Raw genomic sequence first — 52781 nt, 5'->3', positions numbered from 1 at the left:
GGCGGCGAGGAGATCCAGTTCGGCAACGGCAACATGGATTTGGCCGTCGTCGACGTGAAGGCGCACTACAAGACGTGCGTCGATCAGGTGACGGACATCTACCTGACCGATCAGGAGAACAACTTCCTGTGCTATTCGGCCGCCGCCACCGGGGAGGTCGTTTGCGAGATCACCGGGTCCACTGCTGACGTGCGGCCGCCAACCAGCCAGTCGCTGCCGAAGTACTGAAAGCGGTCAGCGCCCGACGATTGTGGGCGGGGGCCGTCGCGTGGCGCAGCGCGTGGCGGCGGCCGTTTACGCCAGTTTGTCTGGCATTTCCCTCGAATTGTAGCGATTCCCGGTCATCGACGACAACTATTGGTAGCAATTGTCCCAATATCTATACTAACAAGGGTGTAGAGCGACTGGCGCCGGCGAATCCTCGCCGCCAACCACGAGGCCCACCCCATGTCGCATTCCTCGCCTGTCCGCACCGCCGCTGCTGCCGTTATTTTCGCCGCCGCGGCGCTCTCGGTCGCTCCGCTTGCTTCGCTCGCCGCCGAGATGACCGTCGATGTCGGCGGGGCGGCGATGTATCCGTCCAAGAACATCATCGAGAACGCCGTCAACTCGAAGGACCACACGACGCTGGTCGCGGCCGTCAAGGCCGCCGGCCTCGTCGATACGCTGGAAGGCGCCGGCCCGTTCACCGTATTCGCGCCGACCAACGAAGCCTTCGCGGCGCTGCCGGCGGGCACGGTCGACACGCTGCTGATGCCGGCCAACAAGGCCGACCTCGTCAAGGTGCTGACCTACCACGTCGTGCCCGGCCACATCTCGGTCGCCGACATGATGGCGAAGACGATGGGCGGCAAGACCTACACGCTGACCACGGTGCAGGGCGAGAAGCTCACCGTCGAGGCGAAGGGCAACAAGATCCGGCTGATCGACGCGATGGGTAATGCCGCCGAGATCACCATCGGCGACGTTAACCAGTCGAACGGCGTCATCCAGGTCATCAACAAGGTGCTGCTGCCGACCTGACCTCGGCGAAGCACCTTCAAGAGGCGCGGCCGGGTTTCCCTCCCGCCGCAACCACGGCTGCGCCTCTTACCTCTGTTTTCTGAGTGACGCTGGGCGGGCCTTCGCTTTCCCCCGAAAGCGGGGGGCCAAGGTGTTGCGATAGCGTTCGCTGCCGCGTTGGCGCGCGAGCCTCACCTCCTGAATCCCGGCTTTCGCGGAGAAGGCGGAGAGGTTAGAGCCCGAACAGTTTTTTCAGATTGCGGGCGAGGGGGCCTTCCGGCGTCGGCTCGCCGTCGGCCGCCTTCGGCTTCGCCTCGCCGGCCTTCGGTTGAGGCTTCGCCGCCTCGGTCTTCTTCGCGGCCTTCTCCGGCTCGCTCAGCGCGTGCAGGCGGTTGGCGAAGGTGTTGTCCTTGTTGTCGGCGAGCAGCCCGGCGTTGTCGGCGATGGCGTCGATCAGCGGCACCAGCCACTCCGCATCGCCCTTCGGAAAATCGTGGAGCACATAGCCGGGCACGGCTTCCTTGACGCCGGGATGGCCGACGCCGACGCGCAGGCGCCGGTAGTCCTGCCCGATCGCCGCATCGATGGAGCGCAGGCCATTGTGGCCGGCCGCGCCGCCGCCGACTTTCATTCGCGTCTTGCCGGGGGGAAGGTCGACCTCGTCGTGGATGACGAGAATGTCCTTGGGCTCAAGCTTGTAGAAGCGCGCCGCGTCCTGCACGGAGCGGCCGCTGTCGTTCATGTAGGTGAGGGGTTTCAGCAGCAGCACCTTCTCACCCGAGATGGTGCCCTCGGCGACTTCGCCGGAAAAGCGTCGCCGCCACGGCTGAAAACCGTGGCGGCGATGGATGGCATCGACGGCGATGAAGCCGACGTTGTGGCGCTGTCTGGCGTACTCCGGTCCCGGATTGCCGAGACCGACAAGCAGCAGCATTCTGAAGCTCCGCAGGTTTCAGCGGACTCCGTTACTTCTTTCCGCCCTTGGCAGCAGCCGGAGCCGCGGCACCCTTGGCGCCGGCAGCCGGCGCGGCACCGCCAGCGGCGGCACCTTCGGCCGGAGCAGCACCCGGAGCGCCGGCAGCACCTTCCTCGGTGCCGGCTTCCGCCGCGGCAGCCGCCGCCGCCTTGGCAGCAGCAGCGGCATCGGCGGCCGCCTTCATTTCTTCCTTCACGCCGGCCGGGGCGGCGATGGTCGCGATGGTGAAGTCGCGGTCGCGGATGGTCGTGCGAATGCCTTCCGGCAACTGCACCTTCGAGATGTGCAGCGAGTCGGTGATGTCGAGACCGGTGAGGTCGGCGACGATCTTCTCCGGGATGGCATCGACGGGCGCGATCACCGAGATGCGGTGGCGCACGACGTTGAGCACGCCGCCGCGGCGAATGCCGGGCGCGGCGCTCTCGTTGATGAACTGCACCGGCACTTCGATCGTGACGGTCGAGCCGGCGGTGACACGCATGAAGTCGACATGCATCGGCTTCTCGTTCATCGGGTCGATCTGGAAGTCGCGCGGCAGGACGCGCACCTTCTCGCCGGCGACGTCGATCGTCGCGACGGTGGTGTAGAAGCCGCCCCCGTGAATCTTGAACGAGACGTCACGCTGGGGGAGGTTGATCGCAAGCGGGGGTTTGTTGCCGCCATAGATGACGGCGGGAATCATGCCTTGACGACGTACCGAGCGAGCGGCCCCCTTGCCCACCTTCTCGCGAACCGTCGCCGAGAGCTCGTAAGTCTGGCCCATCGGAAACTCCTAGGTTTGCTTTGTTTGCCGCGTGCCTCCAGGGGTGTCGGCGCGGCTGGCGGGCTTATAGGGGAGGGGGCGGAAAAAGGCAAACCAGGCGGTCTAGTGCCGCTGCCAGGCGGAAAGCACGGTTTCGGCGTTGGTCACCTCGACCTGCTCTGTAAACCGCGTCCGGAAGAGCTCGAAAAGGGCGTGGTGCCCGGCGTCGGAGGACGAGCAAACCGCGTCCGTGACAAGCACGACCCGGAAACCGTGGTCAACCGCGCCCAGCACCGTCGCCAGCACACAGACGTCCGTTTCGGCGCCAGTGACGATCAGGGCATCGGCCCCGCGTTCGGCAAGATGGTGCGGCAGGTGGCTGCCGGAGAATGGCGAATAGACGGGCTTGTCCATGACCACCGCCGGCGGCGCCAGCCGCGCCAATGACGGCACAAGCTCCAGCAATTCCGGTTTGAGTTCGCTCCGGGTCGCCTCCGGCCAGCGGCGGTAATACCGCTGCCACATGCCGGGCATGTCCTCCGGCTTCTCGGGCGGAATGAAACGCGTGAACACCGTTCGCTCGGGATGGCGGCCGGCGATCGCCTGGATTACCGGCAATGTCGGCTCCAGCCACGGCGTCGGCCACGGTCCCTCCGCGGTGAACAGGCGCTGCATGTCGATGCACAGGTTGACCGAGCATGGCGTCAGCGGCGCGCGGAGCGGCGAGGCCACGGCGTTAGCCCTTGCGGTCGTAACGCGCGTCGAGGTCGGCGATGATACGCTCGGCCTGCTTCGCATCGACAAGCTTGAGCAGCGCGTCGATCTTCGCCTCCTGCCGTTCATCGCCGTCCGAGGATTGCGGCGAGCCGACGTAAAGAAGCACGGCGAGACCGCCTACCTGCCACAGCAACTGCAGGAACTCGGACTGCCAATTCTCGAGCGTGTCGCGGCCCATCTCGATGACGTATTGCGAGACCTCCGGCGGCTGGCCGTGTTCGGTCTCATCGTTGACGTAGGCGTACCAGCCGAAGATCCAGTGGCCGACGATGGTGACGACGAAGAAAATCGCCGTGATCCAGGCGTAGCCGTAACGGCGCCAGATCGATGCTTCACGGAGCGAGGGCGGCTTTGGTTTCCTTGCCATGGGCCGAAAACCGATGAGCCGGGCGGATGTTCCGCGTCCCTACACAAACGATCCGGAGATGCTCAGCCTGGCCCGCCTGCGTCGGGAGGCGGCGGTTAGTCGAACAAACTCGACACCGACTCCTCGTGCGCGGTGCGCGCGATCGCCTCGCCGATCAGTGTTGCGATCGGGCAGACGCGGATGTTCGGCGCGGCGAGCACGGCTTCGGTCGGCTGGATCGAATCGGTGATCACCAGCTCCTCGATGCGCGATGCCGTGATGCGGGCGACGGCGCCGCCGGAGAGCACGCCGTGGGTGATGTAGGCCATCACCGACTGGGCGCCGGCTTCCATCAGCGCCTCGGCGGCGTTGCACAGCGTGCCGCCGGAATCGACGATGTCGTCGAACAGGATGCAGCGGCGGCCCTCGACGGTGCCGATGATGTTCATCACCTCGGATTCGCCGGGACGCTCGCGGCGCTTGTCGACGATGGCGAGCGGCGCGTCGAGGCGCTTCGCCAGCGCTCGGGCGCGCACCACGCCGCCGACGTCGGGCGACACGATCGTGACGTTGGAGATGTCGTGGTGGGTCTTGAGGTCGCGCGTCATCACCGGCACCGAGTAAAGGTTGTCGGTCGGGATGTCGAAGAAGCCCTGCAACTGGCCGGCGTGGAGATCGAGCGTCAGCACGCGGTCGGTGCCGGCGCGGGTGATCAGGTTGGCGACGAGCTTGGCCGAGATCGGCGTGCGCGGGCCGGGTTTGCGATCCTGGCGGGCATAGCCGAAGTAGGGGATAACCGCCGTGATGCGGCGGGCGGAAGCGCGCCGCGCCGCGTCGATGATGATCAGCAGCTCCATCAGGTTGTCGTTTGCCGGATAGCTCGTCGACTGGATGACGAACAGGTCCTCGCCGCGCACGTTTTCCTGGATCTCGACGAAGATTTCCTGGTCGGCGAAACGGCGGACCGAGCACTTGGCTAGCGGGATTTCCAGATACGCGCCGATAGCGTCGGCAAGCGTCCGATTCGAATTCCCGGCTACCAGCTTCATGCCCTGGCCCGCTTTCAGGGGGTACCTGATCCGGCTAACGACCGGCGTGATGCCGCGGCCTTCTAGCAGCGGGCGGCGCGAGAAACAACCGGCGCCGTGGCGGGCGATTTGTCCTAGCCGTTCACCCAGTCGGCAAGCTTGTCGATCGTGTCGCGGGCGGCGGCGTCCATCTCGACGCCGGTGATGCCGATCCACGGGTCGGTCGGGCTGCCGGCAGCGGACTCCTGGCCGGAAATCCGGTAGAGCGGCGTGCCGAAGGCGTCGGCCACGTCCCAGGTGTAGACGAGCACGGTGCCGGCATCGTCGCCGATGGCGGAGAGGTAGCCCTTCACTTGATAGACGGCGGTCGGGTCGCCGGGCGCCACGATGGTGAGCGCGCGAGTCGCGGCGTATTTCTTGAGGCTGTCTTCCAGCGCGAAGCGCATATCGGCCGGCACGCCGGTGACCGGGGCGAAGGCGAAATGCACCTCCTCGCCCTTTACCGGCGCGGGGCCGAGCGTGCGCGTCTTCTTTGCCGAGATCAGCGGCGGCGGGCCGGGGCCCATCGGCGGCAGTGAAACGCTGGTGCAGGCGGCGAGCAGGAATACCGCCGCGAGCGCCAGGGTCAGGCGCGCGATCCGGCCGTTGCGGCGCTGGGTTGGGGGCATTGCTCTCTCCTGCCGCTTGTCTAGCCGCAAACGCGAAATGGTGCCAGACTCGCCGGTGTCGCCACGCGGAGGGACGATGGGCAAACCGGTCGTATTCATTCACGGCGCCTGGCTGACGCCGGCCTCGTGGGACAAGTTCCAGGTGCGTTTTGCGGCGCACGGCTACGATGCCGAGGCGCCGGCGTGGCCGTTCGAAGACATTCCGCTGGCCGAGCTTCGCCGCAACCCGCCACCGGCGCTCGCCAACGTCGGCATCAACGAGATCGCCGCGCACTACGAGAAGATCATCCGCGCCAAGGCCGAGCCGCCGATCATCGTCGGCCATTCCTTCGGCGGCCTGTTCACGCAGATCATGCTCGACCGCGGCCTCGGCGCCGCCGGGGTGGCGCTCGACCCGGCGCCGTTCAAGGGCGTCATGCCGGGCATCGGCCCGGTGCTCAGCGCGCTGCCCGTGTTCCTCAAGTGGAACGCGTGGAAGCGCGTGCACACGATGTCGTTCGCGTCGTTCCTGTCGAGCTTCGCCAACGGCATGCCCGAGGCGGACGCGCGCGCCGCCTACGAGCGCTACGTCGCGCCGACGCCGGGCAAGCTCTATTTCGACGAGGTGCTGAACATCGGCAACGCGATCGACCCGGCCAACCGCAAGGTGCCGCTGCTGATGACAGCCGGGGGCAGGGACCGCACGGCGAGCCCGGGCTCGGTGCGCGCCTGCTACGCCAGGCAGAAGACGTCGCCGGCGATCACGGCGCTGAAATATTACCCGGACCGCTCGCACTTCCTGGCGTCGATGGCGGGCTGGGAGGAGGTCGCGGATTTCGTGCTGGATTGGCTGGAAGCGCCGCGGGCCGGCGAACTCTGAGAGAGACACCCCTCCCCAAACCGCCTTCGGCGGTTTGACCCTCCCACAAGGGGAGGGTTCATCCGTGTTGAAACGGCACGCTCCAACAAACTCCGCTTGAGCCCTCCCCTTGTGGGAGGGCCAAAACCGCATCGCGGTTTTGGGGAGGGGTGTCTCTCCTCCGCTACGCCGCCAGCATCACCACCGACAACTGCCGCCCATAATCCGCCTCGCCGCGATGCGTGGTGCGGCGGAAGGAGAAGAACCGCGTCTCGTCGGCATAGGTGCACAGGCCGACCGACGATGCCTTGACGCCGGCGGCCGAGAGCCGCGCCACGATCACGCCGGGCAGGTCGAACTGGAAATGCGCCTCACGCGCCGAGGGTGCGAAGAAGCGCGCATAGTCGGCATCGACGGAGACGAACTGATCGCGCACCTCGGCGCCGACTTCGTAGTTGGGCTGGCTGATCGTCGGCCCCAGCACCGCGGCGATGCGCTTGCGGTCGGCGCCCAGTCTCTCCATCGCGGCAACCACGGACTCGGCGACGCCGGCGAGCGCGCCGCGCCAGCCGGAGTGCGCGGCGCCGATGACGCCCGCCTCGCCGTCGGCGAGCAGGATCGGGCCGCAGTCGGCACTGCCAACGCCCAGCACGATGCCCGGCACGTTGGTGACGACGGCGTCGGCGCGCGGGCCTTCGCCGGGCGCCCAGACTTCGGTCACGGTGACGGCGATGGTGCCGTGCACCTGATAGGGCGTCGCGAGTTTCTCCGCCGGCGCGCCGATGGCGGCGGTGACGCGGGCGCGATTTTCCAGCACCAGGGCGCGATCGTCGCTCGAGCCGACGCCGCAGTTGAGGCTGGCGTAGATGCCGGACGAGACGCCGCCGGCGCGGGTGAAGAAGCCGTGGCGGACGCCGGGCATGACCAGCGACGGTGCGGTGATATGGGGCGCGGTCATCGCGTGGCTCCGATCTCGATCGGGTCGAACAGCGGCAGCTTGAGGCCGGGGGCAGAGACGGCGAGCACCTTGAACAGCGTGCCCATCGCCTTCGGCGCCGCCAGCCGCTCGATCGCGGCGGCGATCATATCGCGCGTCTTCTTGTCCTTGCCGCGGCCGAGCACGTTGGCGCGGTCGACGAGGCCGAGGCGGATGAGAAATTCGCCCTGGCCCATCAGCGTGCGCGCCTCCGCGCCGGCCGCAACCGCGGCGCGGGCGAGCGCCGCGAAATCGACGTGGGCGGTGACGTCGGCCTCGCCGGGCGCGGCGAGGGGATCGTCGTATTTGTGGGCGCGGACTGCCTGCAGCGTGCTGCCGGTGCCCGGCGCCGCGGCGCCGTAGTCGATGATCAGCGCCGCGCCGCCGTGGCGCTTGAAGCGTTCGCCGAGCGTTATCATCACGGCCTTGCCGGCTGGCGATGCCTCGATGATGGCGCCATCGGGCAACGCCACGCCGGCCGGGCGCTGCTCGACCGGCACCAGGCCGAAGGCGAGATCGCCGGTGTCCGACAGGCCGACCATGCGCTCGGTCCACCGCTTCTCTATCCACTGGAACTGGCGGATGGGGAGCGCGTCGAAAAATTCGTTGGCGACGACGATCGCCGGGCCGGGCGGCAGGTCGGCGACCGAGCCGTGCCAGTGAACGCCAAGGCCCGCCGCCGACAGCGTCTGTTTCTGGATTTCGCGGAGTCGCGGGCTCATCTCGACCAGATGGACGTCGGCGGCGCGCAGGAAATCCGGCTTGATCTTGGCCGTGCGCAGCATATCGGCCATCAGCGTGCCGCGGCCGGGGCCCAGCTCGGCGAGGACGAACGGCCGCGGCTCGCCCATCATCTCCCAGACGGCGATCGCCCACAGCCCGATCAGCTCGCCGAAAATCTGGCTGATCTCGGGCGCGGTGATGAAGTCGCCGGTGCGGCCGAACGGCTCGCGCCGCATGTAGTAGCCGTACTCGGGATCGGCGAGGCACATCGCCATGTAGTCGGCGACGGTCAGCGGCCCCGCGGCGCGGACGAGCGCCGCCATCTTTTCGGCGAGCGGCGTCACGCGGCGGCCGCCTCTCGGCGGTTGGCCCAGATCATCAGGCCGACGCCGAACAGGATCATCGGGATCGACAGGAGCATCCCCTCGGTGAGGCCGCCCCAGAGGTAGCCGACCTGCGCGTCGGGCTCGCGGAAGGCTTCGACGAACGTGCGGGCGATACCGTATCCGGTGCAGAAGATGCCCGAGACGAAGCCGCGGGTCGCCAGCTTGTGATAGCGGTGGGTCGCGATCCAGAGCACGACGAACAGGACGATACCTTCCAGTCCTGCCTCATAAAGCTGGCTCGGGTGGCGCGGCGTGTCGCCGGCGCCCGGGAACACCATCGCCCACGGCACGTCGCTGACGCGCCCCCACAGTTCGCCGTTGATGAAGTTGGCGAGGCGGCCGAAGAAAAGCCCGAAGGGCACTCCGGTCGCGACGACGTCGATCAGCGACCATGCCGGGATGTTGCGCGAGCGGGCGAACAGCGTCATCGCCAGCATCATGCCGAGGAAGCCGCCGTGGAACGACATGCCGCCGTGCCAGACGGCGAGGATGTCGCCGGGCTCCTGCAGGTAATGCTGGAGGTCGTAGAACAGGACGTAGCCGAGGCGGCCGCCGACGACGACCCCCAGCGCCGCCCAGACGACGAAATCGTCGAGGTCGGATCCCTTCAGCGGTGCGCCCGCCGGTCCCCAGAGCTTAGCGTCGCTTGCCAGCCGTTTGGCGTACCACCAGGCAAGGAAGATCCCGGCGATATAGGCCAGCGCATACCAGCGGATCGCCAGCGGGCCGACCTGGATGAGCACCGGGTCGATGGCCGGAAAGGGAAGCGCCAGCAGTTCCAAACGGGCCGTCCTCGCACCTTAAAAAGCGCCGCAACCTGCGCCGCAGGGGCCGCGCCGGTCAAGCCAAGCTTGAAGCGGCCCGCCGCCGCCCCCATAGTAGCTGCTGTCCCAGGATTGCCGGAGGCGAAGCCATGACGCAGACCCAAAACCGCCTGTTCGACGAGATGGCGCGGCTGGTGGGCGATGCAGCGAGCGTCGCGCAGGGCGTCAAGCGCGAAGCCGAGACCGTGTTCCGGAGTCAGATGGAGCGCATCGTCGCCGATCTCGACCTCATCAAGCGCGAGGAATTCGACGTTGTGCGCGAGATGGCCTCGCAGGCGCGCGCCGAGAACGAGACGCTGAAGGCGCGCATCGCCGAGCTCGAGGCGAAGCTCGCCGCGAAGTAACCGCGGGAGGCGCCGGCGCTCGCTTCTGTGAAGAAACGATGTCATCCACAGTCTAGTGTGGCGGCTCAAAGGGCGGCGGCTATATACTGATTCTCAACGGAGATTCGCTGCGGGGGCCGAATTCCAGCCCCTCGGGTTATCGACCGGTTTGTTCGTCCTCTGTTGCGTAGCAACAGTCCCCACAACTTGGTCAGCCGCAGCGGGTAGCCATGAGCCTTATTGACTTCGAGCAGGAGCGGCAGGCGAACCCTGTCGACGTGATCGAGCAAATCGCGGCGCTCAACGACTGGTCGTTCGAGCGGGCAGGGGACGATGAGATCACCGTCTCGGTCGCCGGCGGGTGGTGCGACTATCACGTCTCCTTCTCATGGCTCGCCGAGAAGGAAGCCGTCCATCTCGCCTGCGCCTTCGACCTCAAGGTGCCGCCGGCGCGGCAGATGGAGGTCATGCGTCTGCTCTCCGGCGTCAACGAGCAGCTCTGGATCGGCCACTTCGATCTGTGGACGCGCGAGGGCGTCGTGCTCTATCGCCAGGCGATGCTGCTCTCGGGCGGCGCCGAACCGACCAGCGCGCAGGTCGAGAAGCTGCTGGTCACCGCCATCGAAGCCTGCGAGCGATACTTCCAGGCGTTCCAGTTCGTGGTGTGGGCCGGCAAGACGGCGCCGGAGGCGCTGCAGACGGTGCTGTTCGAGACGCACGGCGAGGCGTAGCGCACTCCGTTCCCGGCGAAGGCGGGGATCCAGGCGGTGAAGTCAGTGCTCGCTGAGGCACACCCCTCCCCAAAACCGCGTTGCGGTTTTGGCCCTCCCGCAAGGGGAGGGCTCAAGCGGAGTCGGGGTCGTGCAGCAAAGCGAACCCTCCCCTTGCGGGAGGGTCAAAACGCCGAAGGCGTTTTGGGGAGGGGTGTCTCTACTCCGCATGGACGATGACATCGTCGTGGTGTGCGAGGCAGTCCCCCACCCGTCCGGCTTCGCGGGCCACCCTCCCCGCAGGGGGAGGGATGCTCGCTGCACGTCCGGCGTTTCCACAAACACGGAAGAAGTTGTTTGTCCTCCCTCCCCCTTGCGGGGAGGGTGCCGAGCGCAGCGAGGCGGGTGGGGGACGCGTTCGCGACGAGCAGGATTCCCGCCTTCGCGGGAATGACAACGGCGCGAAGTCATGGCAGTCATTTCTCCCTCGCCACCGGATGCCGCCTCCCATGACCCTCGCCTTCGCCTTCTCCCCCACCGCGCGCCTGGCCCTCGTCGGCGCCGGCAAGATGGGCGGCGCGCTGCTCAAGGGCTGGCTCGACAACGGCCTCGACAAGCGCGCGGTGCTGGTCGTCGATCCGGCGCCGCCGCCCGACAGCGTCGCGTTTCTGTCCGAGGCCGGGCTCGCCGCCAATGCGTTCGTCCCGGCGGGCGCGACGGCGAAGGTGATCGTTGTCGCCGTGAAGCCTCAGATCATCGGCGACGTGCTGCCGACCCTCCGTCCGCTGGTCGGGCGCGACACCATCGTGCTGTCGATCGCTGCCGGCACGACGCTGAAGCAGCTTGCCGCCGGCATCGGCGACGTCGCCGTCGTCCGCTCGATCCCGAACACGCCGGCGCAGGTCGGCCGCGGCATCACGGTCGCGATCGCCAACGCGCGCACCGACAAGGCGGCGAAGGCGCTGGTGACGACGCTGCTCGAAGCCGTCGGCGATGTCATCTGGGTCGAGAAGGAAGGCATGATCGACTCGGCGACCGCGGTTTCCGGCTCGGGCCCGGCCTACGTTTTCCACATGGTCGAGGCGCTCGCCGCCGCGGCCGTCTCGGTCGGGTTCGACAAGGCGGCGGCCGAGAAGCTGGCGCGCGCCACGGTCGAGGGCGCTGGCGAACTGCTCTACCAGTCGGACCTCGGCGCCGACGTGCTGCGGCAGAACGTGACGTCGCCGAAGGGCACCACCGCGGCGGCGCTGAAGGTGCTGATGGGTCGCCCGGGGCTGACCGCGCTGATGAAGAAGGCAGTCGCCGCGGCGCGCAAGCGCTCGCGCGAGCTGGCGAAGTAGCCATGGCGGAGAACAAGCCCGCAGCGCAGATCAAGTTCGACGATTTCCTCAAGGTCGATATCCGCGTCGGCACCATCGTCGAGGCGCGCACGTTCCCGGAGGCGCGCAAGCCCGCCTACCAGATCGTGATCGATTTCGGGCCGGAGATCGGGCGCAGAAAATCGTCGGCGCAGATCACCAGGCACTACACGCCCGAGACTCTCGTCGGCCAGCAGGTCGCGGCGGTGGTCAACTTCCCGCCGCGCCAGATCGGGCCGTTCATGTCCGAGGTGCTGACGTTGGGATTCCCCGACGAGAAGGGCGAGGTCGTGCTGATCGGCCCGTCGCTCGCCGTGCCGGACGGCGGGCGGCTGTTCTAGGGCGAACGCCGCCGCACGAACGCCGTGCCGTTCGGGGTCGTGTGCAGTTCCACGTCGGGCATCGCGGCGACGAGTTTCTTCAGCGTCGCGTGGCCGTGCTTCTTGGGCGAAAAGTCCCCGACGCGGCGGCGCACCTCGTTGCTCACCGAGCCCAGATGCGACCAACCGTCGGACTCGCGCACCTCGTCTATGGCGGAGAGAATTTCCGCCGCCGGTATCGGCAGCTTCGGGGTCGCCGGCTGGGGAGCGCGCCGCACGCGCTGAGGCGCGGGGGCAGGTGCCGTTGCTGTGGCGGGCGCAGTCGCGACCGGCTTCGCGGCAGGCGCCTGTCGCGGCGCGGCGCGAACCGGCGTCGGCGCGGCCGGCTTCGGGGCAGGGGCCGCCGCGGCGCGCCGCGGCGCGGCCTTCTTCTCCGCCGCCAACGCGGTGTCGCATTCGAAGAACCGGTCGAACTCCGCCTTGTAGGCCGCCGGCGCCTTCTTCATGCCGAAGCCGTAGCAGGCGACGGCGCTGGCGCGGATGCGGGCGACCAGCGGCGTGAAGTCGCCGTCGCTCGACGCGATCAGGAAGCCGTCGAAGCCGCGGCCGCCGAGCATGTCCATCGCCTCGATGACCAGCTTCATGTCGGTGGCGTTCTTACCGCGCGTCAGCGGCGAGACGTTGACCGGCGTCAGGTCGAACACGTCGAGTTGCTTCAGCCACGACTTCATCTTGCCGCTCTTGAACTGGCCGTAGATGCGGCGGATGGCGACGACACCGATCATCTCGGCCTCGCGCATGATGAGCGGCATGTAGGTGGCGCTGACGTTGTCGCCGTCGATCAGCAATGCGAGCTTGGTCACCGCGGCAGCGTTCGTCGGCATTGTCGGCCTCCCTGCCGTATCGGTCGGGCACGTCCGAACCGTCGCTATTCTATCGGACGATGTTCGCGCGCGTGAAAGACTCGAAGCACCAGTATTGTGCCGCCCTCTATCTCATACTGCACCACGTACGCCGCGCCGAGCACGTCGATAGCGATACTGCGGTGGCGGTCACGCCCGGCGATTCGCGGTCCTAGCCGCGGGAAGTCCGCCAACGTCGACATCCTGCCGACGATCTCGTCGGCGATTCGCGTGGCGAGTTCGGGGTGCTCCGGCTGAAGGAATTCGGCAAATCGCTGCAAATCACGCAGCGACCGTGACGACCACTTGAGCGTCAATCCTTGAACCACGGCTTGTAGTCAGGCGTGCCCCACGTCTTGAGCCACCGGACCACGTCTTCGTGAGGCACATTCGGCTCGGTGCGGGCAGCTTCCGAACGACGGTCCAGCTCCGCCAAATCCTCCGGCGAAAGCTCGAACGGCTTTTGCTCCTCGTGCACCAGCCAAGCCACAAGATCGGGCACGCTCATGCCGATCTCCGCCGCCCGCTTCTCCAGCGTGGCAGCGGTCTCCTCGTCAACCTCGATCTTCCGTGTCGCGGCACCCATGGTGACAAAGATAGTCGCCTACGCCGGAATAGTCACCGTCACTCTAAGCCCACCCATCGGGCTGTCGGACAGCGCGATGTCGCCGCCATGGCTGCGGGCGATGTCGCGCGCGATCGGCAGGCCGAGGCCGGTGCCGCTTTCGTCGAGGTTGCGGGCGTTGTCGAGGCGGTAGAACGGCTTGAACACCGCCTCCTGCTCCTCGAAGGGGACCCCGGGGCCGTCGTCGTCGACGGTCACGGTCAGGTGGTCGTCGGCGTGGCGGCCGAGGATGACGATGTTGTCGCCGTGGCGACCGGCATTGGAGACGAGGTTGGCGATGCAGCGCTTGAAGCTCTGCGGGCGCAGCCGCACGGTCGGATCGCCGGAGAAGGCGTACTCGGTGTCGTGGCCGGAGACGCGCGATTCCTGCGTGATGTCGCGCAGCATCGCGGCGATATCGGTCGGCACCGCGTCCTCGTCGCTCTGGCCGCGGGCGAAGGCGAGGTAGCCCTCCAGCATCTTGTCCATGTCGGCGACGTCGCTCTTCATCGCGACGACGTCCTCGCTGCCCTCGAGCAGCGCGAGTTGCAGCTTGAGCCGCGTCAGCACCGTGCGCAGGTCGTGGCTGACGCCGGCGAGCATCGCGGTGCGCTGCTCCATCTGGCGCTCGACACGCTCGCGCATCAGGTGGAAGGCGACGGTCGCCTGGCGCACCTCGCGGGCGCCGCGCGGGGCGAAGTCGCCGACGGCGCGGCCCTTGCCGAAGTTGTCGACGGCGGCGGTCAGCTTGAGGATGGGGCGGATCTGGTTGCGCAGGAAAACGATAGCGATGGCGAGCAGCACGACGCTGGTCGCGACCATCGCGGAGATGAAGATGAGGGCGTTCGAGGCATAGGTCTGGCTGCGCGGCGCGAAGACGCGGAGCACGTTGCGGGCAAGCTGGATGCGGATCTCGACGAGGTTGGAGCGGCCGACGGTGTCGATCCAGAACGGCTTGCCGACCGCGCGCGTGATCTCCTGGCTGAGCATGCGGTCGAGCGGCGAGAAGAACGGCTTTGGCCCGGCGGGGGGGAGCGGCTCCGGCGGCAGCACGGCAATGTTCAGCCCGAAGCGCGAGGCGGCGATGTCGACGACATCGGAGAAATCCGGCTGCTGCGGGTAGCGCTCGATGATGTCGACGATTGCCGCGATCTCGCCGGCGGTCGCCGCCGACAGGCGCTGCGTCACGTCCTGCCAGTTGCGCTCCATGAAGACGAAGGCGACCAGCGACTGGAGCAGCACGACCGGGGCGATGATGATGATAAGCGAGCGGGCGAACAGGCCCTTGGGCATGACGGCGCCCATGGCGCGCGCGGCGCGGCCGTAGACGCCGCGGATGCCGGGAGCGGAAGCCGGGAGTTCGTCGATGGTCGTCGCCATCGCGCCGGTCCTAGACGGCGATCGCCAGGCGATAGCCGATGCCGCGCACGGTCTGGAGATAGAGCGGGTTGCCGGGATCGGCCTCGATCTTGCGGCGCAGGCGATTGATCTGCACATCGACGGTGCGTTCGCCGCTCGGACCGGTCGATACGACCAGCTTGTCGCGCGGCACGGTTTCGCCGGGCACCGCGGCGAAGATCGCCATGATCTGGCGCTCGCGTTCGGTGAGCCGCACCGGCTCGCCGGCGCGCTTCAGCTCGAGCCGCTCGCGGTTGAAGGTGAACGGGCCGAACGACACCTGCTCGATCAGCGGCTTGGTCGAGGGCACGCTGCGCTTCAGGATATTGTTGATCCTGAGCAGCAGCTCGCGCGGCTCGAACGGCTTCGACACATAGTCGTCGGCGCCCGACTCCAGCCCGGCGATGCGGCTTTCGCTTTCGGTGCGTGCGGTCAGCATCAGGATCGGCACGGTCATCGTCTCGCGCAGCGACCGGACCAGCGCCATGCCGTCTTCGCCCGGCATCATGACGTCGACGATCAGCAGATCGAAGGCGAGGCCGGCGAGCCGCTGGCGCGCCTCGGCGGCGTTGGCGGCGATGGAGACGCGGAACCCGTGGTCGCCCAGATAGCGCGACAGCAGCGTGCGGATGCGCTTGTCGTCGTCGATGACGAGCAGGTGCGGCGCGTCGTCGGAAAGCGGACGATCGCCAGCCTGGGCGGCCGTCGGGGCAGGGGCTTCGGTGGTCGACATAGCTACGCTCAACGCTCGATCAGGTGGGCGACCTTGTCGCGCTCGCCGCTGTCGATGACGGCGCGCAGGAATTTTTCCGCGGCGACCTGGCCCTCGGGCGAGAGCGAGGCCAGCGCCTTACCGATGCGGGCGGCCTGCAGGTCGATGAGGCGGAGCGCCAGCGCGCGGCCGGACTCGGTCGGATAGAGCAGACGCTGGCGGCGGTCGGTAGGCCCGGTCTTCTGCTCGATGAAGCCGTTGTCGACGAGTTGCTTCAGCACGCGGCCGAGGCTCTGCTTGGTGATCTTCAATATGTCGAGGAGATCGGCGACGCGGATGCCCGGATTGCGGTTGACGAAGTGGATGACGCGATGGTGGGCGCGGCCGAAGCCGTAGCTCAGCAGCGCCGCGTCGGGATCGGAGATGAAGTCGCGATAGGCAAAGAAGAGAAGCTCGATGAACTGGATCTCGGGCTGGTCGCTCGCGGAGAGCGGCGCGGTGACGAGGGTGGCCCCGCCTTTCGCCCGTTTTGCCGTCGCTGCGGTCTCTTTCAAATTTACGTCAGCCATGTTGACATATTTTCGGTCGTTTGTTACGAAAACGAGGCTCGCGGCGCAACGAACGAACACGCCGCGCGGCGCTTCCTTTAGCGTCGTTTCCGCGGAATCTCTTGGTGCGCGGCACCATAACGACGATCGGGGTGCGACGCAAAATGTCGGGCCCCAGCGGACAAGCGCCAAAAGGGGCTAGATAAGAAGAGCCCTAGGTCAGGTGAGGAGAACGGTTCCATGGCTGCGCAGCCCTTCGATAATCGGCCCGGTGTCATCTGGATGGACGGGGTTTTCGTGCCCTGGGCCGACGCCAAGATTCACGTGCTGACCCACGGGCTGCACTATGCCAGCTCGGTCTTCGAGGGCGAGCGCGCCTATGGCGGCGTCGTCTTCAAGCTCGACGAGCACACCAAGCGCCTGCACGAATCGGCGCGGCTGCTCGGCTTCGACATTCCGTATTCGGTCGATACGATCAACAAGGCGACGGCCGAACTGCTCGTCCGCCAGAACATGATCGACGCGTACGTGCGCCCGATCGCCTGGCGCGGCAGCGAGATGATGGGCGTCTCGGCGCAGAACAACACGATCCATTGCGCGATCGCGGTGTGGGACTGGCCGTCCTACTTCAAGCCGGAGGAGCGGCTGAAGGGCATCCGCCTCGACATGGCGAAATACCGCCGTCCGGATCCGGTGACCGAGCCGTCGAAATCGAAGGCGTCCGGCCTCTACATGATCTGCACGATCTCCAAGCACGAGGCGGAGCGCAAAGGCTACGCCGACGCGCTGATGCTCGACTGGCGCGGCCAGATCGCGGAAGCCACCGGCGCCAACGTCTTCTTCGTCAAGGACGGCGTCCTCCACACGCCGACGCCGGACTGCTTCCTCGACGGCATCACGCGCCGCACGGTCATCGACCTCGCGCGGGCGCGCGGCCTGAAGGTCGTCGAGCGCGCGATCATGCCGGAGGAAATGGCCGGCTTCAGCGAATGCTTCCTCACCGGCACCGCCGCGGAAGTGACGCCGGTCTCCGAGGTCGCCCAGTACCGCTTCACGCCGGGCCAGATCAGCAAGACGCTGATGGAAGACTATTCGGCCGCGGTGACCCCGAAGCAGCACGCGATGGCCGCGAACGGGTAGGGCCTATCTTGCCGACCTTGCGGGAGGCGACAGGTGCGGTCGGCTCGATCGCCTTCGCCTCTTCTCATTCCGCCAGCGCCGCCTCCTCTCGACTGTCATCCTTCGGCGGCGCGAAGCGCCGACCGGAGGACCAGTGAGACCAAGCGATGGCGTATTACGTTTACATCATGGCCAACCGTCGGCACGGCACGCTCTACGTTGGTGTGACGAACGATATCGTGCGCCGCGCTTGGGAACACCGCGAAGGATTGGTGCCGGGCTTCACAAAGACTCATGGCCTCAAGCTGCTCGTCCACTTCGAGGAGTTCGCCGATATCAATGAGGCGATCCATCGCGAGAAGCGTCTGAAGCACTGGAAGCGAGAATGGAAAGTCGCGCTGATCGAGAGGGCCAATGTGGAGTGGGACGACCTGTACTCAACGCTGGCGTAAATTGATCGTGGTCCTCCGGTCGGCGCTCCGCGCCGCCGAAGGATGACAGTGGAGGGAAGGCGGCGCTCGCTCAATAGCGCTATCTCGCCACCGGTCGCGCCTCGCCGCGCCGAAGGATGACGTTGGAGGGGACGCACAAAAAGCCGCCGGAAATCCGGCGGCTCGAAAAGTGTGCCGCGTGCGGTGTCGATCAACTCGCCGGTTGAAGGTCGATTGCCTTCGGTCCCTTGCCGCGTTTGTCGGGTTCGGTTTCGAAGGAGACCCGCTGGCCGTCGGCGAGCGCGCCGAGGCCGGAGCGCTCTACCGCGGTGACGTGGACGAAGACGTCCTTGCTGCCGTCGTCGGGGGTGATGAAGCCGTAACCCTTCGACGCATTGAAGAATTTCACGGTGCCGTTCTGGCGCATCGACATGACCTTCCGTTCGGTTACCTCGCCGACGGGGTCGCCTGCCTTCCTTCAGGGGCTGAAGCCCGCCTGCCGCCACAATTTATGCGGCGCGGCGCCCGAAAACAACGGCCGGCGGGAGAAGGCGCGTCGCGGCGCGCATTTCCGTGAGCGGAAATTCCGCTGGAGTCACTTGTCCGTGAGGGTCCGCAGCGCTCCGCAATTTGCTGGTTAGATCGGCGTCGCAATCGACCAGCGAAGGAGGAATCGCGATGAACGAGCGACCCAGAATCACGCAGGAGATGATCGACCTCTACGACGAGTACACGCACCTGACGCTCGACCGGCGCGGCTTCATGGCGAAGCTCGCCAAGCTCACTGGCAGCGCGGCTGCGGCTGCGGCGATCGTGCCGATGATCGCGGCCGACCCGGCGCGCGCGGCGATCGTGCCGCCCGACGACACGCGCCTGGAGACGGAGCGCATCGAATATCCGGGCGCGGCCGGCGTCACGATGAAGGGATATCTCGCGTGTCCTGCCGATGCGTCCGGTCCGCTGCCGGCGGTCATCGTCATCCACGAGAACCGCGGGCTCAACGCGCACATTGAAGACGTGACGCGGCGCATGGCGCTGGAAGGCTTCACGGCGCTGGCGCCCGATCTGCTCTCGTCTGCCGGCGGCACGCCGAGCGACGAGAATGCGGCGGCGAAACTGATCCAGGGACTGGATGCATCGGCGACCGTCGCCAATCTCGTCGCGACGGTGGCGTTCCTGAAGAGTGACCCACGCTCGACCGGCAAGGTCGGCGCCATCGGCTTCTGCTGGGGCGGCGGCATGGTCAACCAGCTCGCCGTCGCCAGTCCCGACCTGCTCGCCGGCGTGCCCTACTACGGCGCCCAGCCGAAGACCGGTGTCGATAAGATCAAGGCGAGACTGATGCTGCACTATGCCGGGCTCGACGAGCGCATCGATGCCGGCATCCCGGACTACGAGGCGGCGCTGAAGGCAGCCGGCGTCGACTACCAGATCTTCGTCTATCCGGGCGTCAACCACGCCTTCAACAACGACACGTCCGAGGCGCGCTACGACAAGGCGGCATCGGACCTCGCGTGGTCGCGCACGGTGGCGTTCCTGAAACAGAATCTCGCCTGACGCCGGCCTCCCGCGTCACCCGGAGCGGTTCGCGCCGGTGACGCAAAATCTTTCGCATCTGCGAAGAGGGGAAAGGATGTGATGCCGTTCACATCCCGGCGCGGCAGACCAAGCGAGTCGCCGACGCGACGCGAATCACTTGCCGAACAGCTTCGGGAATTTGAACTTCGGCAGCTTGGTTAGCGGAGTCTTGATGGCCTTGCCGATGTCGTTGCCGGCGACGGTGACGTACTTCGCGATCGATGTCGTCTTGCCGCGGAGCGCCGGCACCAAATTTTTTTGGTCGCCGAGAAACGGCAGCGCGAGCCTGAACGGCACGCCGGCGAGGAACGATCCGTCCCACTTGTCGCGCAGCGAAAAAGCGCCGAGCGGAGTCATGTGCAGGAACTTGCCGACGACGTTGTGGACGCGGCACAGGCCTACCTTCGGGCACACCTCGATGGCGCCGTCGATCATCGCCACCGCCATCTCGCCGTCGGGCTTGGTGTAGACGTCGAAGACGGTGCCGCGGACGCCGATCGTCGCGGTCGGCGTGACGATCTCGTAGGCGTTGTGGTCGGCCTTGCCGGTGATGAAGCGGAGCGCGCCGGCGGTCAGGTTGATCACCACTTTGCCGCTGGAAGTGTTTGAATCATATATGAAATTATCGAGCACGACGGTCGAGTCCGGGCCGATCGCCAGCTTCGTCTGGTCGTTGAACTGGAACTGTCCGACGCCGTTCGCGTCTGTGCTGATCGTCTCGTTCTGGAAGACCGCGTCGCCGCTCTTCAGCGTCAGTTGTCCGGCATCGCGCGTGCCGGTGACGACGGTGGTGATCGCGGTCGCGGTGCCGATGTCGTCGGTCGCGGCGAGCGCGTCGCGCGCGCCGATCGTCGCCGCGAGCGCGACGAGCGCGAGGGAGATGCGATGCGAGTGCGATGCCATGGTGTCGATCCTTCGCGACGAAGACGAACGCGACACGGTGCGTGCGATGCGCGCGAACGTACGATGCGATTCTGTACGCGTCGAATCTTGCGCACGCGCGCGGACTCGCGTAATCGAATTAGCGCGCTGTTAACGCGCGAGTTGGAATAGAATGCGGATCGAGCCGATTCGGCTCATGCACGGAGAGGAGAAGTACTTTGGCTAAAGCTGTGAAGAAGACGGCGGCGAAAAAGAAGCCGGCTGTGAAGAAGGCCGCGAAGAAGCCGGCGAAGAAGGTCGCGAAGAAGAAGTAGTCTTCGCGTCGCCACTTCGGCGACACGCTTCCGTTCCGCCGCCGCGGACTTCTCCAACGAGAGACGCGCGGCGGACGGACGGCCCAAGTAAAAGGGCCGCGTAAAAAGGGGCACCTCAGGGTGCCCCGTTTCGTTTCCGGATCCCGTCGTCCTTCAGGCGCGCTGCGCGGCCGGAGAAATGCGCTATGGTCGCCGGGGCACGACTTCCGTTTCCGGGGCAGGGACCATGGCCGACCTTCCCGATCGCGACACGCTCGCCGACGCTCTCGCGATCGCCGACGCGGTGCATGAGGAATATGAGCGCAGCGCCCTCAAGGGCATGGGCGACGACAAGTGGCCGGGCTTCTTCGCAGCGTTCGTCATCGGCCGCCTCGGCGAGTTTGTTGCGGCAAGCCGCCTTGCGCTTCTGCTGGAGGAAGTCGAGGAGAGCGAAGAGTGGCCGCGCGTGGCGGCGGACTACGTGCTGATGAAGCTCAGGTCGTAGCTCGTCGCTGCGAGCACGGATCGGCTGAGACACACCCCTCCCCAAAACGCCTCCGGCGTTTTGACCCTCCCACAAGGGGAGGGTTCAACACTGTTGAAACATCACGCTCCAACAAACTCCACTTGAGCCCTCCCCTTGTGGGAGGGCCAAAACCGCGAGGCGGTTTTGGGGAGGGGTGTCTCTCCTCCGCCAACCTCTCGTCTAAATCGGCCGCGGGTTGCTCGCCTCGTGCGCCACGAGGTCGCGTCCGAGTACCGCGCCGCTCTCCTTCAGCGCCGCGCGCCACGCGACGACGTGTGGCGCGCGATCGTGCGCGGCGAGCGCGTCCCAGTCGCGCCAGCGTTCCACAATGCGGATGATGCCGGGCTCCAGCACATCCTCGCCGAAGGCAAACAGCAGGCAGCCGTCCTCGCGGCGGTTGGCGGTGATCACCGTCCGCATCGCCGGCCGGAGTTTTTCGACCCTCTCCGGCTTCAGCCGCAATTCGCCCGACACAATGATCATGCTGTTGTCTCCCTATATATATGAGTGGCGATAGCGGGCGGCCCGGCGTCTGGCAAGGCGGGCGACTGCTGACAGGTTCGGGCAGGCCGCCCCTCGCCATTCGCCCCCGCATCCACCATATTTCCCGCCATGCGAACCCCGAAAAATACCGGCCTCGGCGAAGCGCCGCAAAAGGCACTAAAGACGAGCCGCGGCACGTCAATGGGCGGTCGCGGCTCGGCCAAGGAGCGCGCCGCCGTGGGCCTCAGCCCCGTCGCCGGCCTCGACGTCAATCTCGAGGACGTCGGCAGCCTGCCGCAGAACGCGGTCACCGCCACGGTCGAGGCGCTTTCGGCGCTGATCGAGACCGGCCGGCCGGAGTTCCTGGCCAAGACCTGGGTGCCGCACCGCCCGCCGCGGCCGGAGAAGTCCGAGGGCGGCGTGCCGCTGAAAATCGTCTCGGAGTTCGAGCCGAAGGGCGACCAGCCGACCGCGATCGCCGAGCTCGTCGCCGGCGTCAACGCGCACGAGCGCGACCAGGTGCTGCTCGGCGTGACCGGCTCGGGCAAGACCTACACCGCCGCCAAGGTGATCGAGGCGACGCAGCGCCCGGCGCTGATCCTGGCGCCCAACAAGACGCTGGCCGCCCAGCTCTACGGCGAGTTCAAGTCGTTCTTCCCGGACAACGCGGTCGAGTATTTCGTCTCCTACTACGACTACTACCAGCCGGAGGCGTACGTCCCGCGCACCGACACCTACATCGAGAAGGAATCCTCGATCAACGAGCAGATCGACCGCATGCGCCACTCGGCGACGCGCTCGCTGCTCGAGCGCGACGACGTCATCATCGTCGCCTCGGTGTCGTGCATCTACGGCATCGGCTCGGTCGAGACGTACACGGCGATGACCTTCGCCATCACGCTCGGCGAGAAGATCGACCAGCGGCAACTGATCGCCGACCTCGTCGCGCTGCAGTACAAGCGCGCCGATGCCGATTTCCGCCGTGGCACCTTCCGCGTGCGCGGCGACACGGTCGATCTGTTCCCGGCGCATCTCGAAGACCGCGCCTGGCGGATCAATCTGTTCGGCGACGAGGTCGAGTCGATCACCGAGTTCGATCCGCTCACCGGCCACAAGGGCGGCGACCTCAAGCAGGTGAAGGTCTATGCCAACTCCCATTACGTAACGCCGCGCCCGACGCTGGCGCAGGCGGTGAAGAGCATCCGCGAGGAGCTGAAGCTCAGGCTCGACGAATTGACCCAGGCGGGCAGGCTGCTGGAAGCGCAGCGGCTCGAGCAGCGCTGCCGCTTCGACATCGAGATGATCGAGGCGACCGGCTCGTGCGCCGGCATCGAGAATTATTCGCGCTACCTCACCGGCCGCAAGCCGGGCGAGCCGCCGCCGACGTTGTTCGAATATCTGCCCGACAACGCGCTGGTCTTCGTCGACGAGAGCCACGTCACCATCCCGCAGATCGGCGGCATGTACCGCGGCGACTTCCGCCGCAAGGCGACGCTGGCCGAGTACGGCTTCCGCCTGCCGTCGTGCATGGACAACCGGCCGCTCCGCTTCGAGGAGTGGGACCTGATGCGGCCGCAGTCGATGTATGTCTCGGCGACGCCGGGATCGTGGGAGATGAACCGCACCGGCGGCGTGTTCACCGAGCAGGTGATCCGGCCGACCGGCCTGATCGACCCGCCGGTCGAGATCCGCCCGGCGAAGACGCAGGTCGACGACGTGCTCGGCGAGATCCGTGACACGGCGCTGGCGGGCTACCGCACGCTGGTCACGGTGCTGACCAAGCGCATGGCCGAGGACCTCACCGAATACCTGCACGAGCAGGGCGTGCGCGTGCGCTACATGCACTCCGACGTCGAGACGCTGGAGCGCATCGAGATCATCCGCGACCTCCGCCTCGGCGCTTTCGACGTGCTGGTCGGTATCAACCTGCTGCGCGAGGGCCTCGACATCCCGGAGTGCGCGCTGGTCGCCATCCTCGACGCCGACAAGGAAGGTTTCCTGCGCTCCGAGACGTCGCTGGTGCAGACCATCGGCCGCGCCGCGCGCAACGTCGACGGCCGCGTCATCCTCTACGCCGACCACGTGACCGGCTCGATGGAGCGCGCCATCGCCGAAACCGACCGCCGCCGCGAGAAGCAGGTCGAGTACAACACCGCCAACGGCATCACGCCGGAGTCGATCAAGAAGAACATCGGCGACATCATGTCGTCGGTCTACGAGCGCGACCACGTCATGGTGCCGACCGGGCTTGCCGAAGATGGCCGCCTGATCGGCCACAATTTCAAGGCGACGCTCGCCGACCTTGAGAAGCAGATGCGCGACGCGGCGGCCGATCTCGAATTCGAGGAGGCGGCGCGGCTCCGCGACGAGATCAAGCGGCTGGAGACGATGGAACTCGCCGTCCACGACGATCCGCTGGCGCGCGATCCCGGCGACGCAGGCGGCAGGGAAGGCGGCAAAAGGCGAAGCGCCCCGTCAGTCGGGTTCGCCGACAGCTCCCCCGTGAACGGGGGAGCATCCGGCCGCAGCGGCGCGGCTGGATCCTCCCCCGCAGAGCGGGCGAGGGGGACCGGCGAAGCGGGTGTAGGGGGCACCCGCGTCCGCAAGAACACGCTCGACGAAATGACCGTCCGCCGCACCGAGATCCCGGTGCCGGGCAACCGCCCGCACAAGCCGTCGCTGGACACCATGGGCCCCGGCACCGACACGGAGGTTCCGGTCCCCCGTAACCGCCCGCACAAACCCGACCGCGACGAAGGCCGCGCGCAGGAGATCGTGCCGGTGGCGCCGGGCGACCGGCCGAAGCCGCGGTCGATCGGCGGCCGGCCGGGCAGCCATGTCGGGAAGAAGGGACGGCGGTAGCTGTCCGACATCGGCATCCTCAATTCGCCCGGCGATCTTGCGATCATCGTCCTGATCCTCGCCTGGCCGTTGCTGATCGCCGGCGCGCTGGTCGGTGCCTTCGTCGGGTGGAGCTTGCGGCGCAAGCGCGGGCCGTGGGTCGGGCTGGTGGTCGGAATGCTGGCGGGTCTGGTCGTCGCGGCGGTGGGCTTTGTCGTCTATGCCGGGTGGAACAGTTGAGCGATCGCGGCTAATTTTGGCGGCATGTCGCCGCTTTCGCTTGCCATCGTCATCGCTGTCCTTGCCGCCGTTCCTGCTCACGCCGCCGAGCCGCTGGCAACCTGCCCGGCCGACCTCGCCGCCGTCGATGCCAGCTTCGCGGAGACCCAGGCCCGCCTCGACAAGGTGACCCAGGCAGACAAGGTCGAGCTGTGCGCGGCGATCAAGCACCACATCGAAGTGATGGCGAACGGCATCGCGGTCTTCGACCGCTGCATGGAGAATGGCCACGACAAGGGCGAGAACATCGCCCAGCTCGAAGCCTCGATCGACGACTTCCTCTACATCAACGAGAATCAGGGCTGCGCGCCGGTCACCGTGCCGCCGTCCGCCGCCCCGCAATAGTCACACGCAATTCACACGACGCCGCGCTGCCGCTAGTATCGCGCCAGCGGAATCAACCGCGACAGCACAGGAGGACATCATGGCCAAGGGCAGTGATCGACCCGGCAAGGAAAAGAAGAAACCGAAGGCGGACAAGAACAAGAAGCAGAAGCATGTTCCCTTCGGCGGCAAGACGCCTCCGAACGCGATGGGCGGCTCGGCCGGCAAGAAGTAGGCATCAGGCGAATTTTCCGCGGGCGGCATCTGTGCCGCCCGCCGCCTTTCCGGCTGCGAGTTTCGCCGCCCCGGCGCAGCGACCCGAGCCCGCCCGGTTGTTGCAGGGCGAGCATTGCTCCCGCAAATCCTCTCGTTTTCCACCATTCTGTCGGCTCCGGCCCGTGACATCGTGGCCGCAAGCTGGCGAGATCGCAGCGCGATTGCGGATCGCGATTGGGATGAGCAGGGGCGGCGGTGCGATGCGGAAATTGTCGGCGGTTTCACTGGCTTTGATTGTTGCTGGCGGTGCGGCCAGCGGTGCGGCGGCGCAGGACGGCTACCTCCTGGCGGCCGGCGGAGCGTCGCGTTTGACCGATTCGGGTGGCTCTTCTTTTTCCGGCGGGACCTGGCAGGGGCGCGGATCGTTCCAGACCACGCTCGACGGGATGTGGAAATTCCAGGGCGACGCCGTGCTGACGTTCCAGGATCTGAACGAACTCGACAGCAACGAGCGGCTGGATACGGTCGACCTGGCCGCCCACGTCTACTACCATTTTCCGTCCAACGCCCTGTTCGGCGTCATCGGCCAGCACTCCGGCGACCTGCTCGGCCGGGCGCCCTATTGGAGCGACCTGACGGTGCAGTGGTACGGCGGCGTCGAAGGCCTGGCTTACTGGAACAACTTCTCGCTTTACGGTCAGCTCGCCGTGACCACGGCGACCGACGGCGGCGACACCTCGAACGGAGGCGCCGCGACGTTGCGGGCGCGTTATTTCGTCAACCCGAACCTGTTCGTCGAAGCGAAGGCAGGCGTCGAACGTCTCACCTTCGAATCCGAGTCGGTCGATAGCACGCTGCTCGGGGCGGCGATCGAGTACCAGTGCGCCACGCTGCCGATGAGCGTCTTCGCGCGCTACACCCACGTCACGCAGACATACAGCTACTACTCTCGCAGAGACAATGCGGATCGCATCCTGGTTGGGGCGAAGTGGAATTTCGGCGGCAAGTCGTTGTGGGAGCGGGAGACGATGGGTGCAGCGCTCGATCCCTTCGAGCTGACCCATGTGGTCGTGCGAGATCCGAACTAGAGGCTTCAGGATCGCCCGCCCCGGGGCGCCAACGTCGAACTCGCGTTCCGGCGCGTCCGGTGCCACTATCCGTCGTGGGCGGCCAATGATCGGCCGCGCCATGATGGAGGCATCATGATCCGCGTAGGCATCGGGGGCTGGACCTACGAGCCGTGGCGCGGCACGTTCTATCCGGACGGCCTGAAGCATGCCAACGAGCTGAAATACGCCGCGTCGAAGCTCACCGCGATCGAGATCAATGGCACCTTCTACCGCACGCAGTCGGCGGCGAGCTTTGCCAAGTGGCGCGAGGAGACGCCGGACGATTTCGTCTTCTCCGTCAAAGGCCACCGAGCTGTGGTCAACAAGAAGGTGCTGGGCGAGGCCGGCGAGCCGCTCGCCTGGTTCCTGAAGTCGGGCGTCACCGAACTCGGACCAAAGCTCGGGCCGCTGCTCTGGCAGATGGCGCCGTTCAAGAAATTCGACGCCGACGATTTCGGTGCGTTCCTGGCGCTGCTGCCGGAGAAGGCCGACGGCCTGACGCTCCGCCATGTCGTCGAGGTGCGGCACGCGTCGTTCCTGGTGCCGGAGTTCGTCGCGCTCGCCGCCAGGCACAACGTCGCGGTGGTCTACGCCGACTCCGACGACTACCCGGCAATCGCCGACGTCACCGCCGACTTCGTCTACGCGCGGCTGCAGCGGAGCCAGGAGAAGGAGGCGGCGGGCTATCCCGCCACGGACCTCGACCAATGGGCGAAGCGGGCGAAGACCTGGGCGGCCGGCGGCTTGCCGGACGACCTGCCGACCTTCGGCACGGCCAAGCCGAAAAAGGCGAAGCGCGACGTCTTTGTGTTCATGATCGCCGGCGACAAGGTCCGCGCCCCGGCCGCGGCACAAGCCCTGATTGGTCGGCTCTAGCCCGCCAGATTCATCCTAAACGGGCAGAAATCCAGATTCCGCAGTAACCACAGTGGTTTACCACCGGTGGAGAAACGCGGTTACCCAACCGTATTCATGCCGTATTTCGTCTGCCTCATCGCCTCAGATGCGGCGCGGAAGTGCGGAGCCGTATCGGAGGCTGGAGGCAAAGAAACGATGCGGCAAAACAACAGGCAGGTGTCAGCGAGTGACTTTTCAGACAGCGCGGTTTGTAGCGTTCGGTCTCGCTTTCGGTGCGTTCTGCGCGGCGGCGAGTTTTCATCCTTCTGATGCAGCGGCCGCGCAGTGCGGCAAGGCTTCCTGGTACAAGATGGGCTCGCGGACAGCGAGCGGTGAACCGATGAATGCCAACGCTTTGGCCGCGGCTCACCGCACTCTGCCCTTCGGGACCGAGGTTCGGGTCGAGAACCTCGCCAACCACCGCGTCGTGGTGGTGCGCATCAACGATCGCGGTCCCTACGTCGGCGGCCGCGTCATCGACGTGACCCGAGGTGCTGCCGAGCAACTCGGCATGATCTCGACGGGCACGGCGCGGGTGAAGGTGAGCGTCATCGACAGCGATGGCGACGGCAAGCCGGTGCTGAACGGCTGCAGCAGCTAGAACTACGAGTCTTCCGGCCGGTCGAACGCGGTTGATTTTATCAGCGCGACGACCGGCCGGCCTACCTTCAGGTCGAGCGCCGACAAGGCTCCGTGCGTGATCAGCGCCACCAGCGCTTCGCCCCCGACATCCAGTTTCACATCGACGGCATGATCGCGGCCCGACGCGATCTCGGTCACCGTCGCCGCGAGGCGATTGCGGATGGAGATTTGCCCGGGCTCGCCGACGGCAATCGCCACGTCGCGGGCGCGGACGCGGAGCCGCACCGTTGCGTCCGGCGGCGCATCGAGCAGGGGATGGAAAATCGGCCCGGCGGGATGATCGAGGCGCGTCGTGCCGGTTGCTGTGTCGTGCGAGACGACGCGGGCGGTGAGGATGCCGCCGGTCATGTCGCGGTCGACCGCGTCGCCGAGGTCGAGCCGGGCGAAGATGTCGCCAGTCGGGCCGGACGCCGCGACCTTGCCATCGGCGAGCACAACGACGGTGTCGGCCAGCCGCGCGACTTCCTCGACGGCATGGCTGACGTAGACGATGGGCAGGTTCATCTCGTCGCGCAGCCGCTCGATGTAGGGCAGGATCTCGGCCTTCCGCTCGCGGTCGAGGGACGCCAGCGGCTCGTCCATCAGCAGCAGGTGCGGGTTGGCGAGCAGCGCGCGGCCGATGGCGACGCGCTGCTTCTCGCCGCCGGAAAGATCGGCCGGGCGCCGGTCGAGCAGGGCGCCGATGCCGAGCAGCGCCGCGATCTCGTCCAGCGGCGGGCCGCTGCGCTCGCGCGCGAAGCGGCGGCCGTAGCCGAGGTTGCCGCGCACCGAGAGATGCGGGAACAGCCGCCCCTCCTGGAAGACGTAGCCGATGCCGCGCTTGTGTGTCGGGACGGCGATGCCGCGGGCCGTATCGACCAGCACTGTGTCGTTCACCGCGATGCGGCCGCGGTCGGGCTGCATCAGCCCGGCGATGAGGTTGACCAGCGTCGTCTTGCCGGCGCCGGAGCGGCCGAAGAGCGCAGTGATGCGGCCGTCGCTTTCGAATTTCACCGACAGCGAAAATTCGCCGGCGCGCTTGTCGACGTCGACGGCGATCGTCATTGGCCGAGCACCCGGCGCGTCGCCCGCCGCGCCAGCGCGTCGGAGATGAGCAGCGCGGCGAAGGCGATGATCACCGCGATCGCGGTCAGGCGCAGCGCGGCGAGGTCGCCGCCGGGCACCTGCGTGTAGGTGTAGATCGCCGACGGCATGGTCTGGGTCACGCCCGGGATGTTGCCGACGAAGGTGATGGTGGCGCCGAATTCGCCGAGCGCGCGCGCGAACGACAGCACCAGCCCGGCGAGGACGCCGGGGAGGGCGAGGGGCAGCGTCACGGTCGTGAGCACCCAGATGCGGCTGGCGCCCAGCGTCGATGCCGCGGCTTCCAGCCGCCGGTCCACCGTGTCGAGCGACAGGCGGATGGCGCGCACCATCAGCGGGAAGCCCATGACCGCGCCGACGAGCGCTGCGCCCTCCCACTTGAAGGCGATGACGACGCCGAACGTGTGCTCGAGAAAGCCGCCGATCGGCCCGCGGCGTCCGAACAGGAGCAGCAGCAGGTAGCCGGTGACGACCGGCGGCATCACCAGCGGCAGGTGCACGAACGCATCGAACAGGGCGCGGCCGGGGAAGCGTCCGCGCGCCAGCAGGTAGGCGACGCCGATGCCGAAGGGGAGGGAGACAATGGCCGCGACGGTGGCGACGCGCAGCGAAAGCGCGATCGCCGTCCATTCCGCCGCGGTCAGTGGCTCGAACACGATCACTCCGCTTGTCGTCCCCGCGAAGGCGGGGACCCAGTATGCGCCGTCGGTGCAGTTACGCCATGACTGCGGATACTGGATTCCCGCCTACGCGGGAATGACAAAAGTGGAGTCAGAGTTGCTACTTGAGGATCGTGAATCCCTGCTTGGTGAACGCCGGCGCCGCCTTGTCGGACTCCAGGTACGCGAGGAAGTCCTTGGCGTCCGGGTTGGTCGAGGAGGCGAGCAGCGCGACTGGATAGACGATCGGCGGATGCGAGTCGGTCGGGAACGTGCCGATGACCTTGACGCCCGGCTCGGCATTGGCGTCGGTCTGGTAGACGATGCCGGCCGGCGCTTCGCCCTTGGCGACGAAGGCGAGGGCGGCGCGGACGTTGTCGGACTGCACGACCTGCGCCGAGACCTTGTCCCAGACGCCGAGCGTGGTCAGCGCCGCCTTGCCGTACTTGCCGGCCGGGACGGAGTCGACGTTGGCCATGGCGAGCTTGCCGTCGGCGCCGAGGATCGCACCGAGATCGAAGCCCGGGGCGATGGTGGCGGTCGCGGTCGAATCCTTCGGCGCGACGAGCACGATCTCGTTGCCGAGGATCGACTTCTCGGTGTCGGCGACGGTCAGGTTCTTGTCGTGCAGGTCCTTCATCCAGTCGAGGTCGGCGGAGAAGAAGATGTCGGCCGGTGCCGCCTGCTCGATCTGCTTGGCGAGCGCGGAGGAGCCGCCGTAGCTGACGGTGACGGTCTTGCCGGTGTCGGCGGTGTAGGCCTTGACCGCATCGTCGAGCGCATTCTGCAGGCTCGAGGCGGCGAAGACGATGACGTCGGCGGCAAAGGCGGGCGCGGCCGGGGCGGCAAGCGCGAGGCCCAGCGCGAGGGCGGGGGCGAGCAGAAGCGAACGGCGGTTCAGCATGGGTCACCTCGATATGTACGGATGGAAATATCGGGGCTGTTTCACCACGGATCGGTGCGTGAATCAACGCCGGTCGGCCGCCCCGGTTATCGTCCCCGCGAAGGCGGGGCCCAGTATTCAATGACAGCGCGGCGTGTACTGGGTCCCCGCCTGCGCGGGGACGACAGCGGCGCTAAACCTGCGGATTGCCCATGAAATCGCGCTTGCCGATCTCGACGCCGTTGTGGCGCAGGATTCCGTAGGCCGTCGTCAGGTGGAAGTAGAAGTTGGGCAGCGCCGAGTTGAGGAAATAGTCGAGGCCGGTCATCTGCCGCTCGCGGCCGTTCTGCGTGAGCGTGAGGATGCGTTCGGCGGCGCCGTCGAAATCGGCGGGCGTCTTGGCGTTGACGAATTCCAGCGTTTGCGCGATGCGCGCCTTGAGGCCATCGAACGTCTTCGCCGTCTCGTCGAAAATCGGCATCTCGACGCCGGTCAGCCGCGCCGTGGAATTCTTGGCGTGGTCGCAGGCCGACTGCACCTGCAGCCAATAGGGAAACATGTCCGGATAGAGCCGGTCGGTCATGAAGGCCGTCGGATCGATCTTTTTCGCCTCGGCGTGGGCGGCGGCCTTGTCGATGATGGCGGCGTGCGCCTTGAGGCGGCGGTCGAAGACCGGGACGGAGATCGGGTACATGGCGACGGACATGGGAGGCTCCTGGCGGGACGCGCGAGGGTATGTGGCCGGGGGTTGGAGGATTGGCAAGCAGGAAGAATCCTTGCGCCGATCTCTCCCTCCGCTCATCCCCACGAAAGCGGGGGGCCAGGTGGAAGGGCCTATGCCAGCCTAGCTTGTTTCAGACTCACTCCCTGGATCCCCGCCTGCGCGGAGAAGGCGGAGAGGGGGCACCGGTTTTCTTCAGCAGCCGCTTGAGATCGGCGACGCCCGATGCCACCACGCGGGTCGCGTCCGCCTCCATCTCGCGGAAGCGTTTCAGCACGCGCCGGCCAAGCGGCGTCAGCTTGGCGCGGCCGCCGCCGCCGGCGCCGCCCTTTTCGGTCGCGACCAGCGGCGTCTCGAAGGCGCGGTTCATCTCCTGCACCAGCGTCCAGCCGCGCTTGTAGCTCATCTCGAAACGCGCGGCGGCGGCGGTCAGCGATGCGGTCTCGTCGATGGCTTGCAGGAGGTCGGCCTTGCCGGGGCCGATGGCGATGCCGGGGCCGAGCACGACGCGAAAGCGGAGGCCTTCGGTCTGGTTGGCGAACTGCGGCATGCGCTGAGGTCCGGCGTGGAGGTCGGACCCGGCTTAGCGCCGCGCTTGCGGCGCCGTCAAATCGTCAGTGCGCCTGATACGTGATCGCGTCGGCGTTGAAGCGGTCGCCGAGCAGGTTCGGCGCGCCGTGCAGCGCGAACAGCGCCACGACGACGGCGGCGCAAAGCACGGCGCCGACTATGAAACCATCGCCGCGGGCGTGCGGCTCGTCCTGATAGTGCGGAATGTCCGAAAAAGCGTCGCGCATGTCGGTGTCCCTCCGTCCGATGAGGAGAGGATCGCGCCGGAAGGCGGCCGGTATCGGTCGCGAATAAGGCGCGTGCGGACAGTTGTCGGGGCGGAATTAGGGCAGCGGCTCGGGCCGCCACTCCAGCGGCACATGGCGCGGCTCGGCGGCGACCCTCGCAATCCAGCGGCTGATGCCCGGATATTGGGCAAGGTCGAAGCCGCCCTCGTGGGCGACGTGGGTGTAGGCATAGAGCGCGATGTCGGCGATCGTGTAGCCGTAACCGACCAGCCAGTCGTTGCCGGCGAGGCGCTGCTCCATGACCGACAATGCATGGCCGCCCTTCGCCTGCCAGCCGGCGATCAGCTCCGGCGTCACCTTCGCCTTACGCTCGGGATACGTATGCAGGTACGAGCGTGCCACCGCGATCTGGGGCTCATGGTCGTACTGCTCGAAGAACAGCCACTGGTGCACCAGCGCGCGCTCGTAGCGGTCCGCCGGCACATACTTCGTGCCGTCGCCGAGATAGAGCAGCATCGCGCCCGACTCGGAAAGCTTGTGCCCGTCCGGCAGCACGAGCAGGGGCACGCGCCCGTTCGGGTTCAGCGCCAGGAACTCGGCGTTGCGGGTCTGGCCTTTGCGCGGGTCCGTCTCGATCAGCCGGAACGGAATGCCGAGGAGATGCATCAGCAGGCGCGGCTTATACGCGTTGCCGGATTCCTGCATCGAATAGAGGGTGTACGCGCCCGTCATAGCTGAGGCATATCGGGCGTCGCCATCGCCGTCCAATTCGAAACGTTGCGGGAAACGATCAGCCGGCCCGATGGATCGGCCGCGGCGCTGCCCCGAGATGCCGGCCCCTGTTCCTCGCCAATCGCTGACGGGGTGAGTTGATGGAGCGTCGCCCGGCTCTGCCGGCGTAGGCTGTTTCCGCAATGGAGAAAAGCGCGCCGCGCGCGGCGGTTTCCCTACGATTGTCGTTTCCGGGCAACAGCCTTCGGTAGCTGAGCTTGCTAAGCGTCATTCGCGGCTGCGTGGTGTGAGTTCTCCGATGCGTCCCCGAGTTTGGTTACCGGCCGGCATGCTCGCCGCCGCCGCACTGTTTTCTGCGTCGTATGCTGCCGATCCCCTCCCCAAAGACACGCTTGCAGGCTGCGCGGTTTCGGCGCCGAACGGCAAGCTCGGCGGCGCGGCAGGCACGGCGAACAACGTCAACGGCGACACGGGCAGGACCGACTTCGCACAGTTGACCGGGTCGTACTCGGTGCCGCTCGGCTGCGCTTTCGGCCTGCAGGCCGACGGCTCGCTTACCAGCTCCGGCGGGGGGACGTGGGGCGGCGTCGCGGCTCACCTGTTCTACCGCGATCCGGCGAAGTACCTGCTGGGCGCAAGCGCCTCCTACGAAGCCGGACACGGCACCGGCCAGATTTTCCGGATCGGCCCCGAGGTCGAGCTCTACATCAACAACGTCAACATCGAGGCGTGGGCGGGCTGGGCTTCGATGGCCGGCGGGCCGAGCGACTGGTTCGCTGCGGTCGATGCTGCGCTGTATCCGACGGAGAATCTCCGCCTCTCCGCCGGCTGGCGGCATTCGTTCCGCACCGACGTCGCCGTCGGCCGCGCCGAGCTGCAGGTCGATGACGATAAGCCAGTGTCGGTTTTTGCCGAAGGCCGCGTCGGGGCAGGCGGCTATTCGGTCGTCAAGGGTGGCGTCAACGTCTACTTCGGCGATACCGGCAAGACGCTGCTGCAACGCCGGCGCACCGGCTATCCGCAGAACTGGCTGTTCGATCTCCTGGCGGCGAAGGCAAACGGCAGCGGTTCGAGCAGCACGGGCGGTGGGACCTGTGTTGACGACCGCAATTGCACCACCGGCGAGCATTGCATCAGCGGGACCTGCACCCCTCCCACGCCCGTGACTGAGGGATATTGCGGCGATGGCGTCCCAGACGAAGGCGAGCAATGCGACGAGGGCCCTGACAACGGGCATGGCGCCTGCAGCGAAGCCTGCACGATACGCGTAGTGGAGTAACGCTTTCCCAGGTCGCTACGAAACCGAAAGGGGTGCCTTCGGACCTTGTATCTCGCAATTCCGGGGCTTAGGTTCCGCGCGTTTTTCAGCCGGAACCTGACGTCATGGCCTTCCTCGCCGACTCGCTCGCCCGCATCAAGCCGTCCGCAACCGTTGCGGTCACGGACAAGGCGCGTGCGCTGAAAGCGGCGGGGCACGATGTGATCGGCCTCGGCGCCGGCGAGCCGGATTTCGATACGCCGGAGAACATCAAGGATGCCGCGATCCGCGCCATCCGCGAGGGCAAGACCAAGTACACCAACGTCGACGGCATCAACGAGCTGAAGGCGGCGGTGGTCGCCAAGTTCAAGCGCGAGAACCATCTCGACTATACGATCGACGAGGTCAGCGTCGGCACCGGCGGCAAGCAGGTGCTGTTCAACGCGCTGATGGCGACGCTCAACCCCGGCGACGAGGTCGTGATCCCGGCGCCCTACTGGGTGAGCTACCCGGAGATCGTGGCGCTCGCCGGCGCCAAGCCCGTGTTCATCGAGACGACGATGGCATCCGGTTTCCGGGTGACGCCGGCGGCGCTCGACCGCGCCATCACGCCGAAGACCAAGTGGGTGATCCTCAACTCGCCGTCGAACCCGTCGGGCGCCGCCTACAATGCGGCCGAGCTGAAGGGGCTGACCGACGTGCTGGTCAAGCATCCGCATGTCTGGCTGCTGACCGACGATATGTACGAGCACCTCGTCTACGACGGCTTCAAGTTCGCCACGCCGGTCGAGGTCGAGCCGTCGCTGAAGGCGCGGACGCTGACCATGAACGGCGTGTCGAAGGCGTATGCGATGACCGGCTGGCGCATCGGCTATGGCGCCGGCCCCTCGCTGCTGATCAAGGCGATGTCCAAGCTGCAGTCGCAGTCGACGTCGAACCCGTCGTCGATCGCGCAGTGGGCGGCAGTCGAGGCGCTCAACGGGCCGCAGGATTTCATCCCCAAGAACGCCGAGATCATGAAGGGCCGGCGCGATCTGGTTGTCTCGATGCTGAACCAGGCGCCGGGCATCCATTGCCCGCGGCCGGAGGGCGCGTTCTACGTCTTCCCGTCGTGCGAGGGCACGATCGGCAAGAAGACGAACGCCGGCAAGGTCATCGCCAACGACGAAGACTTCGTCACGGCGCTGCTGGAGGAGGAGGGCGTTGCGGTGGTGCAGGGCTCGGCCTTCGGCCTGGCGCCGTTCTTCCGCATTTCCTACGCCACGTCGAACGCGGTGCTGGAAGACGCCTGCCACCGCATCCAGCGCTTCTGCGCCAACCTGCGCTAGGCCGTCAGGTCCACGGCGTCGATAGCTGGAGCAGCTCGCGGAATTTTGCCGCCGCCTCGGGGTGGCGGTTGAGGTTGGCGGCGGCGTTCTCCACGACCATGGCGGGGAGGCCGCTGGCGGCGCCCTCGCCGGTCAGTTCGCGCACGCGCAGCGAATAGAGCGCGGCGCCGGCGGCGAGTGCGGTCACCTCGTTCGGATATTTCAGGATGACGCCGATCATGCGGTCGCGGGGATCGCGGATCATCGCCGAGAACGAGACGACGCGGTGGCGCGCGATCGCCGCGATCAGATTGCCGCAGATCGCGACGAAGGCGCGATAGTCGATGAGCGGCAGGTTCTCCGTCGCCAGGCTGTCGATGAAGGTGGTGTAGGCCATCCGCCGCGAGACGGTGTTCTGGTGGACCTTCAGCGTGAAACGGTCGGCGATCGCGGTCGCGGCCGTGTCGACCAGCCGGTCGAAGTTGGCCTCGTCGGCGAGCGAGGCGAGGCTCCACGGCGGCAGTTCGACCGGGCGGACGGCGGGCTCAGCCATGGCCGAACAGCCCCATCACGGCTTCTTTCATCAGGCGGTCGTGGTCCTCGACGGCGTGGCGGCGCTCGGCGCCGAAGACCATGCGGTCGACGGCGGACAGGCGCAGCCGCGCCACGTCCACCTTCGACGCGTCAACCCGCAGGCGCTCGCCGCGCCCCTCGGGCAGGTCTTCCCTCTGTTCTTCCGGAGGCATTGGCCGACGGCTCCTGGAGCGCATTATGGGGCGATTCCCGCCCGCGCTCTAGAGCCAGCCGCGCCGCTTGAAATAAAGGAACGGCAGGATGCCGGAGGCGATCATCGCCAGGATCGCCAGCGGATAGCCATAGCTCCACGATAGTTCCGGCATGGCGTGGAAGTTCATGCCCCAGACGGTGCCGAGCAAGGTCGGGGGGAAGAACACGGTGGTCGCCACCGTCAGGATGCGGATCACCTCGTTCTGCTGCACGTTGATGCGGCCGAGCGTGGCGTCGAGCAGGAACGTGATCTTGCCCGACAAGAAGGTGACGTGGTCCTCGAGCGATTTGATGTCGCGGCCAGCTAGCTTGAGGCGCGAGCGGCTCGAGCCTTTAGCGTTGATCAGCGGCAGGGCGAGGCCGGCGTACTGCACCAGCCGCTCGAGCGAGGAGAGAGACTCGCGCGCCTTGGCGGCAAGGTCGCCCTGCAGGCCGATGTCGCTGATCAGGCCTTCCAGCCGGCGGCCGCTCTGCACGGTCTGGCGGCTGATGTCCTGCTTGGAGAAGACTTCCGTGTTGATCTTGTCGACGTCCTTGGAGATGCGTTCCAGGACGTCGGCGGTGCGGTCGACGACCGCCTCGATCAGGCCGAGGAAGATCGCCGGCGTCGTCGTGCAGGCGCTGCCGGGCTTGGCGGCGCGGTTGATGAACTGGCGGACGGCGCGCAGGTCGTCGTAGCGCACCGTGGCGATGCGGTCGCCGGCGACCACGACGGTAAACGGCGCCAGCATCGGCTTGCCGGTATCGATGCCGGTCAAGAGCGTCGCCGTCATGAACACGGCGCCGTCCTCGGCATAGAAGCGGCTCGAAAATTCGATCTCTTCGGTTTCTTCGCGGCTCGGGATCTGGGCGGCCAGGAAGCGCTCGGCGGTGCGGTCCTCGTCGAGCGTCGGCTGGTGCAGGTCGACCCACGCGACGTCCGGCGGCAACGCCGCCGGGTCGGTCGCGACGACCTCCTCCAGACCCTTCTCGCTCAGACGGTACGCAGTCAGCATTCGCTCAGCCCTTTCCGGACGGACATGCACCCTTGCCGGTCGCCGATCAAGCGCGGCGCGCGGGGCAGTGGGGCACACGATGCCGCACCAACAGTGTCTTTTCCCTCACCACACCCCTCCCCAAAACGCCTTCGGCGTTTTGACGCTCCCACAAGGGGAGGGTTCAAGTGGAGATCGGGTCTAGCAGCGCGACGAGTTCTCCCCTTGTGGGAGGGCCGAAGCCGCGTCGCGGTTTCGGAGAGGGTGTCTCTCCCACGCTCGGCGCGGCACAAGATTAACCCTTGTCACCACCGCCGTTCAGGAACACGATCCGCCATCCCCGCGCAGAAGGCGGCGGCCTTCGCGTGGCAACAAGTAGCCATGGGAGGCACGGCCATGGGTAACGGCAGCAGAGCAGGCGGCCCCCGGTGCATCGCACTGGTGGGGCCATTCGCAAGCGGCAAGACCACGCTTCTCGAGGCAATACTGGCGCGCACCGGTGCGGTGACGCGGCAGGGCACGGTCGGCGAAAAGAACACCGTCGGCGACGCCAGCCCGGAAGCGCGGGCGCACCAGATGAGCGTCGAGGTCAACGTCACCGAGACCGAATTCATGGGCGACAGGCTGACGATCATCGACTGCCCGGGCTCGATCGAGTTCGCCTTCGAGGCGGAGCCGGTGGTCGCCGGGGTCGATCTGGCGGTGGTGGTGGCGGAAGCCGACGAGAAGAAAGTGCCGGCACTGCAGGTAATATTGAAGGCGCTGGAGGACAAGGGCATCCCGCATGTCCTGTTCCTCAACAAGGTCGATAGGATCGAGGGCGGCGTCCGCGAGACGCTGGCGACCCTGCAACGCGCGAGCGCGATCCCGCTGGTGCTCCGACACATGCCGATCCGGCAGGGCAACACCGTCACCGGCTTCATCGACCTCGCGCTGGAACGCGCCTTCGTCTACCGCGAACATGCGCCGAGCGAAGTCATCGACATCTCGACCGAGGCTAAGGCGGCGGAGACCGAGGAGCGGTTCCACATGCTGGAGACGCTCGCCGACTACGACGATCAGTTAATGGAGCAACTGCTCTCCGAGATCGAGCCGCCACGCGACCGCGTATTCGCCGACCTCGCCATGGAGATGCGCGAAGGCGTCATCTGCCCGGTACTGATCGGCTCAGCCGAGCACGGCCACGGCGTCGGCCGGCTGCTCAAGGCCATCCGCCACGAGTCTCCCGGCATCGCCGACACTCGCGCCCGCCTCAAGGTGAAGGAGAATGGCGAGGCGGTGGTGCAGGTGCTGAAGACGCTGCACACCAGCCACGGCGGCAAGCTGTCCATCGCCCGCGTCCTGTCCGGTTCGGTCGGCGACGGCGCCGAGCTCACCGGCACCGGCGGGCCGGTCGGCCGTGTCTCCGGCGTCTTCCGCATTTTCGGCCAGCAGGCGCAGAAGCGCGACGCGGCGAAGGCCGGCGAAACGGTCGGCCTCGGCAAGCTCGACACCGCGCGCACCGGCATGACGCTCGTCGCCGGCAAGGCACCGGTCGCCGACATCGTGACGCTCGCCCCGCCCGATCCGGTGCTGGGCACCGCCGTCGCCTCGGCCGAGCGTAAGGACGACGTGAAGCTGTCGGCCGCGCTCGCCAAGGCGGTGGAGGAAGATCCATCGCTCCGCGTCAGCCACAGCCAGGACACCGGCGAGACGCTGATCGAGGGGCAGGGCGAGATGCACCTCCGCGTGGCGCTGGAGCGGCTCACCGGCAAGTACGGGATCGGGGTGAAAACCCACGAGCCGACAGTGCCTTACAAGGAATCCATCCGCGGCGCCGTGAGCATCCGCGGCCGCCACAAGAAGCAGTCCGGCGGCCACGGCCAGTTCGGCGACGTGGTGCTCGACATCAGCCCGCTGCCGCGCGGCTCCGGCTTCCAGTTCGCCGAGACGGTCACCGGCGGCGCGGTGCCGAAGAATTATTTCTCCTCGATCGAGGAGGGCGTGCGCGAATATCTCGCGCAGGGGCCGCTCGGCTTCCAGGTTGTCGACCTGTCGGTGACGCTCACCGACGGCTCCTACCACTCGGTCGATTCCTCCGACATGGCCTTCCGCACGGCGGCGCAGATCGGCATGCGCGAGGGCATGCCGCAGTGCAAGCCGGTGCTGCTCGAGCCGGTGCTGAAGGTCGAGGTCGCGGTTCCCTCCGACGCGACGCCGCGCGTCAACGGCATCGTCTCGCAGCGCCGCGGCCAGTTGCTCGGCTTCGACGCGCGGCCGGGCTGGCCGGGCTGGGACGTGGTCGAGGCGCTGATCCCGCAGTCGGAGATCCGCGACCTCATCGTGGAGCTCCGCTCGGCAACGGCAGGCGTCGGCACCTTCCGCGCGCGCTTCGATCATCTCGCCGAACTCAGCGGCAAGGTCGCCGACCAGATCGTGGAGCGGGCGAGGGCGGTCGCGGCGTAGCGATCCTGTTGCGGCGGGAGGGGTGTGCCTCCTCCTCTCGCGCGGCGATGCTGACGCTCCCGCGCGACCAGGCCGAGTTCCATGTGGACCAACGCCGATCGTGATTTGCTCGCCACCATCGCGACTCTCACTCTCGCAGTTGGCGGCGGCGGTGCGTGCGTGAGTCGAGCGGATGTCGGTAAGGACGCGTGGCGGCTGGGAGTTGCCGGAGGGCCGGGCAACTCCGGAGGCGATCTATCTCAATCGCCGGACGTTGATCGCCGGCGCCGCCGTGCTGGCGGGCGCGAGCGCCATCGGCGGCGTGCTGCTCAATCGCCGCGATCCCGAGATCGAGGCATCGCGCGCCGCGGCCAGCGATCCCTCGCGCGGCCTCTATCCGGCGGCGCGGAGCCCGCGCTACGCCGTCGCGCGCGCGGTCACGCCCGAGGTGCGGGCGACGACCTGGAACAATTTCTATGAATTCGGCGCGGCCAAGAACATCGTCGCGCCGGCGCACAATCTCGTGGTGCGGCCGTGGGAGATGCGCATCGATGGGCTGGTCGCGTCGTCCTTCACGCTCGGCATCGACGATCTCCTGAAGCGCGTCAGCCTCGAGGAGCGCGTCTATCGCCACCGCTGCGCCGAGGGTTGGTCGATGGTCGTGCCGTGGACCGGTTTCCCGCTGAAGGCGCTGGTCGATATGGCGAAGCCGCTCGGTTCGGCGAAATATCTCCGCATGGAGTCGTTTTATGCGCCGGACATCGCCAGCGGCCAGAAGCAGTCCTGGTATCCGTGGCCCTACGTCGAGGCGCTGACGCTCGCCGAGGCCGGCAACGACCTCGCCTTCCTGGTCACCGGCGCGTACGGCAAGCCGGCGGCGAAATCGATGGGCGCGCCGATCCGGCTGGCCGTGCCGTGGAAGTACGGCTTCAAGTCGATCAAGTCGATCGTGCGCTTCTCCTTCGTGGAGTCGCGCCCGGCGACCTTCTGGCCGCAGCTCGACACCCGCTTCGGCTTCTGGGCGAACGTCAGCCCGGCCACGCCGCATCAGGCGAGCGAGCACGACCTCGCCACCGGCGAGGCGATGCCGACGCTGCCATTCAACGGCTACGGCGAATTTGTCGCCGGTCTCTACGCGGGAATGGACGCCGAGCCGCTCTATATTTGAGCCGAGTCGCACCAACCGGGGACCGCCATGGCCGACCTAGCCCTCACGCCGAAGAACACGGCGCTCGTCATCATCGACCTCCAGCACGGCGTCGCCGGCATGAACGTCGCGCCGCACACTGCCGCCGCGGTCATCGCCAATACCGTAAAGATCGCCGCGCCGCTGAAGGCCGGCGGCGGCCTGATCGTGCCGGTGCGCGTCGCCTTCTCGGCCGGCGGCGCCGACCGCCTGGCGCAGCCGACCGACCAGCAGATGCAGGTGCCGCCCGGCGGCATGCCGGCCAACTGGTCCGACCTCGTGCCGGAGATCGCGGCGCTCGCCGCCGATGTCGTCATCACCAAGCGGCAGTGGGGCGCCTTCCACGGCACTGAGCTCGACCTGCAGCTCCGCCGCCGCGGCATCGACACGATCATCCTCACCGGCATCGCCACCAACTTCGGTGTGGAAGGCACCGGCCGCGAGGCGTGGCAGCACGGCTACGCGGTCGTCTTCGCCGAGGACGCGATTTCCGCGGCTTCGGCCGACAACCACAAATTCGCGGTGGAGAAAATCTTCCCGCGCCTCGGCCGTACGCGGCCGACGGCGGAGATCGTTGCGGCGATTGGGGGCTAGGGGCTACGCCGCGTCGGCGGGTTGGTCGACGATGACGAACTGGCGGCCGAGGGCACGCATGCCCTCGTTCAAGCGATCGAGCTTGGTCCCGTGATCCGGATCGAGCATTCGCCGAACCTCGGTTTCGCGTACGCCTAGAGCGGCCGCCAAAGCAACCCGAGTTAAGCCTGACTCGGCAAAGGCGCGCACGAACGCGGCCTTGGCGGCGATGCTTGGCGAGGCAGCCACTGCGACTTCTCCCGCGCGCAGTCGCGAGGGCGAAGGCATGGGTGCGCCCTCCTTGATGCGAAAAAGCAGCGCGGTGTCGAGACAGTCGATAGCCTCATGCAATGCGGCCGTCCGGTCACGTCCTTCGGTGATGGCCTCTGGCAGGTCGCGGAAGGAAACGATCACCGTGCCGCGATGCGACTCGAGCCTTGCAGGAAAAATGTAGCGCATGGCTATACGGCATCCTTTGGAAGGCCGAGCTGTTTGAGAATGAGGCCGACGTAGATTGGCGACAGATCGCCCGACTTGACTACCGTCGAAGCGTCGCCGACGTAGACCTTCACGTGTGAACCCTTGCCGGCGACCGTATCGACCAAGAACGAACGGTGATTCTTCCGGCACCAGCGGCGCAATGCCGAGAAAAGCTGTTCCCTCTTCACGACCTTCTGTGTCGCACATTTTTGTGCGAAACTCAAGTCGAGGCGAGAAAAACCAAATCTCCGTCGCAAGGACCCGGCAAGGTTTTGTCGCATCCGGCCGGCGCCATACGTCCTTCCGGACGCCAGCCGCGCCGCGGACCGCGGTCGGTGTTGCAATTCCCGGCCGCGGGGCGAAACTGATCCTTCCAACCCCGCGGTCATCCGATGTCGCACCACCACCCGCACGAAATCGACTGGAAGACCAACGGCGTCCGCGTCATCCCCGGCGACCGGCTTGACCCGAACACGGCGCAGACGCCCGGGATGCAGCGCGCCGTCGCGATCAACTACGCCCGCGTCGGCGCGCAGAAGATCTGGGCGGGCACGGTGCGCATCGAGGCCAACGCCAAGACCGGCGCGCATCATCATGGCGCGCTAGAGAGCGTGATCTACGTCATGCGCGGCCGGGCGCGCATGCGCTGGGGCGACCATCTCGAATATGTCGTCGAGGCCGGGCCGGGCGACTTCATCTTCATTCCGCCGTTCGTCCCGCATCAGGAGATCAATGCCTCGACCGACGAGCCGCTGGAGTGCGTCGTCGTGCGCTCGGACAACGAGGCGGTGGTCGTCAACCTCGACATCGAGCCGGTCGAGAAGCCGGAAGACGTCCGCTGGGTCGACCCGATTCACAAGTAGCGGGATGCGTTCCGGAAGAAGGCGAAGAAAAAGCCGGGCCCCGTCTTAGGAGACCCGGCAAGGTTTTGCCGCGGCATGGCCAGCGGCATACGCCTTCCAGAGGGGAACAAGCTCAATGGGGACATTCGTTCGGAGGGAGGAAGTAACGAACGAATCGCCGCATCAGCCCGATCATCTTGAGCAATGTTCATTGCCGCGCAAATAGGCACTGCATGAATTGCCAAAGATCGTTGCAGGTTGTGACAAACAAACCACAACCTCAATACGACCAGTTCTGCGCCTTGCTCAGAAGAAAATCGCGGAAGACATGCACACGCGCCGAGTTCTTCAGTTCGGCCGGGTAGACGAAGTATGTCGCGAAGCTCGGCACCTGCTCCTCGGGCAACAGCTTCACCAGGCCGGAGTCCGGTTCGACCATGTAGCTCGGCAGCACGGCGAGGCCGGTGCCGTTCATCACCGCGTTCTTGATGGCGAAGATGTTGTTGATCTTCAGCGCCGAGTCGCGCGGGTTGTCGGAGCCGCGCCCGGCAAGCTCCAGCCAGTTGAGATCGCGCAAGTACGCCGGCACCGGCACGCCGAAGGTGACGATGCGGTGCGAGTCGAGGTCGGCGACCTTCTCCGGCCGGCCGAACCGCTTGAGGTACGACGGCGCCGCCCAGACATGCATGTGCACCGTGAACAGCCGGCGCTGGATGAGATCCGGCTGTGTCGGCTGGCGCAGGCGTATGGCGACGTCGGCCTGGCGCATCGACAGGTCGAGCTCGTCGTCGTCGAGGATGAGATGCAGGCTGATCGTCGGATAGAGGTCGACGAATTCGTGGACGCGCTGCGTCAGCCACGTCGAGCCGAGGCCGACGGTGGTGGTGATGCGCAGCGTGCCGCTCGGCTTCTCCTCCGACTCGGTCAGGCGCGAACGCACCGACTGCAGCTTGACCAGGACGTCGCTTGCGGCGCGGAAAAGTTCCTCGCCCTGCTCGGTGAGGATGAGGCCGCGGGCGTGGCGGTGGAAGAGGGGGACGCCGAGATCCTGCTCGAGCGCGCTCACCTGCCGGCTCACCGCCGACTGGCTCATGTTCAGCGCCTCGCCGGCGTGGGTGAACGATCCCGCCTGCGCCGCCGCCTGAAAGATGCGGAGTTTGTCCCAGTCCATCCGGTTGCCGCCTCCTCGCGGCCAGCCGTCCCCGTTCCCCGTCATCGACTATCCCCGCCTGAAAGCAAGGAGGGTGCCGCTATTCCGCTGCTTCCGCCGTGATCTCGCGCTCGGCCAGCCAGCGCTCCGCCTCCAGCGCCGCCATGCAGCCGAGCCCGGCGGCGGTGACCGCCTGGCGGAAGGTCTCGTCGGTCACGTCGCCCGCGGCAAACACGCCGGGGATCGAGGTCGCGGTCGAGTCGGGCGCGGTCCACAGGTACCCGGACGGGCGAAGCTTCAGTTGCCCTTCGAGGAACGCGGTCGCCGGCGCATGGCCGATGGCGACGAAAACGCCGTCGACCTTGAGGTCGGTGGTCGCGCCGGTGCGGACGTTGCGGATGCGCGCGCCGGTGACGGCGGGCGGCACGGTGCCGTTGCCCAGCACATCCTGCAACTCCGAGTCCCAGACGACGCTGATCTTCGGGTGGGCGAACAGGCGGTGCTGCAGGATCTTCTCGGCGCGCAGGTGATCGCGGCGATGCACGAGCGTCACCTTCGAGGCGAAGTTCGTAAGGAACAGCGCCTCCTCGACGGCGGTGTTGCCGCCGCCGACCACGACGACCTCGCGGTTGCGATAGAAGAAGCCGTCGCAGGTGGCGCAGGCCGAAACGCCGTAGCCGCGGAACTGCTGCTCCGAGGGCAGATTCAGCCACTTGGCCTCGGCGCCGGTCGCGATGATGAGGGTGTCGGCCGTGTACTTGGTGCCGCTGTCGCCGTTCAGCACGAACGGGCGGCGCGACAGGTCGACCGACAGGATGTGGTCGTTGACGAAGCGCGTGCCGACATGCTCGGCCTGGGCCTTCATCTGCTCGACCAACCAGGGGCCCTGGATGATGTCGGCGAAGCCCGGATAATTCTCGACGTCGGTGGTGGTCGTAAGCTGCCCGCCGACGGTGACGCCGGCGATCAGAATAGGCTCCAGCATTGCGCGGGCCGCATAGATCGCCGCCGTATACCCGGCGGGTCCGGAGCCGACGATGATGGCCTTGGCGTGCATGGAGAACGTCCGTCAGATTCGCCCGAATTCGCCGAAATTGTAGGCGTGCCGGGGAGGGTTGCAAGGCGGGGCCGCGGTCAACTATTGCGTTCCCGCGAACTTTTCTTTCCATATGGCGCAGGAAAGCTGAACGGCTCGCCCCGCGCCCGGTAAGCCGACAGCGCATAGATAGGCAGAGAGGCCCTGCATTGAAAGCCCGGCTGGACACCATCGACTGGAAGATCCTGCGCGAGCTGCAGGCCGACGGCCGCATGACCAACGTCGAACTGGCGCGCCGCGTCGGCATATCGGCGCCGCCGTGCCTGCGTCGCGTCCGGGCGCTCGAGGAGGCCGGGATCGTGCGCGGCTACCGGGCGCTGCTCGATGAAAAAAGCCTCGGGTTCGACCTCACCGCGTTCGTGTTCATCGGCCTCGCCAGCCAGGCGGAGGCCGATCTTGTCGCCTTCGAGGACAAGATCCGCTCCTGGCAGATCGTGCGCGAATGCCACCTCGCCTCGGGCGAGATCGATTTCGTGCTGAAGTGCGTCGCGCCGGACCTGCCTTCCTTCCAGAACTTCGTGATCGAGGAACTGACCAAGACGCCCAATGTCGACAGCGTCCGCACCGCTCTGGTATTGCGGCGCATCAAGGACGAGCCGGCGGTGCCGGTGGCGTGATACAGGGTTCGTGTATACGTTGCCCGAAACATCATCGCGGGTATCGCTTGTGTCGTTGCTCTGGCCTCCCTCTCTCTGGCGTCTCACGCGCGAGTCCGACCCGCTGAGGCTTCTCGCTGAGCTGACTGCAGATGAGAAACCGTTCCGAACTCTCGTTCACGTTGGCGCGCATCTCGCCCAGGAGCGCCAGAGATACGAGGATATGGGGTACCGCGACGTCCTTTGGATCGAGGGATCGCCCGCTGTCTATGCGCGGTTATCGGAGATTCTGGGCGCCGAGGCCGCGAATGCCACGTGCAGGCAGCGTGCCGTGTGCGCGCTCGTCAGCGACCGCGAAGGGGAAGAGGCAGAACTCCGCCAGACTAGCAACGACGGCATGTCGAGCTCGCTCTTCCCGCTAGGTTCGCGGCACCGGTCGAGTTTCCGTGGTGTCACCGAGACCGGCACGCGGGAGAAAGCGCGAACGCGCACATTGGATAGTATAGCGCAGGAGTATGGCCTGCTCGGTGCCATCGACACTTTGATCGTGGATGTGCAGGGCGCCGAACTGCTGGCGCTTAAGGGGGCTGAGCAGGTTCTTAAAAGCGCGCGCGCGGTCATCTCGGAGGTGTCGCGCGGCCGCTTCTATCAGGGTGGAGCCCAATTTGGCGATGTGCGAAAATTCCTGAAGAAGCGGGGATTTGTGCCGATGTCGCGGCCACCGCGGCATGGCGACGTGCTGTTTCTCCCGCCTCGCTAGAGGCGCTGCCAGCGATCCGGTACAAGCGTTGAAGCATCCAGCGTCGGGCTGAGAAACCACTGCTTGGGCGCGATGACGTGCTTGTCGGCGGCGGGGTTAAGCCATGCGCCCCACCACGAGAAGCTGCTGTTGGCCGTGATGTGGTGCCGGCATTCGGACATCAGCGCGAGATGCTCGACGGCGGGGCCATCACTGTCAACGAACTCGGTCGGGTAGGGGAGCTTCAGGTTTGCCTTTGCCCACTCCGGCTCGTCCGAGAAGACAAAAAATCTCAACGGTTCACGTAGCCGCTCGTGCATGGCGTCCGCGGCGGCGAGATAGTAGTTCAGGTCGAGCGCGCCAAACACGCGGTTGGTTTCCGGGTTCGAAACATAGTCGCCACGACGAATGTGCAGCGACACGGCAAGGCCCTTGCGAATGCGCGCCCGCCATTCGACGTTTGCCGGTTGCAGGGGGCGCTGCAACGTCAGGTCCGCCCGGATCGCGGACGCGGCGTCTTCGAAATAGCGCTCGCTCTGGAAGTACCCTTCCAGATACGTGTCGGCGGGCAGCGAAAGCACCCGACTGTCAAATCGCAAGCTTTCCTCGCGGAAGACCACCGGCTTGGACCGCAGTGCGATCCAAAGCGCGCGCCGCATCCGGTGGCGTTTTCTGGGCGGCAGCGACCGTCGGTCGATCGGGGCGGTGGGGAGTTCGTAATTTGCCAGCTCAAGTTCGCGCGGGCGGGCCTTGCGAAAGTAGCGGGTATCGATACCGACCGTCGTACCGCGGCGAAGGGCCAACGCGCGCGCGGCCGCATACTGGAAGAGCTGGTTGCCGAGACCGCCCAGGACATGCACGACAATCACGTATCAGCTCCCGTTTTGCCCGGCTTGCACCCGCATCTGCTCAGTCCCGCGTCTCTAATAGGGCTTGAGGAGGCGACAGGCCACCCACGCGCCGTGTGCCGTCGCCGGCCTGACGTCCCGTCATGGATATTGTATTGGCTTTGGCCTGTGAGAAGTGCGATTTGAGACCATCATGGACCTCAAAACAACGACCAGTCCGCGGCGCCGTGCCAACATATTCAACACGTTGCAGCGCTTCGTCGAGGCGCCTTCGTCCGGGCGGCCGCTGGAGGTTGCTAATGTCGGGCCGGGGCTGGCGGTCAAGTACTTGGGCCGCCTTTCGGCGATCGACATGCCTGGGTGGGACTTCTTCCGGCGCATAGAGGCTGGGGTGCGGCGCGTGCCAATGCCCGACGCCTTCTACGAAAACTACGAGACCATGGAGTTGGTGGCAGCGCTTCGCAACATCCCGTTCCGGCTGACCCTCATCGACATCAATCCCCGCGTGGTGCGGGTAGCTGCTCAAGGCGTGCGCGGTCACAAGGTGGACACCGTGGTTGCCGATCTCGGCGAGGAGCGATCCGTGCGGCTGGCGCCATACCGCGGCAAGTTCGATCTGGTCGTTGCCTTCGCCGTTGTCGGCCGTGTGCGGGATCGGCTACGGGAAAATGCGCGTGACAACGTGGGCCGGCTCGTGCGTCCGGGCGGTCTGCTGCTTGGTACCGATACCGGCGGCAGCGAGTTTACGCTCGTCGCTCCGGATTCCGCCTTCTATCGCAAGGCGGGCGTGGCTGCGCAGGAGCGGGCCTAGTGGCTGTCGCCAACGTTGTCTGCATCAAGTGGGGTGACAAGTACCCGCCGTACTACGTCAACCGCCTCCATGCCGGCGTTGCGCGTTTCCTCCGGCGGCCGTTCCGCTTTCTATGCTTCACCGAAAGGTCGGAGGGCATCTCGCCCGAGGTCGAGGTTCATCCGCTGCCGGTAGAGCCGTTCGAAGCCGAGATGGCGCGCTTGATGACCGAGCCGAAACGCAAGGGCGCGTGGCGCAAGATCAGCCTGTTCAAGCCGGGTCTCGCTGACATGCAGGGTCCGATCCTCGGCCTCGATATCGATGTCGCCATCACCGGCTCGCTGGACGACCTGTTTGATTTTTCGCCCGGCAAGATGTGCATGCGGGAAGAATGGCGCGAGGCACGGCGCGGCCAGCCGGGCGGCCATGGGTCGGTCTTCCGCTACGATCCCATCCGTCACGGCTATATCTACGAAGAGTTTGCCGCGCATCCGTTCGCGGCCGCGGCGCGCGCCAAATACTCGGAGCAGAAATACACGTCGATGACGACGCAGGCGCATGGCGACTTCGCGTTCTTTCCGCCGCAATGGATCGCGAGTTTCAAGCGCAACGCGATTCCTTGGCCGCCGTTCAACTACTTCCATGAGCCGAAGCTCCCACCAGGGACACGCGTCATGTGCTTTCACGGGAAGCCGAAGATGGAGGAGGCGCTTGAAGGCTACCGAGGCGCATGGTGGCGCTCGACGCTACCGGCGCCGTGGCTTCGGGAGTACTGGGCGCGTGACTAGCGGCGACGCCCGGACCGGGCCCGGTTCTTTGGACGTCACAATGGTGGCGACGCGCCGTCCGCAGCTTGTCGAACTGACCCTGCGATCCTTCCATCTCAACCTGCTTCGCCGGCTCCGGGCGCCGCGCCTGATCATCAACATCGATCCGGCGTGGGGGAGCGAGGAGGACGATCGCGAGGTCGAGCGAATATGCCGCCAGTACTTTGAGGTTGTAGATATCCGCCGGCCTGAGGTGCCTGGTTTCGGCGCTGCCGTCCGATGGACCTGGTCCGAGGTCGCCACGGAATGGTTTCTGCACCTCGAAGACGACTGGCTTCTGGCGTGGCGCATCAATCCTGACCATCTAGCGACTCAGCTCAACGACCTGCGCGTGGGGCAGGTGCAACTTTCCAATGCGAGCCGGCGCCGCCGCTGGCGGTTGACGCCTCATGTCATCGCGACCAGCCCCGGTTTCATCCGGCGCACGTTTGCGGAAATCGCGGTTGACCACATGGATCCGGCTCTCGATCCGGAAAAGCAGTTCTATCAGGGCCACAATCCTGTCGGGGCGGCTGCACTGTCAGCCTACAGGACCCGCTTCTATGGCGGGCCGTTCACGCCGCAACTGATGCGCGACACGGGGCGGATGTGGCGAAAAGTGCGCGGGCTGCGGAAGCGCGTGGTGGAGGGGGCTTCGATCTGGGTAGACGCGGACCGCAAGAAGCCGATGTCCGCTTACAGCGCCAACATGGACCGGATGGAGCGGCGGCTGAATTGGTCGCGGCTGCTGCCTGAAGTGTGACGAGATCAGGCTAACGGGCGAATGCGATGCGCACGCGCCTGCCGAACACCAGCCTACGCGAAAGCGGCTTGCGTAGTGAACGCTTCAGTCGCTGCCGAAATGTTTCGCGGTGCCCTCTTTGGCGGTCGGCATCGACTACGCTGGGCAGACCTATTTGAGCGGCCGTAGCGTCCGCGTGGTCCTGAACAACCAGCGCCGGCAGGGTCTGTAGCAGGCGCGCGCCGAACACCTTCATGGTCGACGGGATCCAAATCGCATCGACGGTGTCCTTGATGCGGCTGTGCCCTTTCGCCAGCGTCTCCGCCATCTCCCGGGCGATAAGGTAGCCGGCGGCGCCCATGTGCGGCGATCTCAAGCGGTGGACAGCAATCGGTCCGACGGACCCAACGGGCCGGCGCGACAGGGCCACCCGGTTACCCATCGTCTCGATCTTGATCAGTGCGTCGGTCGGAAAATCTGCCCTCGCGAAATCCTGGATGAACGATGGCAACGCGGGCGAAAACCGCACGTCGTCCTCAAGTATCAATGACCAGGCATCGCTGGACGCAGCGATCTGCCGCCAGGCTTTGACGTGGCTCAGGAAGATTCCCACTTCGCCCGGCAACCATGGAACGTCGCGGCGGTGCGTGCTTTCGAAGTCCTCTCGCTCTTGAGGATCGAGCAATTTGCCGTCGATGCCCGACAGACGTTCAAACTCTAGTCCGAGGGCGTGTAGCGACGTGGACATATGCGCCAGCCGATCTGGCGAGCGATCGAGATTGATGACGAGTATGCGCATGGATCGTGGACTCGAGTGAAAGCTACGACGGCGCAATCCTGATGCGCCGATGCTTTGAGAAATCGGCGATGATGTCGTAGCGGGTGCCGAAGCGGTCGCTGAGTTCGGTGAAGCTCGGCGAGTCCTTGCGCACGTCGATGATGATTGCGCCGCCGGGGGCGAGCGCCCTCAGTGCTTCATCGAGATATGTCACCAAGTCGTAGTGAAAGCCCCAGGAGAGGAGCGAGAGGATAAGGTCGAATCGAGCAGGCAAGCGCGCGATCGCACCTTGCTCGGCTTCAACCGGGTGAATATTTGCAGCAGGCACTCCGTTGCGCGTCAGCAACTGCTGGGCGAGCGCCAGATCGTTGTAGAACGAGGCGACCTTCTCGTGCCCATAGTGAATGGCCTCGTCGGTACGCGTCTTATCCATCAGGTAGATGTGGGGTGAATTCACGCTGTAATGCGCGAACAGAAACACGTCGATCCCTGCGAGGCCGCAACCGATGTCGAGAATGTTGGCCGCTTTCGGCGGAAGCCAGGTTGCGAGTTCCTGATACTCTGCGCGTATCTCGTCACTGTAGGAGGCCAGAATCTGGTCCGCCGAAAGGAAATACGGCAATAGGCTCCGGTCGAAGAGGCGCTTGCCAAACAGCCGCCTTGCGAGCCTCGCTGCCTTGGGCTGGAGGTGAGTCCGCTGCAACGCGATGTACTTCGCAGTGGTCGGCGGACCCGCTAGGCTGATTGTTGGACTCACTGGAATATTCCCGCTGATCGGGGCCCGGATACGAAGCCGAACGCTGAGTTGTACCTCTAAAGAAGCCCGTGGGAGAGTCCATACGTGGCTACACCTGGTCAAGCGCCGTATCGCATCGTCGTGTTCTTCATGGGCAACGCGAAGCGCCGTCGGGAAACGGTTGCATCGGACGTTGCGCGCGAGGTGGCGCTGATCGAACTGATCTACCGATCTGCGCTGGAGCGCGAAGGGGCGGCCGAGGTTGTCGTGCTGACCGATGAGACAACTGATCTCGGCGCGCTGACGTCATCCTTGCAAATCGTTCGCTACGACCTGCGGGATATTCCGCTGATGCTGGCGCGCCTCACTGCCGAGTCACGCTACGTCAGCGAGCATCCGTTGGATCGGCCGATCGTGCTCGCTGACACCGATATCCTGATCAATCGGTCTATCGCCTCGTTGTTCGCCGACGATTTCGACGTGGCGGTGACCGTCCGGCGGAAGCGGACGATGCCGATCAACTCGGGCGTTCGGCTGATCCATAATCGACGGCCGGAAGTCTCCCGCCGGTTCATGCGCGAGCTGGCCGAGCTGGTAGGTGGTCGTTTCCTGCATGAGGCGAACTGGTGGGCGGACCAGATGGCGCTGAACGCGATGGTATCAATCGACGCTCGCCTCAGGTTGCCCGCCTCGGTCACGCACAACGGCTTCATCGTGCGAGCGCTGCCGGTCGGCGAATACAACTATTCGCCGCCGGCGCACCGCTGGGCCATGATGCTGCCTTATCGGCGCAAGGCGATCCTTCACTTCAAAAGTGCACGGCGGAAGGCGTTGATGCCTGACTTCTTCCGCCGCCACTTCGCGGCGGACTAGCCGAATCTGACGTCCAAAATCTCATACGCCCGCGCGCCGCCCGGGGTGGTCACCTCGACGCTGTCGCCCTTGGACTTGCCGATGAGGGCGCGCGCGATCGGCGAGGAGATCGAGATCTTGCCGAGCTTCACGTCGGCTTCGACGTCGCCGACGATCTGGTACTTCTTCTTCTCATCGGTGTCCTCGTCGACGAGCGTCACCGTCGCGCCGAACTTCACGGTCTTGCCGCTGAGCTTGGACACGTCGATGATTTCGGCGCGCGAAAGCTGATCCTCGATCTCGAGGATGCGGCCTTCGTTGTGGCCGTGGGCTTCCTTGGCGGCGTGATACTCGGCGTTTTCCGACAGGTCGCCATGGCCACGCGCTTCCGCGATGAGCTCGATGATGCGCGGACGCTCTTCGCTCGTCCGGCGCTTCAGCTCCGTCTCCAGCGCTGCATGACCTCCTGCGGTCATCGGGATCTTTTCCATGGCACTACAACCTTTTTCCGTCCGGCCTTCCGAGCGACCACAATACCAAAACGGGCGGGGCCCTCCGGACTGGAGCCCCACCATGGGAACGCGATTACGACTGTGCCGGTGTCTCGAAGCGCCCGGCGAGGCGCGAGATAAGTGTCGTCCCGGCCGGCTGCAAGCATCCGTCATGTCGCCGCTACCTTCAAGCGTCTTGTTACTTTCAAGAAAAAAGCTTTTATATTTCATATAGTTATGTGGTTGGGCGGAATGCCGCTCAAGGGCTACGATGGCGGCGCGCGCTGGGTTATGCGACGCGCCCGCCGGCATGGGGGACTGCATGGGTATTGTTCATTCCGGAGTGCCGCACAGGCTGGCCCTGTGGCTGCGCGACGCCCTACCAGCGGCAGATTTTGTCGAGACCGGAACCAACCTCGGAGGGACCGTCACCTGGGCTGGCCGCAATTTTCAGCATGCGGTTTCCATCGAAGCTGACCGGCGCCTCTACGAGCGGGCGCGCGGCATGCTTGCTTCGTCGCGCAACATCGAACTCCGGTTCGGCCAAAGCCAGGATGAGCTGGTGCCGGTAGTTACTACCGTGCGCGGTCCGGCGGTGATCTGGCTCGACGCACACTGGTCGGGCGAGGGCACGGCGGGCGAAGCTATGGAGTGTCCGCTGCTCCAGGAGA

Annotated in this window: 65 protein-coding genes and 2 pseudogenes (2 of these 67 cut by a window edge); 31 read left to right on the top strand and 36 right to left on the bottom strand. The window is 66.4% G+C overall.

Going from position 1 to position 52781, the window contains the following annotated elements:
* A protein-coding gene (locus tag WDM94_13245; protein MEJ0013558.1) for a hypothetical protein crosses the window boundary here: on the top strand, positions 1-228 show its end. Its footprint begins 387 nt before the window's first position; only the last 228 of its 615 coding nucleotides appear in the window; the start codon falls outside the window, past its left edge; it ends in the stop codon at positions 226-228.
* A 219-nt stretch (positions 229-447) separates the two neighbouring features.
* Positions 448-1023, top strand: coding sequence for a fasciclin domain-containing protein (locus tag WDM94_13240; GenBank protein MEJ0013557.1), 576 nt, complete (start codon positions 448-450; stop codon positions 1021-1023).
* A gap of 211 nt (positions 1024-1234) precedes the next feature.
* Here WDM94_13240 and pth read toward each other — a convergent pair whose 3' ends face one another.
* The 6 genes and pseudogenes from pth to WDM94_13210 all read right to left on the bottom strand — a co-directional run bounded on the left by pth (position 1235) and on the right by WDM94_13210 (position 5539).
* Positions 1235-1936 carry an aminoacyl-tRNA hydrolase gene (gene pth / locus WDM94_13235; GenBank protein ID MEJ0013556.1) on the bottom strand — a complete coding sequence of 234 codons (702 nt, stop codon included), beginning with the start codon at positions 1934-1936 and terminating at the stop codon, positions 1235-1237.
* Positions 1937-2123: 187 nt separating this feature from the next.
* Positions 2124-2741: pseudogene (locus WDM94_13230) on the bottom strand (50S ribosomal protein L25/general stress protein Ctc).
* Positions 2742-2843: 102 nt separating this feature from the next.
* Positions 2844-3395, bottom strand: a complete 552-nt coding sequence (locus WDM94_13225; protein ID MEJ0013555.1) for an isochorismatase family cysteine hydrolase — start codon at positions 3393-3395, stop codon at positions 2844-2846.
* 61 nt (positions 3396-3456) lie between these two features.
* Positions 3457-3864, bottom strand: a complete 408-nt coding sequence (locus tag WDM94_13220; GenBank protein ID MEJ0013554.1) for a DUF6766 family protein — start codon at positions 3862-3864, stop codon at positions 3457-3459.
* 95 nt (positions 3865-3959) lie between these two features.
* Entirely contained in the window at positions 3960-4892 is a 933-nt protein-coding gene (locus tag WDM94_13215) for a ribose-phosphate pyrophosphokinase (GenBank protein ID MEJ0013553.1), read from the bottom strand.
* Between the two features lie 113 nt (positions 4893-5005).
* Entirely contained in the window at positions 5006-5539 is a 534-nt protein-coding gene (locus tag WDM94_13210) for a hypothetical protein (protein MEJ0013552.1), read from the bottom strand.
* A 76-nt stretch (positions 5540-5615) separates the two neighbouring features.
* Here WDM94_13210 and WDM94_13205 point away from each other — a divergent pair, with 76 nt between their 5' ends.
* Complete coding sequence (locus WDM94_13205; GenBank protein MEJ0013551.1) at positions 5616-6398, top strand: alpha/beta hydrolase; 783 nt, start codon at positions 5616-5618, stop codon at positions 6396-6398.
* A gap of 163 nt (positions 6399-6561) precedes the next feature.
* Here WDM94_13205 and pgeF read toward each other — a convergent pair whose 3' ends face one another.
* Genes pgeF through lgt form a run of 3 tightly spaced genes read right to left on the bottom strand, consistent with a single transcriptional unit; the run spans position 6562 to position 9244 of the window.
* A complete protein-coding gene (gene pgeF, locus WDM94_13200) occupies positions 6562-7335 on the bottom strand; it encodes a peptidoglycan editing factor PgeF (protein MEJ0013550.1) in 774 nt (257 codons plus the stop codon).
* Positions 7332-8420: a class I SAM-dependent methyltransferase gene (locus tag WDM94_13195; protein MEJ0013549.1), complete on the bottom strand. Its 1089-nt coding sequence runs from the start codon at positions 8418-8420 to the stop codon at positions 7332-7334. The genes pgeF and WDM94_13195 overlap by 4 nt, the downstream gene beginning before the upstream one ends.
* Positions 8417-9244, bottom strand: a complete 828-nt coding sequence (lgt, locus tag WDM94_13190; protein MEJ0013548.1) for a prolipoprotein diacylglyceryl transferase — start codon at positions 9242-9244, stop codon at positions 8417-8419. The genes WDM94_13195 and lgt overlap by 4 nt, the downstream gene beginning before the upstream one ends.
* Positions 9245-9375: 131 nt before the next feature.
* On the opposite strand from lgt, the gene WDM94_13185 reads away from it, so the two are divergent.
* The 4 genes from WDM94_13185 to WDM94_13170 all read left to right on the top strand — a co-directional run bounded on the left by WDM94_13185 (position 9376) and on the right by WDM94_13170 (position 12018).
* On the top strand, positions 9376-9630 hold the full coding sequence (locus WDM94_13185; GenBank protein ID MEJ0013547.1) for an accessory factor UbiK family protein: 255 nt from the start codon (positions 9376-9378) through the stop codon (positions 9628-9630).
* A gap of 209 nt (positions 9631-9839) precedes the next feature.
* Positions 9840-10340: a YbjN domain-containing protein gene (locus WDM94_13180; protein MEJ0013546.1), complete on the top strand. Its 501-nt coding sequence runs from the start codon at positions 9840-9842 to the stop codon at positions 10338-10340.
* Positions 10341-10828: 488 nt separating this feature from the next.
* The gene (gene proC, locus WDM94_13175; GenBank protein MEJ0013545.1) at positions 10829-11659 is read left to right on the top strand and encodes a pyrroline-5-carboxylate reductase; all 831 of its coding nucleotides are present in this window, start codon (positions 10829-10831) and stop codon (positions 11657-11659) included.
* Positions 11660-11661: 2 nt separating this feature from the next.
* Positions 11662-12018: a tRNA-binding protein gene (locus WDM94_13170; GenBank protein ID MEJ0013544.1), complete on the top strand. Its 357-nt coding sequence runs from the start codon at positions 11662-11664 to the stop codon at positions 12016-12018.
* On the opposite strand, the gene WDM94_13165 is transcribed toward WDM94_13170, so the two are convergent.
* The 6 genes from WDM94_13165 to WDM94_13140 form a co-directional block, all read right to left on the bottom strand.
* Positions 12015-12881 carry an NYN domain-containing protein gene (locus tag WDM94_13165; GenBank protein MEJ0013543.1) on the bottom strand — a complete coding sequence of 289 codons (867 nt, stop codon included), beginning with the start codon at positions 12879-12881 and terminating at the stop codon, positions 12015-12017. The genes WDM94_13170 and WDM94_13165 overlap by 4 nt on opposite strands.
* 44 nt (positions 12882-12925) lie before the next feature.
* Positions 12926-13216, bottom strand: a complete 291-nt coding sequence (locus tag WDM94_13160) for a type II toxin-antitoxin system RelE/ParE family toxin (GenBank protein ID MEJ0013542.1) — start codon at positions 13214-13216, stop codon at positions 12926-12928.
* Positions 13213-13485 (bottom strand): hypothetical protein, encoded by a 273-nt coding sequence (locus WDM94_13155; GenBank protein MEJ0013541.1) that lies wholly within the window; start codon positions 13483-13485, stop codon positions 13213-13215. The genes WDM94_13160 and WDM94_13155 overlap by 4 nt, the downstream gene beginning before the upstream one ends.
* 18 nt (positions 13486-13503) lie before the next feature.
* Positions 13504-14808 carry an ATP-binding protein gene (locus WDM94_13150; GenBank protein MEJ0013540.1) on the bottom strand — a complete coding sequence of 435 codons (1305 nt, stop codon included), beginning with the start codon at positions 14806-14808 and terminating at the stop codon, positions 13504-13506.
* An 85-nt stretch (positions 14809-14893) separates the two neighbouring features.
* Positions 14894-15634 carry a response regulator transcription factor gene (locus tag WDM94_13145; protein MEJ0013539.1) on the bottom strand — a complete coding sequence of 247 codons (741 nt, stop codon included), beginning with the start codon at positions 15632-15634 and terminating at the stop codon, positions 14894-14896.
* 8 nt (positions 15635-15642) lie between these two features.
* Complete coding sequence (locus tag WDM94_13140) at positions 15643-16182, bottom strand: MarR family transcriptional regulator (protein MEJ0013538.1); 540 nt, start codon at positions 16180-16182, stop codon at positions 15643-15645.
* 219 nt (positions 16183-16401) lie between these two features.
* Between WDM94_13140 and WDM94_13135 the strand changes: the two genes are divergently transcribed.
* Together WDM94_13135 and WDM94_13130 are read left to right on the top strand one after the other, a co-directional pair.
* Positions 16402-17301 (top strand): branched-chain amino acid aminotransferase, encoded by a 900-nt coding sequence (locus WDM94_13135; GenBank protein MEJ0013537.1) that lies wholly within the window; start codon positions 16402-16404, stop codon positions 17299-17301.
* A 146-nt stretch (positions 17302-17447) separates the two neighbouring features.
* Entirely contained in the window at positions 17448-17732 is a 285-nt protein-coding gene (locus tag WDM94_13130) for a GIY-YIG nuclease family protein (GenBank protein MEJ0013536.1), read from the top strand.
* A 190-nt stretch (positions 17733-17922) separates the two neighbouring features.
* On the opposite strand, the gene WDM94_13125 is transcribed toward WDM94_13130, so the two are convergent.
* Entirely contained in the window at positions 17923-18138 is a 216-nt protein-coding gene (locus WDM94_13125) for a cold-shock protein (GenBank protein MEJ0013535.1), read from the bottom strand.
* 251 nt (positions 18139-18389) lie between these two features.
* Here WDM94_13125 and WDM94_13120 point away from each other — a divergent pair, with 251 nt between their 5' ends.
* Positions 18390-19268, top strand: coding sequence for a dienelactone hydrolase family protein (locus WDM94_13120; GenBank protein ID MEJ0013534.1), 879 nt, complete (start codon positions 18390-18392; stop codon positions 19266-19268).
* 135 nt (positions 19269-19403) lie between these two features.
* Here WDM94_13120 and WDM94_13115 read toward each other — a convergent pair whose 3' ends face one another.
* A complete protein-coding gene (locus WDM94_13115) occupies positions 19404-20192 on the bottom strand; it encodes a FecR domain-containing protein (GenBank protein ID MEJ0013533.1) in 789 nt (262 codons plus the stop codon).
* A 519-nt stretch (positions 20193-20711) separates the two neighbouring features.
* On the opposite strand from WDM94_13115, the gene WDM94_13110 reads away from it, so the two are divergent.
* Positions 20712-20969: a hypothetical protein gene (locus WDM94_13110; protein MEJ0013532.1), complete on the top strand. Its 258-nt coding sequence runs from the start codon at positions 20712-20714 to the stop codon at positions 20967-20969.
* 201 nt (positions 20970-21170) lie between these two features.
* Here the strand turns inward: WDM94_13110 and WDM94_13105 are convergent, their stop codons facing one another.
* A complete protein-coding gene (locus tag WDM94_13105; GenBank protein MEJ0013531.1) occupies positions 21171-21473 on the bottom strand; it encodes a putative quinol monooxygenase in 303 nt (100 codons plus the stop codon).
* A gap of 168 nt (positions 21474-21641) precedes the next feature.
* Here WDM94_13105 and uvrB point away from each other — a divergent pair.
* From uvrB to WDM94_13070, 7 genes and pseudogenes are all read left to right on the top strand, one after another.
* Positions 21642-24335: pseudogene (gene uvrB / locus WDM94_13100) on the top strand (excinuclease ABC subunit UvrB).
* A 69-nt stretch (positions 24336-24404) separates the two neighbouring features.
* Positions 24405-24554, top strand: a complete 150-nt coding sequence (locus WDM94_13095; GenBank protein ID MEJ0013530.1) for a hypothetical protein — start codon at positions 24405-24407, stop codon at positions 24552-24554.
* A gap of 24 nt (positions 24555-24578) precedes the next feature.
* Positions 24579-24938: a hypothetical protein gene (locus WDM94_13090; protein MEJ0013529.1), complete on the top strand. Its 360-nt coding sequence runs from the start codon at positions 24579-24581 to the stop codon at positions 24936-24938.
* A gap of 79 nt (positions 24939-25017) precedes the next feature.
* Positions 25018-25152: a hypothetical protein gene (locus WDM94_13085; GenBank protein ID MEJ0013528.1), complete on the top strand. Its 135-nt coding sequence runs from the start codon at positions 25018-25020 to the stop codon at positions 25150-25152.
* A 163-nt stretch (positions 25153-25315) separates the two neighbouring features.
* The gene (locus WDM94_13080; GenBank protein MEJ0013527.1) at positions 25316-26221 is read left to right on the top strand and encodes a hypothetical protein; all 906 of its coding nucleotides are present in this window, start codon (positions 25316-25318) and stop codon (positions 26219-26221) included.
* A gap of 114 nt (positions 26222-26335) precedes the next feature.
* A complete protein-coding gene (locus WDM94_13075; protein ID MEJ0013526.1) occupies positions 26336-27118 on the top strand; it encodes a DUF72 domain-containing protein in 783 nt (260 codons plus the stop codon).
* A 127-nt stretch (positions 27119-27245) separates the two neighbouring features.
* On the top strand, positions 27246-27740 hold the full coding sequence (locus WDM94_13070; GenBank protein MEJ0013525.1) for a septal ring lytic transglycosylase RlpA family protein: 495 nt from the start codon (positions 27246-27248) through the stop codon (positions 27738-27740).
* Positions 27741-27742: 2 nt separating this feature from the next.
* Here the strand turns inward: WDM94_13070 and modC are convergent, their stop codons facing one another.
* From modC to WDM94_13035, 7 genes are all read right to left on the bottom strand, one after another.
* Complete coding sequence (gene modC, locus WDM94_13065; GenBank protein ID MEJ0013524.1) at positions 27743-28825, bottom strand: molybdenum ABC transporter ATP-binding protein; 1083 nt, start codon at positions 28823-28825, stop codon at positions 27743-27745.
* Positions 28822-29520, bottom strand: coding sequence for a molybdate ABC transporter permease subunit (modB, locus tag WDM94_13060; protein MEJ0013523.1), 699 nt, complete (start codon positions 29518-29520; stop codon positions 28822-28824). Before modB ends, modC begins: the two co-directional genes overlap by 4 nt.
* Positions 29521-29644: 124 nt before the next feature.
* The gene (gene modA, locus WDM94_13055; GenBank protein MEJ0013522.1) at positions 29645-30427 is read right to left on the bottom strand and encodes a molybdate ABC transporter substrate-binding protein; all 783 of its coding nucleotides are present in this window, start codon (positions 30425-30427) and stop codon (positions 29645-29647) included.
* 172 nt (positions 30428-30599) lie between these two features.
* Entirely contained in the window at positions 30600-31112 is a 513-nt protein-coding gene (locus WDM94_13050; GenBank protein MEJ0013521.1) for a DUF1993 family protein, read from the bottom strand.
* Between the two features lie 154 nt (positions 31113-31266).
* Complete coding sequence (locus WDM94_13045; GenBank protein ID MEJ0013520.1) at positions 31267-31677, bottom strand: molybdenum-binding transcriptional regulator; 411 nt, start codon at positions 31675-31677, stop codon at positions 31267-31269.
* 64 nt (positions 31678-31741) lie between these two features.
* The gene (locus tag WDM94_13040) at positions 31742-31924 is read right to left on the bottom strand and encodes a hypothetical protein (GenBank protein MEJ0013519.1); all 183 of its coding nucleotides are present in this window, start codon (positions 31922-31924) and stop codon (positions 31742-31744) included.
* 96 nt (positions 31925-32020) lie between these two features.
* Entirely contained in the window at positions 32021-32656 is a 636-nt protein-coding gene (locus WDM94_13035) for a glutathione S-transferase family protein (protein ID MEJ0013518.1), read from the bottom strand.
* Between the two features lie 328 nt (positions 32657-32984).
* Here WDM94_13035 and WDM94_13030 point away from each other — a divergent pair, with 328 nt between their 5' ends.
* Together WDM94_13030 and WDM94_13025 are read left to right on the top strand one after the other, a co-directional pair.
* A complete protein-coding gene (locus WDM94_13030; GenBank protein MEJ0013517.1) occupies positions 32985-33935 on the top strand; it encodes a hypothetical protein in 951 nt (316 codons plus the stop codon).
* A gap of 104 nt (positions 33936-34039) precedes the next feature.
* Positions 34040-35242 carry a pyridoxal phosphate-dependent aminotransferase gene (locus tag WDM94_13025; protein ID MEJ0013516.1) on the top strand — a complete coding sequence of 401 codons (1203 nt, stop codon included), beginning with the start codon at positions 34040-34042 and terminating at the stop codon, positions 35240-35242.
* Between the two features lie 4 nt (positions 35243-35246).
* Here the strand turns inward: WDM94_13025 and WDM94_13020 are convergent, their stop codons facing one another.
* The 3 genes from WDM94_13020 to WDM94_13010 are packed head-to-tail and all read right to left on the bottom strand — an operon-like array spanning position 35247 to position 37002.
* Complete coding sequence (locus WDM94_13020; protein ID MEJ0013515.1) at positions 35247-35774, bottom strand: hypothetical protein; 528 nt, start codon at positions 35772-35774, stop codon at positions 35247-35249.
* Positions 35767-35967, bottom strand: a complete 201-nt coding sequence (locus WDM94_13015; protein ID MEJ0013514.1) for a hypothetical protein — start codon at positions 35965-35967, stop codon at positions 35767-35769. Before WDM94_13015 ends, WDM94_13020 begins: the two co-directional genes overlap by 8 nt.
* Before the next feature lie 48 nt (positions 35968-36015).
* Positions 36016-37002 carry a magnesium transporter CorA family protein gene (locus tag WDM94_13010; GenBank protein MEJ0013513.1) on the bottom strand — a complete coding sequence of 329 codons (987 nt, stop codon included), beginning with the start codon at positions 37000-37002 and terminating at the stop codon, positions 36016-36018.
* 375 nt (positions 37003-37377) lie between these two features.
* Between WDM94_13010 and WDM94_13005 the strand changes: the two genes are divergently transcribed.
* From WDM94_13005 to WDM94_12995, 3 genes are all read left to right on the top strand, one after another.
* Complete coding sequence (locus WDM94_13005; protein MEJ0013512.1) at positions 37378-39426, top strand: elongation factor G; 2049 nt, start codon at positions 37378-37380, stop codon at positions 39424-39426.
* 172 nt (positions 39427-39598) lie between these two features.
* Positions 39599-40573 (top strand): protein-methionine-sulfoxide reductase catalytic subunit MsrP, encoded by a 975-nt coding sequence (gene msrP, locus WDM94_13000; protein MEJ0013511.1) that lies wholly within the window; start codon positions 39599-39601, stop codon positions 40571-40573.
* Between the two features lie 27 nt (positions 40574-40600).
* Entirely contained in the window at positions 40601-41185 is a 585-nt protein-coding gene (locus WDM94_12995; protein MEJ0013510.1) for a hydrolase, read from the top strand.
* 3 nt (positions 41186-41188) lie between these two features.
* Here the strand turns inward: WDM94_12995 and WDM94_12990 are convergent, their stop codons facing one another.
* The gene (locus WDM94_12990; GenBank protein ID MEJ0013509.1) at positions 41189-41623 is read right to left on the bottom strand and encodes a type II toxin-antitoxin system HicB family antitoxin; all 435 of its coding nucleotides are present in this window, start codon (positions 41621-41623) and stop codon (positions 41189-41191) included.
* A 2-nt stretch (positions 41624-41625) separates the two neighbouring features.
* Positions 41626-41769 carry a hypothetical protein gene (locus WDM94_12985; protein ID MEJ0013508.1) on the bottom strand — a complete coding sequence of 48 codons (144 nt, stop codon included), beginning with the start codon at positions 41767-41769 and terminating at the stop codon, positions 41626-41628.
* Between the two features lie 267 nt (positions 41770-42036).
* On the opposite strand from WDM94_12985, the gene WDM94_12980 reads away from it, so the two are divergent.
* Positions 42037-42507 carry a cupin domain-containing protein gene (locus tag WDM94_12980; GenBank protein ID MEJ0013507.1) on the top strand — a complete coding sequence of 157 codons (471 nt, stop codon included), beginning with the start codon at positions 42037-42039 and terminating at the stop codon, positions 42505-42507.
* Between the two features lie 259 nt (positions 42508-42766).
* Here the strand turns inward: WDM94_12980 and WDM94_12975 are convergent, their stop codons facing one another.
* Positions 42767-43657 (bottom strand): LysR family transcriptional regulator, encoded by an 891-nt coding sequence (locus WDM94_12975; protein MEJ0013506.1) that lies wholly within the window; start codon positions 43655-43657, stop codon positions 42767-42769.
* Positions 43658-43736: 79 nt separating this feature from the next.
* On the bottom strand, positions 43737-44693 hold the full coding sequence (gene trxB, locus WDM94_12970; GenBank protein MEJ0013505.1) for a thioredoxin-disulfide reductase: 957 nt from the start codon (positions 44691-44693) through the stop codon (positions 43737-43739).
* A 188-nt stretch (positions 44694-44881) separates the two neighbouring features.
* Here trxB and WDM94_12965 point away from each other — a divergent pair, with 188 nt between their 5' ends.
* A complete protein-coding gene (locus WDM94_12965; protein ID MEJ0013504.1) occupies positions 44882-45349 on the top strand; it encodes an Lrp/AsnC family transcriptional regulator in 468 nt (155 codons plus the stop codon).
* A complete protein-coding gene (locus WDM94_12960; protein ID MEJ0013503.1) occupies positions 45279-46088 on the top strand; it encodes an FkbM family methyltransferase in 810 nt (269 codons plus the stop codon). The genes WDM94_12965 and WDM94_12960 overlap by 71 nt, the downstream gene beginning before the upstream one ends.
* Here the strand turns inward: WDM94_12960 and WDM94_12955 are convergent.
* Entirely contained in the window at positions 46085-46936 is an 852-nt protein-coding gene (locus tag WDM94_12955; GenBank protein ID MEJ0013502.1) for an alpha-1,2-fucosyltransferase, read from the bottom strand. The two genes, WDM94_12960 and WDM94_12955, sit on opposite strands and share 4 nt — an antisense overlap.
* 172 nt (positions 46937-47108) lie before the next feature.
* Here WDM94_12955 and WDM94_12950 point away from each other — a divergent pair, with 172 nt between their 5' ends.
* Genes WDM94_12950 through WDM94_12940 form a run of 3 tightly spaced genes read left to right on the top strand, consistent with a single transcriptional unit; the run spans position 47109 to position 49274 of the window.
* Positions 47109-47726 carry a class I SAM-dependent methyltransferase gene (locus WDM94_12950; GenBank protein MEJ0013501.1) on the top strand — a complete coding sequence of 206 codons (618 nt, stop codon included), beginning with the start codon at positions 47109-47111 and terminating at the stop codon, positions 47724-47726.
* Complete coding sequence (locus WDM94_12945; protein MEJ0013500.1) at positions 47726-48493, top strand: hypothetical protein; 768 nt, start codon at positions 47726-47728, stop codon at positions 48491-48493. The genes WDM94_12950 and WDM94_12945 overlap by 1 nt, the downstream gene beginning before the upstream one ends.
* A gap of 40 nt (positions 48494-48533) precedes the next feature.
* Complete coding sequence (locus tag WDM94_12940) at positions 48534-49274, top strand: hypothetical protein (GenBank protein MEJ0013499.1); 741 nt, start codon at positions 48534-48536, stop codon at positions 49272-49274.
* A gap of 10 nt (positions 49275-49284) precedes the next feature.
* Here the strand turns inward: WDM94_12940 and WDM94_12935 are convergent, their stop codons facing one another.
* A complete protein-coding gene (locus WDM94_12935; GenBank protein ID MEJ0013498.1) occupies positions 49285-50052 on the bottom strand; it encodes a glycosyltransferase family 25 protein in 768 nt (255 codons plus the stop codon).
* 22 nt (positions 50053-50074) lie between these two features.
* Positions 50075-50788, bottom strand: a complete 714-nt coding sequence (locus WDM94_12930; protein ID MEJ0013497.1) for a class I SAM-dependent methyltransferase — start codon at positions 50786-50788, stop codon at positions 50075-50077.
* Positions 50789-50908: 120 nt separating this feature from the next.
* On the opposite strand from WDM94_12930, the gene WDM94_12925 reads away from it, so the two are divergent.
* Positions 50909-51640, top strand: coding sequence for a hypothetical protein (locus WDM94_12925; protein MEJ0013496.1), 732 nt, complete (start codon positions 50909-50911; stop codon positions 51638-51640).
* On the opposite strand, the gene greA is transcribed toward WDM94_12925, so the two are convergent.
* A complete protein-coding gene (gene greA, locus WDM94_12920) occupies positions 51637-52110 on the bottom strand; it encodes a transcription elongation factor GreA (GenBank protein MEJ0013495.1) in 474 nt (157 codons plus the stop codon). The genes WDM94_12925 and greA overlap by 4 nt on opposite strands.
* Before the next feature lie 322 nt (positions 52111-52432).
* Between greA and WDM94_12915 the strand changes: the two genes are divergently transcribed.
* A protein-coding gene (locus tag WDM94_12915; protein MEJ0013494.1) for a hypothetical protein crosses the window boundary here: on the top strand, positions 52433-52781 show its 5' portion. 278 nt of this gene lie beyond the right edge of the window; only the first 349 of its 627 coding nucleotides appear in the window; the start codon lies at positions 52433-52435; its stop codon lies off the right edge, out of view.

The organism is Bauldia sp., from assembly GCA_037200845.1.
Taxonomy (GTDB): Bacteria; Pseudomonadota; Alphaproteobacteria; order Rhizobiales; family Kaistiaceae; genus DASZQY01.
Note: the sequence above shows the minus strand (reverse complement) of the source record. Positions and strands in the feature narration are given on the sequence as shown.

What these genes read in the sequence shown, in the direction of transcription:
- WDM94_13165 (MEJ0013543.1), bottom strand. Translation starts at nt 12,881, where the DNA reads ATGCCGACGAACGCTGCCGCGGTGACCAAGCTCGCATTGCTGATCGAC.
- WDM94_13035 (MEJ0013518.1), bottom strand. Translation starts at nt 32,656, where the DNA reads ATGACGGGCGCGTACACCCTCTATTCGATGCAGGAATCCGGCAACGCG.
- WDM94_12975 (MEJ0013506.1), bottom strand. Translation starts at nt 43,657, where the DNA reads ATGGACTGGGACAAACTCCGCATCTTTCAGGCGGCGGCGCAGGCGGGA.
- WDM94_13045 (MEJ0013520.1), bottom strand. Translation starts at nt 31,677, where the DNA reads ATGCCGCAGTTCGCCAACCAGACCGAAGGCCTCCGCTTTCGCGTCGTG.
- greA (MEJ0013495.1), bottom strand. Translation starts at nt 52,110, where the DNA reads ATGGAAAAGATCCCGATGACCGCAGGAGGTCATGCAGCGCTGGAGACG.
- WDM94_13220 (MEJ0013554.1), bottom strand. Translation starts at nt 3,864, where the DNA reads ATGGCAAGGAAACCAAAGCCGCCCTCGCTCCGTGAAGCATCGATCTGG.
- WDM94_13050 (MEJ0013521.1), bottom strand. Translation starts at nt 31,112, where the DNA reads ATGTCCGTCGCCATGTACCCGATCTCCGTCCCGGTCTTCGACCGCCGC.
- WDM94_13075 (MEJ0013526.1), top strand. Translation starts at nt 26,336, where the DNA reads ATGATCCGCGTAGGCATCGGGGGCTGGACCTACGAGCCGTGGCGCGGC.
- WDM94_13040 (MEJ0013519.1), bottom strand. Translation starts at nt 31,924, where the DNA reads ATGCGCGACGCTTTTTCGGACATTCCGCACTATCAGGACGAGCCGCAC.
- WDM94_13215 (MEJ0013553.1), bottom strand. Translation starts at nt 4,892, where the DNA reads ATGAAGCTGGTAGCCGGGAATTCGAATCGGACGCTTGCCGACGCTATC.
- WDM94_13115 (MEJ0013533.1), bottom strand. Translation starts at nt 20,192, where the DNA reads ATGGCATCGCACTCGCATCGCATCTCCCTCGCGCTCGTCGCGCTCGCG.
- WDM94_13010 (MEJ0013513.1), bottom strand. Translation starts at nt 37,002, where the DNA reads ATGCTGACTGCGTACCGTCTGAGCGAGAAGGGTCTGGAGGAGGTCGTC.
- WDM94_13225 (MEJ0013555.1), bottom strand. Translation starts at nt 3,395, where the DNA reads ATGCAGCGCCTGTTCACCGCGGAGGGACCGTGGCCGACGCCGTGGCTG.
- WDM94_12980 (MEJ0013507.1), top strand. Translation starts at nt 42,037, where the DNA reads ATGTCGCACCACCACCCGCACGAAATCGACTGGAAGACCAACGGCGTC.
- WDM94_13180 (MEJ0013546.1), top strand. Translation starts at nt 9,840, where the DNA reads ATGAGCCTTATTGACTTCGAGCAGGAGCGGCAGGCGAACCCTGTCGAC.
- WDM94_13030 (MEJ0013517.1), top strand. Translation starts at nt 32,985, where the DNA reads ATGCTCGCCGCCGCCGCACTGTTTTCTGCGTCGTATGCTGCCGATCCC.
- WDM94_13240 (MEJ0013557.1), top strand. Translation starts at nt 448, where the DNA reads ATGTCGCATTCCTCGCCTGTCCGCACCGCCGCTGCTGCCGTTATTTTC.
- WDM94_13170 (MEJ0013544.1), top strand. Translation starts at nt 11,662, where the DNA reads ATGGCGGAGAACAAGCCCGCAGCGCAGATCAAGTTCGACGATTTCCTC.
- WDM94_13125 (MEJ0013535.1), bottom strand. Translation starts at nt 18,138, where the DNA reads ATGCGCCAGAACGGCACCGTGAAATTCTTCAATGCGTCGAAGGGTTAC.
- WDM94_13145 (MEJ0013539.1), bottom strand. Translation starts at nt 15,634, where the DNA reads ATGTCGACCACCGAAGCCCCTGCCCCGACGGCCGCCCAGGCTGGCGAT.
- WDM94_13020 (MEJ0013515.1), bottom strand. Translation starts at nt 35,774, where the DNA reads ATGGCTGAGCCCGCCGTCCGCCCGGTCGAACTGCCGCCGTGGAGCCTC.
- WDM94_13150 (MEJ0013540.1), bottom strand. Translation starts at nt 14,808, where the DNA reads ATGGGCGCCGTCATGCCCAAGGGCCTGTTCGCCCGCTCGCTTATCATC.
- WDM94_13110 (MEJ0013532.1), top strand. Translation starts at nt 20,712, where the DNA reads ATGGCCGACCTTCCCGATCGCGACACGCTCGCCGACGCTCTCGCGATC.
- trxB (MEJ0013505.1), bottom strand. Translation starts at nt 44,693, where the DNA reads ATGCACGCCAAGGCCATCATCGTCGGCTCCGGACCCGCCGGGTATACG.
- WDM94_13155 (MEJ0013541.1), bottom strand. Translation starts at nt 13,485, where the DNA reads ATGGGTGCCGCGACACGGAAGATCGAGGTTGACGAGGAGACCGCTGCC.
- WDM94_13070 (MEJ0013525.1), top strand. Translation starts at nt 27,246, where the DNA reads ATGCGGCGCGGAAGTGCGGAGCCGTATCGGAGGCTGGAGGCAAAGAAA.
- pgeF (MEJ0013550.1), bottom strand. Translation starts at nt 7,335, where the DNA reads ATGACCGCGCCCCATATCACCGCACCGTCGCTGGTCATGCCCGGCGTC.
- WDM94_13015 (MEJ0013514.1), bottom strand. Translation starts at nt 35,967, where the DNA reads ATGCCTCCGGAAGAACAGAGGGAAGACCTGCCCGAGGGGCGCGGCGAG.
- WDM94_12990 (MEJ0013509.1), bottom strand. Translation starts at nt 41,623, where the DNA reads ATGCGCTACATTTTTCCTGCAAGGCTCGAGTCGCATCGCGGCACGGTG.
- proC (MEJ0013545.1), top strand. Translation starts at nt 10,829, where the DNA reads ATGACCCTCGCCTTCGCCTTCTCCCCCACCGCGCGCCTGGCCCTCGTC.
- WDM94_13210 (MEJ0013552.1), bottom strand. Translation starts at nt 5,539, where the DNA reads ATGCCCCCAACCCAGCGCCGCAACGGCCGGATCGCGCGCCTGACCCTG.
- WDM94_13090 (MEJ0013529.1), top strand. Translation starts at nt 24,579, where the DNA reads ATGTCGCCGCTTTCGCTTGCCATCGTCATCGCTGTCCTTGCCGCCGTT.
- WDM94_12995 (MEJ0013510.1), top strand. Translation starts at nt 40,601, where the DNA reads ATGGCCGACCTAGCCCTCACGCCGAAGAACACGGCGCTCGTCATCATC.
- WDM94_13105 (MEJ0013531.1), bottom strand. Translation starts at nt 21,473, where the DNA reads ATGATCATTGTGTCGGGCGAATTGCGGCTGAAGCCGGAGAGGGTCGAA.
- WDM94_12960 (MEJ0013503.1), top strand. Translation starts at nt 45,279, where the DNA reads ATGTCGACAGCGTCCGCACCGCTCTGGTATTGCGGCGCATCAAGGACG.
- WDM94_12950 (MEJ0013501.1), top strand. Translation starts at nt 47,109, where the DNA reads ATGGACCTCAAAACAACGACCAGTCCGCGGCGCCGTGCCAACATATTC.
- WDM94_12940 (MEJ0013499.1), top strand. Translation starts at nt 48,534, where the DNA reads ATGGTGGCGACGCGCCGTCCGCAGCTTGTCGAACTGACCCTGCGATCC.
- WDM94_13120 (MEJ0013534.1), top strand. Translation starts at nt 18,390, where the DNA reads ATGAACGAGCGACCCAGAATCACGCAGGAGATGATCGACCTCTACGAC.
- WDM94_13025 (MEJ0013516.1), top strand. Translation starts at nt 34,040, where the DNA reads ATGGCCTTCCTCGCCGACTCGCTCGCCCGCATCAAGCCGTCCGCAACC.
- WDM94_13130 (MEJ0013536.1), top strand. Translation starts at nt 17,448, where the DNA reads ATGGCGTATTACGTTTACATCATGGCCAACCGTCGGCACGGCACGCTC.
- msrP (MEJ0013511.1), top strand. Translation starts at nt 39,599, where the DNA reads ATGTCGGTAAGGACGCGTGGCGGCTGGGAGTTGCCGGAGGGCCGGGCA.
- WDM94_13205 (MEJ0013551.1), top strand. Translation starts at nt 5,616, where the DNA reads ATGGGCAAACCGGTCGTATTCATTCACGGCGCCTGGCTGACGCCGGCC.
- WDM94_13005 (MEJ0013512.1), top strand. Translation starts at nt 37,378, where the DNA reads ATGGGTAACGGCAGCAGAGCAGGCGGCCCCCGGTGCATCGCACTGGTG.
- pth (MEJ0013556.1), bottom strand. Translation starts at nt 1,936, where the DNA reads ATGCTGCTGCTTGTCGGTCTCGGCAATCCGGGACCGGAGTACGCCAGA.
- WDM94_13140 (MEJ0013538.1), bottom strand. Translation starts at nt 16,182, where the DNA reads ATGGCTGACGTAAATTTGAAAGAGACCGCAGCGACGGCAAAACGGGCG.
- modC (MEJ0013524.1), bottom strand. Translation starts at nt 28,825, where the DNA reads ATGACGATCGCCGTCGACGTCGACAAGCGCGCCGGCGAATTTTCGCTG.
- WDM94_13135 (MEJ0013537.1), top strand. Translation starts at nt 16,402, where the DNA reads ATGGCTGCGCAGCCCTTCGATAATCGGCCCGGTGTCATCTGGATGGAC.
- WDM94_12935 (MEJ0013498.1), bottom strand. Translation starts at nt 50,052, where the DNA reads ATGCGCATACTCGTCATCAATCTCGATCGCTCGCCAGATCGGCTGGCG.
- WDM94_13085 (MEJ0013528.1), top strand. Translation starts at nt 25,018, where the DNA reads ATGGCCAAGGGCAGTGATCGACCCGGCAAGGAAAAGAAGAAACCGAAG.
- WDM94_13185 (MEJ0013547.1), top strand. Translation starts at nt 9,376, where the DNA reads ATGACGCAGACCCAAAACCGCCTGTTCGACGAGATGGCGCGGCTGGTG.
- modA (MEJ0013522.1), bottom strand. Translation starts at nt 30,427, where the DNA reads ATGCTGAACCGCCGTTCGCTTCTGCTCGCCCCCGCCCTCGCGCTGGGC.